Below are 57,671 nucleotides of genomic sequence, written 5' to 3' on the forward strand. Positions count from 1 at the left end.
AGCCGCTGGATTATCAGACGTGAAGATACAGAACAGATCGCTGAACTCAGCTCCTCCTATACCCAGCAGCGCCTGGCAGATGAAGGGCTGGATCATCTGCGCTTTGATAATCTGCCACAACCGCGCCGGGCACTGGCTGGTCGCTGCGTCACCCAGATGCACTATGCACGGCTTGGGGTTATCACTCCGGAGATGGAATTTATCGCTCTGCGCGAAAACATGGGCCGCGAACGGATTCGTGGTGATGTACTGCGACAACAGCATCCGGGTAACAGCTTTGGCGCGAATCTGCCGGAGAATATTACCGCAGAGTTTGTTCGCCAGGAGGTGGCTGCAGGCCGCGCGATTATCCCTGCCAATATTAATCACCCGGAGTCCGAGCCAATGATTATCGGACGTAACTTCCTGGTGAAGATTAACGCCAATATCGGCAATTCAGCGGTCAGTTCTTCGATTGAGGAAGAGGTAGAAAAACTGGTGTGGTCCACGCGCTGGGGCGCAGATACGGTGATGGATCTCTCTACCGGGCGCTATATTCACGAAACCCGCGAGTGGATCCTGCGTAACAGTCCGGTACCTATTGGTACCGTACCTGTCTACCAGGCGCTGGAAAAAGTAAACGGGGTGGCTGAAGATCTCACCTGGGAGATTTTCCGCGATACGCTGCTGGAGCAGGCTGAACAGGGTGTTGATTACTTCACTATTCATGCCGGGGTGCTGCTGCGCTACGTGCCGATGACCGCCAAACGCCTGACCGGTATTGTGTCACGCGGCGGGTCAATTATGGCGAAATGGTGTCTGTCACATCATAAAGAGAGCTTCCTCTATCAGCACTTCCGCGATATCTGTGAAATCTGCGCTGCCTACGATGTTTCGCTGTCACTAGGCGATGGCCTGCGTCCGGGATCCATTCAGGATGCCAACGATGAGGCGCAGTTTGCAGAGCTACGTACGCTTGGTGAACTAACTAAAATCGCCTGGGAGTATGATGTCCAGGTCATGATTGAAGGCCCCGGTCATGTGCCGATGCAGATGATCCGCGTCAATATGACTGAACAGCTTGAGCACTGCCACGAAGCGCCTTTTTATACTCTCGGCCCGCTGACGACCGATATTGCACCAGGTTACGATCACTTCACCTCCGGCATTGGTGCCGCGATGATAGGCTGGTTTGGCTGCGCGATGTTGTGCTACGTCACCCCCAAAGAACATCTTGGCCTGCCGAACAAAGAAGACGTAAAGCAGGGGCTGATTACTTATAAGATCGCCGCCCATGCCGCTGACCTGGCTAAAGGTCATCCTGGAGCACAGATCCGCGACAATGCGATGTCGAAAGCACGTTTCGAATTCCGCTGGGAGGATCAGTTTAATCTCGCACTCGATCCGCATACCGCACGCGCTTATCACGATGAAACGCTGCCGCAGGAATCCGGTAAAGTGGCACACTTCTGCTCAATGTGTGGGCCAAAATTCTGCTCAATGAAGATTACCCAGGAAGTTCGTGAATACGCCGCCCGTCAGGAGGCTGAAGCACGGCCAGTCGAAGTGGGTATGGCACAGATGTCTGACGAGTTTCGTCTACGTGGCGGTGAACTGTATCATCGCGCTGACACCCTGAAATCAGAGGAAAATATATGAGTCGTGGAGCTTTCCCCACTACCGAGGCCAGACTGGGCCTGTACCCGGTGGTGGACACCGTAGAATGGATTGCGCGCCTGCTGAATGCTGGCGTACGTACACTTCAGTTACGCATTAAAGAGTCTGCGGAACATGAAGTTGAGCAGCAAATCGTTGAGGCAATTACTCTGGGCAAGCAGTATCAGGCACGGTTGTTTATTAACGATTACTGGCGCCTGGCGATAAAACATCAGGCTTACGGCGTTCACCTGGGCCAGGAAGATCTTGACGTTGCTGATTTGGATGCCATTCATGCCGCCGGGTTACGCCTCGGTCTTTCCACCCATGATGATGCCGAACTGGATCGTGCACTGGCCGAACAGCCTTCATATATTGCCCTGGGCCATGTATTTCCCACCCAGACGAAAGCGATGCCCTCCGATCCGCAGGGGCTGGAGGAGCTGGCTCGCCATATTCAGCGGCTGCAGGGAGTCTCAACCGTAGCCATTGGAGGGATTAGTCTGGAGCGTGTTCCGGCTGTGCTGGCAACCGGCGTAGGCAGCGTTGCCGTGGTGAGTGCCATCACGAAAGCCAGTGACTGGCGTGCAGCCACTCGACAGCTGCTGGATTTGGTGGAACCGCAGAGCGCACCGCACAATTAAATGCAAGATGATGCAACGCAGACAGACTGGGCTGAAGAAGCTACGCAGCCCTGTTTTTATTAACTTTTTTCTATTATCTGAGCCGCTATAGTGGCAATGCGGTGACAGCCTGACTGCCCGCCAGGGTCAGTTTTCTTCCCTCTCTCTGACCCTGCCCTCACCCTCTTCCTGATGCACAGCCGATACAGGAGCGCAGCAAATCATCGCCCGTTCGACTGCGGCACCCAGCACCTCCAGTGCACGCTCAGTTTTTTCAGTAAATGACTGCGCGTAGCTAAGGCGCAGGCAGTTACGGTATTTTCCTGATGCAGAGAACAGCGAACCGACGGCAATCTGGATATGAGAAGCGCGCAGCTCCTGATTCAGGCGTAATGCATCAAAGGGTTCCGGCAGTTCAACCCATATCACAAATCCTCCCTGAGGACGTGTCACGCAGATCCCGCACGGAAAATGATGCCGTACCTGCCGGGTAAACGTCTCAAGGTTACGCTGATAGTAACTGCGCATCCGTCGCAGGTGCGGCTGATAGTGACCCTGACGAATAAACGCAGCCACGGCCATCTGCGTTTGCGTCACGGTGGAACCAGTGCTGATGTACTTCATATGTAATACGCGATCAAAATAGCGCCCGGGCACTACCCAGCCCACTCGCAGACCGGGTGCCAGCGTTTTAGAAAATGAGCTGCATAGCAGCACGCGACCGTCGAGATCCATCGACTTAATGGTCACCGGGCGCGGATAGTCAAAAGCCAGTTCGCCATAGACATCATCTTCGATAATGGCCGCATCAAAACGCTGGGCCAGCGCCAGCAGGGCCTGTTTACGCTGCAACGGCATAACAAACCCCATCGGGTTATTACAGTTAGGCACCACCACCACGGCATTAATCGGCCACTGCTCAAATGCCAGTTCAAGAGCTTCCAGGCTGATGCCGGTAACGGAATCCGTAGGAATTTCGATGGCACGAATCCCAAAGCCGCGCAGGGTTTGCATGGTGCCGTGAAAGGCTGGTGACTCAACGGCGATAATATCGCCCGGCTGGCATATTGCTCTGATCGATACCGACAGTGCTTCATGGCAGCCCGTGGTGATCACTACCTCGTCGGCTGTCACCTGGCAGCCACTATCAATCATCAGACGAGCAATCTGCTCACGCAGTTCCGGTACACCATACAAATTGTCATAGCTGAATAGCCGCGGATCCTGTTGCTGACCAAGCCGGCTGATAATCTTCCACAGAGGCTTAAGCGTGACCGCATCGATGTTGGGCATTCCGCTGCCCAGTTGCAACATATCATCATCCAGGCGGGCGTTGAGCAGATCCATCACCGCATCCCACTGGGTGATTTCAACCGGACGCTGGACGGGACGTGTAAGCGGTGGTACCGGTGGCGCTGCCTTACGGGGAGTGACAAAGTAACCGGATCGCGGCTGCGGCGTTATCAGCTGCTTCTCCTCCAGCAGGTGATAAGCCTGCTGTACGGTGCTGATGCTGACACCGTGCTCACCGCTGAGTAAACGCACTGAGGGAAGCCGCTCACCGGGCTGGTATAACCCCTGTTCTATCCGTTGCGCCAGCAGTTCTGCCAGCCGTTGATAACGCGTCATCGTATCCTTCCCCTCGGAGTTGCGGGTGAAAAACCAGTACAGATCCCGGCGAAAACCGCCATTCAGTCACACTATCGCGCAATCTGTATGTCAATTAAAGTTGTTTTTTGCATCTGTATCATAACGGGCTTTACCGACAGAATAGTCGACATACACAAAGTGATGCGGAGGCAGTGATGGAATTTGAAGAGAACAGAGCAGCGAAACCTTTTAGCTGGACGCTGATTAAAACGATCTTTGTCATACCTTATCATCGCTGGCAGGCAAGACGTCTGCGCTCCTGCACTCGCAAGATCCTGTCGCGTCTGAGTGATGCACAGCTGAAAGATATCGGACTGACCTGTGAGGATGTCCGGCGCCTGTAGTGATGTGGCCTGGGTCGAAGGATGTACCCAAGGGCAACGTAGCCGTCCTGCTGCGTTGCCCGTTTTTTACTTAGTTACCACGGTAGGTTGAGTAGCCATACTGACTGAGCAGCAGCGGAATATGATAATGACCGCCGTTACTTTCCGTATGGAAAATTACCGGTATTTCCGGGAAAAAGGTCGGCTGATGCTGCTGCTGATAGTAATCCCCGGTTTTGAAGATCACTTTATAATTTCCCGTCTCCATGGTTTTCCCCGCAGGATACAGCGCAGGTATGCGTCCGTTTTTATCCGTGACGCCAGAAGCCAGCTTGATCCATCCCTGCGGCTTTTGCTGCTCAAGTTCGACCGTCACACCGGCAGTTGGTACCCCGGTCTGTAGGTTAAGAACATGCACGCTCAACGGATTTTTCATTCCCTCATCACTGGCAGCCAGTACTGGCAGAGAAGCACTCATCAGGCTGGTCACTACCAGAGCTTTAACGATTTTCATGCTGAATTCCTTACAGGTTATTTTCAGCATGAAGATAGCAGGCGCACTGACTGGCGGCGATTCTTGCAGGAAATATATGAAATTTCCCAGAAGCATTACTGGCCCGGATCGGTTATGGCGTTCCTGCTGTGGCCCAGACGGACGGCCAGTCTCCGGGTTCCCCTCCATCACAGCTCGGCTGGCTGTTGTAGGCCGCCAGATGGAATGTTTTGCCATCGTATTTCCAACTGCCATTATCACCACAATCAGCAATGCCGCGACCTCGCCCGGAATAGTAGAGTTCTGCGGTTTGCGGATCGTAGGTTGCTTCAGTAAACCAGCTCATAACCCGGGGCTTCCCCTGGTCATCATTATCAGGTAGTGCCAGGGTCAGCTGCTGTGTCTCCTCCGGCTGATCCCGTGAGCTGATAAATAAGATGCTGGAAGACTGATATGCTCCCAGGCCACAGTTGACGATGACCAGCGCCTGCCTGTCATTCAGCGGCAGCGCTTCGCTACGTTCACGTGCTGCCTGGTCAGGCTCACAGCTCTCATCCGACAGCAGCTTTTTGTTAACCGCTATCGCGGTATCAATTAGCACAGCTTCGTTCGTCACAGGTACAACCGCTGGCACCGGGAAGTTTAATACCGCCGGGACAGGCCGCGCTGGAACCATCGAAGGTTCGTTATTACCCACTTTCAGCAGTGCGGTCTGATTATTTAATCGGCCCTGACGCTCATCCACCAGCAGCAACGCCGCGTTCAGGCCACCTAATGAAGCGGCTTCAGACCCTGGAGTCAGGGCTACCGTCAATGCATTTTTACTGGCCTGTACCCACTGCTGAATATCAGCCAGTTTGTCGCTCCCGCCTGCGCTGTAGTCATCACTGGTTTTCGAGGGTGAAATCTCAATAGCGGAGTGCCAGGGTTTACCATCCAGCCAGATCCCTTCAGGTTTCCGATCGCCCCATTGCTGGAAGCTCAACGATGGCTGCGAGTCTGCCCCCGCCTTACGCTTCAGTATGATGCGTAATGTCTCATCGGTATTGCGAACCTCACAGTCATTGAGATTGTTACAGGTTACCTGCCAGTTTTTAAACACCTTTTGTACTGGTGCATTTACCCACTCCTCTGCCTGAGCGCCGCTGTTTAATCCCAGCAACACCAGCGCCAGCAATACCTTTTTATTCTGCATTTATTATCCCAGTGACTTTTCCGGCCAAAAAAAAACCTCGCCGAAGCGAGGTTTTCAATATGCCATAAGCGCTTAACGATTACTCGTTGTTGCCGCCAAGGTTGCCAGCATTCAGCAACTCAGCCAGGCTTGCAGAAGCTTCGTCCGCAGTAACCTGCGGTGCAACTGGCGTTTCGCCTGCTGCTTTACGACGCATACGATCCTGATGGTAGGCATAACCAGTACCGGCTGGGATCAGACGGCCAACGATTACGTTCTCTTTCAGGCCGCGCAGTTCGTCGCGTTTGCCCGCAACAGCTGCTTCGGTCAGTACGCGCGTTGTTTCCTGGAACGATGCCGCAGAGATAAACGACTCGGTTGCCAGGGAAGCTTTGGTGATACCCAGCAGGTCGCGTGCAAATGTTGCAGCGATTTTGCCGTTAGCTTCCAGTTCGCGGTTAGCGATCTTAACGCGTGAGAACTCAACCTGCTCACCGTCGAGGAAGTCAGTGCTTCCCGCGCTGGCGATGGTAGCTTTACGCAGCATCTGACGAACGATGACTTCGATGTGCTTATCGTTAATCTTAACGCCTTGCAGACGGTAAACTTCCTGCACTTCGTTAGTGATATAACGGGTCACCGCATGCACGCCACGCAGACGCAGAATGTCATGTGGAGACTCTGGGCCATCGGAAACCACGTCACCGCGCTCCACGCGTTCACCTTCGAACACGTTCAGCTGACGCCATTTCGGAATCATCTCTTCGTAATGATCGCTACCGTCGATTGGCGTGATCACCAGACGACGTTTCCCTTTGGTTTCTTTACCGAAGGAAATGATGCCGCTGATCTCAGCCAGGATTGCCGGCTCTTTCGGACGACGGGCTTCGAACAGGTCAGCAACGCGTGGCAGACCACCGGTAATATCCTTGGTACCGCCTGATTCCTGAGGAACACGCGCCAGGGTATCACCAGAACTGATCTTGATGCCATCTTCCAGCTGGACGATTGCTTTACCCGGTAAGAAGTACTGGGCAGGCATATCAGAGCCAGGGATCATCACATCATTGCCGTTAGCATCAACGATTTTCAGCGCTGGGCGCAGATCTTTACCACCGGCAGTACGTTCTGCACTGTCCAGAATGACCAGAGAAGAAAGACCGGTAAGGTCATCTGTCTGGCGGGTAATGGTCTGACCGTCAATCATGTCAGTGAAGCGAATGAAACCGCTCACTTCGGTGATTACCGGCATGGTGTGTGGATCCCAGTTTGCTACGGTCTCGCCCGCTGCAACCTGCTCACCGTCACCTTTCGCCATGGTTGAACCGTAAGGAACTTTATAGCTCTCTTTGGTACGACCAAATTCGTCGATCATTTTCAGTTCAACGTTACGAGAAGTGATCACCAGTTTGCCAGCGGAGTTTGTTACCGACTTGGCGTTGATCAGTTTCAACGTACCTTTGTTCTTGACCTGAATGCTCGATTCAGCAGCCGCACGAGATGCCGCACCACCGATGTGGAACGTACGCATCGTCAGCTGTGTACCTGGCTCACCGATGGACTGTGCTGCGATAACGCCGATAGCCTCACCTTTGTTGATGATGTGACCACGTGCCAGGTCGCGACCGTAGCAGTGTGCACACACACCGAAGTCAGTTTCGCAGCTTACTACGGAACGAACTTTCAGGCTGTCAACAGAGTGTTCTTCCAACAGGTCACACTGCTGTTCGTGCAGCAGGGTGTTACGTGGCAGAAGGATATCAGCAGTACCCGGCTTGATAACGTCTTCTGCGGTCACACGACCCAGTACACGCTCACGCAGCGGCTCTTTCACGTCGCCACCTTCGATGACCGGAGTCATCATGATGCCTTCGTGCGTACCACAGTCATCTTCAGTCACCACCAGATCCTGCGCGACGTCAACCAGACGACGAGTCAGATAACCGGAGTTAGCTGTTTTCAGTGCGGTATCCGCAAGACCTTTACGCGCACCGTGCGTGGAGATGAAGTACTGGAGTACGTTCAGACCTTCACGGAAGTTTGCGGTAATTGGCGTCTCGATGATGGAGCCATCTGGCTTAGCCATCAGACCACGCATACCTGCCAGCTGACGAATCTGCGCCGCAGAACCACGAGCACCGGAGTCGGCCATCATAAAGATGCTGTTGAAGGAAACCTGACGCTCTTCCACACCATCGCGGTTGATCACGAGTTCGGTAGAGAGGTTTTCCATCATCGCTTTAGCAACGCGTTCGTTGGCCGCAGCCCAGATATCGATCACTTTGTTATAGCGTTCGCCAGCGGTAACCAGACCTGACTGGAACTGCTGCTGAATTTCAGCAACTTCGGCTTCCGCTTCAGAGATGATTTCAACTTTCTTCTCTGGAATAACCATGTCGTCGATACCAACAGACGCACCAGAGCGTGCCGCATAGGCAAAGCCGGTGTACATAGTCTGGTCAGCAAAGATAACGGTCGGCTTCAGGCCCAGGATGCGGTAACAGGTGTTCAGCATCTTGGAGATAGCTTTTTTGCCCAGCGCCTGGTTAACGATAGAGAAAGGCAGACCTTTTGGTACGATCATCCACAGGATGGCACGACCAACAGTGGTATCAATGATGCTGGTTTTAGAAACCCACTCATCCTGCTCGTTTTTCTCGTGTTCAGTGATACGCACTTTTACGCGAGCGTGCAGAGATGCGAGGCCGGCGCGATAAACGCGTTCAGCTTCTTTCGGGCCAGTCAGCACCATGCCTTCGCCTTTGGCGTTAACACAGTCACGGGTCATGTAATACAGACCCAGTACAACGTCCTGAGAAGGAACAATGATAGGCTCACCGTTCGCAGGAGACAGGATGTTGTTGGTAGACATCATCAGCGCACGCGCTTCCAGCTGGGCTTCCAGCGTCAGCGGTACGTGAACTGCCATCTGGTCACCATCGAAGTCGGCGTTGTATGCCGCACAGACCAGCGGGTGAAGCTGAATCGCTTTACCTTCGATCAGTACTGGCTCAAACGCCTGAATGCCCAGACGGTGCAGTGTTGGAGCACGGTTCAGCAGAACCGGGTGTTCGCGGATCACTTCATCCAAGATATCCCAGACGACAGCTTCTTCACGCTCAACCATTTTCTTAGCGGCTTTAATGGTGGTTGCAAGACCACGCAGTTCCAGCTTGCCGTAGATAAACGGTTTGAACAGCTCCAGTGCCATTTTCTTCGGCAGACCACACTGATGCAGGCGCAGGTATGGGCCTACGGTGATAACCGAACGACCAGAGTAGTCGACACGTTTACCCAGCAAGTTCTGACGGAAACGACCCTGTTTACCTTTGATCATATCGGCCAAAGATTTCAGAGGACGCTTGTTAGAACCGGTGATCGCACGACCGCGACGGCCGTTATCTAACAGCGCATCGACCGCTTCCTGCAACATACGTTTTTCGTTACGTACGATGATATCTGGCGCAGCCAGATCCAGCAGGCGTTTCAGACGGTTGTTACGGTTGATTACGCGACGATACAGATCGTTCAGATCCGAGGTAGCGAAACGACCGCCGTCCAGCGGTACCAGAGGACGCAAATCCGGTGGCAGTACAGGCAGCACGGTCAGGATCATCCACTCTGGTTTATTACCAGACTGTACGAACGCTTCCAGCAGCTTGATACGCTTGGTCAGTTTTTTACGCTTGGTTTCGGAGTTAGTTTCGTTCAGCTCTTCACGCAGCTGCTCGCACTCTTGCTCCAGATCCATGTTTTTCAACAGAGCCTGGATCGCTTCCGCACCCATTTTAGCGTCGAATTCGTCACCAAACTCTTCCAGCGCGTCAAGATACTGCTCTTCAGTCAGGATCTGGCGCTTTTCGAGGTTGGTCATACCGCCTTCAACCACAACATAAGATTCGAAGTAAAGAACACGTTCGATATCACGCAGTGGCATATCCAGCAGCAAACCGATGCGCGAAGGCAACGATTTCAGGAACCAGATGTGCGCAGTTGGAGAAGCCAGCTCAATGTGGCCCATGCGCTCACGGCGAACTTTGGTCTGTGTAACTTCAACGCCACACTTCTCGCAGATCACGCCACGATGTTTCAAGCGCTTGTACTTACCGCACAGGCACTCGTAGTCTTTTACTGGCCCGAAAATACGCGCACAGAAAAGCCCGTCACGTTCAGGTTTGAACGTACGGTAGTTAATGGTTTCCGGCTTTTTAACTTCACCAAAAGACCATGAACGGATCATATCTGGCGATGCCAGAGCGATCTTGATCGCATCAAACTCTTCTGTCTTAGTTTGCGCTTTCAGAAACTTAAGTAAGTCTTTCACGGATTAGCTCCCGTCGGAGTGAGACTTCTCAGGGACGCCCGGAGTGACCCGGGCGCCCTGTAACCAGTACAAATACGAGTGCTTACTCGTCTTCCAGCTCGATGTTGATACCCAGCGAGCGGATCTCTTTCAACAGTACGTTGAAGGATTCCGGCATGCCCGGTTCCATCTGATGGTTGCCGTCAACGATGTTTTTATACATCTTGGTACGGCCGTTAACGTCATCAGACTTCACGGTCAGCATTTCCTGCAGGGTATACGCGGCACCGTATGCTTCCAGTGCCCACACTTCCATCTCACCGAAGCGCTGACCACCGAACTGTGCCTTACCACCCAGCGGCTGCTGAGTAACGAGGCTATAAGAACCGGTGGAACGCGCATGCATTTTGTCATCAACCAGGTGGTTCAGCTTCAGCATGTACATGTAGCCAACGGTAACCTGACGTTCGAACTGTTCACCGGTACGACCATCAAACAGCGTAATCTGACCAGAAGAAGGCAACCCGCCAAGCTGTAACAGCTCTTTGATTTCGCTCTCTTTCGCGCCGTCAAACACTGGTGTTGCGATTGGCATACCTTTTTTCAGGTTCTCTGCCAGACGCAGCACTTCGTCGTCGGTGAAGGTGTTCAGGTCAACTTTCTGGCGTACATCATTGCCCAGATCGTAAGCACGCTGAATAAATTCACGCAGTTTGGACACATCTTCCTGCTTTTTAAGCATAGCGTTGATTTTCTCGCCAATGCCCTTCGCAGCCATACCCAGGTGGGTTTCAAGAATCTGTCCAATGTTCATACGTGATGGAACGCCCAGCGGGTTCAATACGATGTCAACCGGCGTACCGAATTCATCGTATGGCATATCTTCGATCGGGTTGATCTTGGAGATAACACCTTTGTTCCCGTGACGACCTGCCATTTTATCACCAGGCTGAATCTGACGTTTAACGGCCAGATACACTTTAACGATTTTCAGCACGCCTGGTGCCAGGTCATCGCCCTGAGTGATTTTACGGCGCTTGGCTTCAAGTTTTTTCTCAAACTCGTGCTTCAGCTCGTCGTACTGCTCGGCCAACTGTTCCAGCTGGTTTTGTTTTTCTTCGTCGGTCAGGCCCAGTTCCAGCCAGCGCTCGCGTGGCAGCTTGTCCAGTTTGTCCGCTTCAACACCGCCAGCAACCAGCAGGTATTTAATACGGCTGAACAGGCCAGCTTCGAGAATTTGCAGTTCTTCAGACAGGTCTTTCTTCGCCTGCTTCAGCTGCATCTCTTCGATTTCCAGCGCACGTTTGTCTTTTTCCACGCCATCGCGGGTGAAGACCTGAACGTCAATAACAGTACCAGACACGCCGTTCGGTACGCGCAGAGAAGAGTCTTTAACATCAGACGCTTTCTCACCGAAGATCGCACGCAGCAGTTTCTCTTCTGGCGTCAGCTGGGTTTCACCTTTCGGCGTTACCTTACCAACCAGAATGTCGCCACCGGTCACTTCCGCACCGATATACACGATACCGGATTCATCCAGTTTGGAGAGCGCAGCTTCACCCACGTTAGGGATGTCGGCGGTGATCTCTTCTGGCCCCAGCTTGGTGTCACGTGACACACATGCCAGTTCCTGGATGTGGATAGTAGTGAAGCGGTCTTCCTGTACTACGCGCTCGGAGACTAAGATGGAGTCTTCGAAGTTGTAGCCGTTCCACGGCATGAACGCGACGCGCATGTTCTGACCCAGTGCCAGTTCGCCGAGGTCGGTTGAAGGACCATCAGCCAGCACATCACCACGCTCAATTGGTTCACCCAGATTCACACATGGCATCTGGTTGATGCAGGTGTTCTGGTTAGAACGGGTGTATTTGGTCAGGTTGTAAATATCGATACCGGCTTCGCCAGAATGCATTTCGTCTTCGTTAACTTTAATAACGATACGTGATGCATCCACGTACTGAACCGTACCACCACGTTTCGCTACGGCAGTAACACCGGAGTCAACCGCTACCGCGCGTTCCATACCAGTACCAACCAGCGGCTTATCAGCGCGCAGAGTTGGAACCGCCTGACGTTGCATGTTTGCACCCATCAATGCGCGGTTGGCGTCATCGTGCTCCAGGAACGGGATCAGTGACGCACCGACAGAAACCACCTGCTGGGTGGAAACGTCCATGTAGTCAACCTGTTCACGGTTGAAGAGGCTCGATTCGCCTTTGCTACGGCAGGTCACCAGATCGTCTACGAAGTGACCTTCATCGTCGAGGTTGGTGTTCGCCTGAGCGATAACGTAGTTACCCTCTTCAATAGCAGAGAGGTAATGAATTTCGTCGGTCACCACGCCTTCGCGAACGCGACGGTATGGGGTTTCCAGGAAACCATACTCATTGGTCTGTGCATAAACAGACAAGGAGTTGATCAGACCGATGTTTGGACCTTCCGGCGTTTCGATTGGACATACGCGACCGTAGTGAGTCGGGTGTACGTCTCGAACTTCAAAGCCTGCACGCTCACGCGTCAGACCGCCCGGGCCCAGTGCAGAGATACGACGCTTATGCGTGATCTCAGACAACGGGTTGTTCTGATCCATAAACTGTGACAGCTGGCTTGAGCCGAAGAACTCTTTCACTGCCGCAGAAATTGGCTTGGCGTTGATCATGTCCTGTGGCATCAGGGTATCCAGATCGCCCAGGGACAGACGCTCTTTCACCGCACGCTCTACGCGCACAAGGCCAACACGGAACTGGTTTTCAGCCATTTCGCCAACGGAACGAATACGACGGTTGCCGAGGTGGTCGATATCATCCACTTCGCCAATACCGTTACGGATACCGATGAGCTTCTTCATCACCTGAATGATGTCGTCTTTGCTCAGGATACCGGAACCTTCGATCTCGTCACGCAGCAGAGAACGGTTGAACTTCATACGACCAACAGCAGACAGGTCGTAACGATCTTCAGAGAAGAACAGGTTCTCAAACAGATTTTCAGCCGCTTCACGCGTTGGTGGTTCACCAGGACGCATCATGCGATAGATCTCAACCAGTGCGCTCAGGCGATCGCTGGTTGGGTCGACACGTACAGTCTCAGACATGTACGGACCGTGATCCAAATCGTTGGTGAACAGTGTTTCAATGCGCTTGTGACCGGATTGGCTCAATTTAGCCAACAGATCCAGTGACAGCTCCATGTTCGCAGCGATCAGCAGTTCACCAGTGCTCTCATCGACGTAGTCTTTAGCGACAACTTTACCGGCAATGTACTCGACCGGAACTTCGATGTGGGCAATGGCATCTTTCTCAAGCTGACGAATATGGCGCGCAGTAATACGGCGACCTTTTTCGACGTAAACAGTGCCGTTCGATTCGATATCGAATGACGCGGTTTCACCACGCAGGCGCTCTGGAACCAGCTCCATTTGCAGCTTGTTATCGCGAATTTCGTAAACCACTTTTTCGAAGAACAGGTCAAGAATCTGCTCAGTGGTGTAATTCAGCGCGCGCAGAATGATGGTCGCAGGCAGTTTACGGCGACGGTCAATACGGACGAACAGGTTGTCTTTCGGGTCGAACTCAAAGTCCAACCATGAACCACGGTAAGGGATGATACGTGCGTTATACAGCACTTTACCGGACGAGTGGGTTTTACCCTTATCGCTGTCGAAGAAGACACCAGGACTACGGTGGAGCTGAGAAACGATAACGCGTTCAGTACCATTGATGACAAAGGTACCGTTATCGGTCATGAGCGGAATTTCGCCCATGTAAACTTCTTGTTCTTTGATGTCTTTAACAGTGCCTTCCGGCGCTTCGCGCTCGTAGATCACCAGGCGCAGTTTTACGCGCAGAGGGGCAGAGTACGTGACGCCACGAATCTGACACTCTTTCACATCAAATACAGGTTCGCCTAAACGGTAGCTGACGTATTGCAGCTCAGAGTTACCGCTATAGCTTTGGATTGGGAATACGGAACGGAATGCTGCTTCCAGACCATATTGACCTTCCGGATCTTGCTCGATGAACTTCTGAAACGAGTCAAGCTGGATAGAAAGGAGATATGGAATGTCCAGAACTTGTGGACGCTTTCCAAAATCCTTACGAATACGTTTTTTCTCGGTATAGGAGTAAACCATAGGGTTCCTCAGCTCGCTGAAATGTAGAACCTCGCTGTCCATCCAGGAGGACAGTTCATGCAACGCTGTTTTGTGTTGTTCGAAAAACAGAGTGCTTTTCGTAATACCTCTTTCTATCACGCTTAAATCATTTCGTTGCCGGTGTCTGAGCAGGGAACCCAGTCAGGAAGGCAGTATATTAAGTCGTCGATAGAGAAAGATATTAAGCTAATCAATGACTAAACAGTGTGAAATATCATTGACGCTGTAGAGCGCAAAAAGGCTGGTGACCAAATAGTCACCAGCCATCAGCCTAAAAGACTAGGCTGCAACCTGAAAGGTTGGCTTATTTAACTTCAACTTCTGCGCCAGCTTCTTCCAGTGCTTTCTTCAGTGCTTCTGCGTCGTCTTTGCTGATGCCTTCTTTCAGGGCAGCAGGTGCAGATTCAACCAGATCTTTAGCTTCTTTCAGGCCCAGACCAGTTGCGCCACGTACTGCTTTGATCACGGCAACTTTGTTAGCGCCGATAGCTTTCAGTACAACGTCGAACTCGGTTTTTTCTTCTGCAGCTTCAGCGGCAGCAGCAGGACCTGCAACAGCAGCAGCAGCTGACACGCCGAATTTCTCTTCCATAGCGGAGATCAGTTCAACGATTTCCATTACAGACAGAGCTGCAACGCCTTCAATGATTTGGTCTTTAGTGATTGACATTTCGTGTTCCTAAATTCAGAAAGTAATTTTATACGTAAGCAAGTGACGGAAAAGAAAGGCTGGCTGATTAAGCAGCAGCAGCTTCTTTCTGATCGCGTACAGCAGCCAGAGTGCGAACCAATTTGCCAGCAGAGGCTTCTTTCATGGTTGCCATCAGGCGTGCGATTGCTTCATCGTAGGTAGGCAGAGTTGCCAGGCGGTCGATCTGAGCCGCACTGATCAGCTCGCCTTCAAAGGCTGCAGCTTTAACCTCGAATTTTGCATTCGCTTTCGCGAACTCTTTGAACAGACGAGCAGCAGCGCCCGGGTGTTCCATAGAGTATGCAATCAAGGTAGGACCGGTAAACGTGTCTTTCAGGCACTCAAACTGAGTACCTTCAACGACGCGGCGCAGCAAGGTGTTACGAACAACACGCATGTATACGCCAGCTGCACGTCCTGCTTTACGCAGTTCGGTCATTTTATCTACGGTAACGCCACGAGAATCCGCAACTACCGCAGACAGCGCGCCTTTGGCTACTTCGCTGACTTCAGCAACAATCGCTTGTTTGTCTTGAAGATTTAAGGCCATTAGCTTGTGCTCCTGGATTTTTGGCCGGGGATGGATTTCCCCGGAACTCACTTCACCTGAACAGTGTTACCACTGACAGGCGCTAAACCACGGTGAGCAGAATCCAGCAAAGACTATAAAAATATTCTTTTGGTTCTGTCACCGTCTACGCAGGAGATTAAGTTTCTTACGAAACACCTGCGGTCTTGGACGGAGGCCAGGATAGGCCTGGCTCCAACCTAAAAATTCTTTCTAATACTTCGTCCTTCAAGCTACGGCTGCGTTAGCTTCTTTCGCTCACCCCAGTCACGTAGTGGACTACACTCTTGGGGATTCACTCAATTGCCGCCTTGCTGCAACCCGAATGACTCGATTAGTGGTTCTGTATATTTACAGAACAACGGGCGTAAGATTCTAGATGAAAATTTCGCCCGCGTAAAGCACAGATTAAGCAGCAGAAGCGTTCAGGCCAGCCTGATCAACTGCAACGCCTGCGCCCATAGTGGTGGACAGGCTAACTTTCTTGATGAAAACACCTTTTGCCTGAGATGGTTTAGCTTTTTTCAGCGCAACCAGCAGGGATTCCAGGTTTTCTTTCAGCTTATCTGCATCGAAATCAACCTTACCGATAGTGGTATGGATGATACCGTTTTTGTCGTTACGGTAACGAACCTGACCAGCTTTAGCGTTTTTCACTGCTTCAGCAACGTTAGGAGTTACAGTACCAACTTTAGGGTTTGGCATCAGACCGCGTGGGCCCAGAACCTGACCCAGCTGGCCAACAACGCGCATTGCATCTGGAGATGCGATAACTACGTCGAAGTTCATTTCGCCTTTTTTGATCTGGTCAGCCAGATCTTCCATACCTACCAGTTCAGCGCCGGCTGCTTTAGCAGCTTCAGCGTTTGCGCCCTGGGCAAATACGGCAACGCGAACGGAACGGCCAGTACCGTGTGGCAGTACAGTTGCACCGCGAACGTTCTGGTCAGATTTACGAGCATCAATGCCCAGGTTTACAGCTACGTCTACGCTTTCTACGAACTTAGCAGTAGCCAGTTCCTTCAGCAGAGCAACAGCTTCGTTGATGTCATACTGTTTAGTTGCATCAACTTTGTCACGGATCACGCGCATGCGCTTGGTCAGCTTAGCCATTTCTTAGTCCTCCACTACCAGGCCCATGGAACGAGCAGTACCTTCGATGGAGCGAATCATCGCTTCCACGTCAGAACCAGTCATGTCCGCAGCTTTGGTTTCTGCGATTTCACGTACCTGAGCACGCGATACTTTACCTACTTTGTCTTTGTTCGGCTTGCCGGAACCAGACTTAACACCAGCCGCTTTCTTCAGCAGTACTGCTGCAGGAGGGGTTTTGGTGATGAAGGTGAAAGAACGGTCAGAGTAAACGGTGATCACAACTGGCGTTGGAAGACCTTTCTCCAGGGATTCTGTTTTGGCGTTAAACGCTTTACAGAATTCCATGATGTTAACGCCCTGCTGGCCCAGTGCCGGACCAACCGGTGGACTTGGGTTTGCCATACCAGCTGCAACCTGCAACTTAACGTAGGCTTGTACTTTCTTAGCCATGATAATTCCTCTATTGGGTGATAGCGCTCCTGGAGGAGCTCCCCGTGATTAATATTTACACGCTGCTTACAGCGCATAAAAACAAAAGGCGCGAAATTGTAGTTCAATTTCGCGCCTCTCGCAACCACTAGATCATAGTGATTGTGTATTTCTTACTCATCCCGGCGACAATGTCGGGAAGGCCTGGAGACGGGTAATTAACCCTTCTCTACCTGACCGAAGTCCAGCTCAACCGGTGTTGCACGGCCAAAGATGGATACAGATACTTTCAGGCGGCTTTTCTCGTAGTCAACTTCTTCCACCACACCGTTAAAGTCGGCAAATGGACCATCGCTTACGCGCACCATCTCACCTGGCTCAAACATAGTTTTCGGACGTGGCTTATCACCAGCCTGCTGAAGGCGGTTCATAATGGCGTCAACTTCTTTGTCGCTGATAGGTGCAGGGCGGTCAGAAGTACCGCCGATGAAGCCCATAACACGCGGCACGCTACGCACCAGGTGCCAGCTGGCATCATTCATGACCATCTGTACCAGCACGTAGCCTGGGAAGAACTTGCGCTCGCTTTTACGGCGCTGACCACCACGGATCTCAACCACTTCTTCGGTTGGAACCATGACATCGCCAAACAGCTCTTCCATGTTATGTAACTTGATATGCTCGCGCAGCGATTGTGCTACGCGGCCTTCAAAACCGGAAAACGCCTGAACGACGTACCAGCGCTTTTTTGGAGCTTCAGACATCTCAGAACCTCAGGCCAGTGATAAACGATACCAGACGAACCAGAATACCATCCAGTCCCCACAAAATCAGTGACATCACGGCAGTTACCGCGGCAACGATTAACGTGGTGTGCAACGTTTCCTGACGAGTAGGCCAGATGACCTTACGAACTTCAGTGCGCGCTTCACGAGCAAATGCCAACGTTGCTTTACCTTTGGTGGTCAACAGGGCAATGCCGGCTGCCGCTGCCATCAGTACCACAACGGCAAGAGCACGCAGAGGTAATGTTACATCGCGATAATAGGAATTACCGGCAACAGCGGCGACCAAAAGCACCACTACACCTAACCACTTCAATATTTCCAGGCCGCGCCCGTTTCCTTGAGCTTCGGTATTAGCACTCATAAACCAACCTGCCACAATAAATCAGAAACACTTTTGCCCCGTCAACGAGGCAACCGAACCGAATGATGCTGTTAGGCGTAACTCGGCATATCCTTTAATTCCAAGCCGTAGCTTGAAAACTATTGGCTTAAACGCCGTGCTACAGAGCCTGCCTCAGCAATGATTATGGTCTAAAAAATCACTGATGAGTCAGGTTCTATGTTACAGCGTGCAAAAAGGGCATCAAATGATGCCCTTTTCCTGTGCGTTGCGTCAAATGTTATCAGTAATTAAGAGATAACTTTAGCAACAACACCAGCACCAACGGTACGACCACCTTCACGGATTGCGAAACGCAGACCGTCGTCCATCGCGATTGGGTGGATCAGGGTAACAAGCATCTGGATGTTGTCGCCTGGCATTACCATCTCAACGCCTTCTGGCAGTTCGATGGTACCGGTCACGTCAGTTGTACGGAAGTAGAACTGTGGACGGTAGCCTTTGAAGAACGGAGTATGACGGCCGCCTTCATCCTTGGACAGGATGTACACTTCAGATTCGAACTTGGTGTGTGGCTTGATTGAGCCTGGCTTAGCCAGAACCTGTCCACGCTGGATATCTTCACGCTTGATACCGCGCAGCAGAATACCACAGTTCTCACCCGCACGGCCTTCGTCCAGCAGCTTACGGAACATTTCAACGCCGGTACAAGTTGATTTCACGGTATCTTTGATACCAACGATTTCAACTTCTTCACCAACTTTGATGATACCGCGCTCTACACGACCGGTAACAACGGTACCACGACCGGAGATGGAGAATACGTCTTCGATTGGCAGCAGGAATGGCATATCAATCGCACGCTGTGGTTCTGGGATGTAGTTATCCAGGTGACCAGCCAGCTCGATGATTTTAGCTTCCCACGCAGCGTCGCCCTGCAGCGCTTTCAGTGCAGAACCACGAACAACCGGGATGTCGTCGCCAGGGAAATCATAAGCTGACAGCAGCTCACGCACTTCCATTTCAACCAGTTCCAGCAGCTCTTCGTCATCAACCATGTCGCATTTGTTCATGAATACGATCATGTAAGGAACGCCAACCTGGCGACCCAGCAGGATGTGCTCACGGGTCTGAGGCATTGGGCCGTCAGTTGCAGCAACAACCAGGATCGCGCCGTCCATCTGGGCAGCACCGGTGATCATGTTTTTCACATAGTCGGCGTGGCCTGGGCAGTCAACGTGCGCATAGTGGCGAGTTGGGGTGTCATATTCAACGTGGGAAGTGTTGATGGTGATACCACGTGCTTTTTCTTCAGGTGCGTTGTCGATCTGATCGAACGCACGTGCAGAACCACCGAAGGTTTTAGCCAGAACGGTGGTGATAGCAGCAGTCAGGGTAGTTTTACCGTGGTCAACGTGGCCGATAGTACCAACGTTGACGTGCGGTTTGGAACGTTCAAATTTTTCTTTAGACATCGCTTGTCCCTCTAAGACACGGATTAATCGGTGATATCACCACATCAACCAGGCATTGCCTGAATCGTTGAATTTTAATGCACAGAGAAGAAGCAGGGAGGGAGATTTGAAAGTGGTGCTGATACCCAGAGTCGAACTGGGGACCTCACCCTTACCAAGGGTGCGCTCTACCAACTGAGCCATATCAGCACGGCTTGGAGCGGGCAGCGGGAATCGAACCCGCATCATCAGCTTGGAAGGCTGAGGTAATAGCCATTATACGATGCCCGCATCCTGGAACTCGGCTACCTGTTCTGTCTGTAGCTTGTGAACAACGCAGAAAAAGCTTTCCTTGTTGATCAAGCCATCACGCGTTTGCCTGATGACTCTGACTGTGCTTGAGCTCAGTCTGAAATCGTGATGAACAATCCTATGCAGATTGCCATCTTTCCGGTTGAGCTTTAAGTCTCTCTTCCGGTTTCAACTCCTGAACGCTGAGTCGAAATGGTGGTGGGGGAAGGATTCGAACCTTCGAAGTCGATGACGGCAGATTTACAGTCTGCTCCCTTTGGCCGCTCGGGAACCCCACCTGGGGTATTTCGTTACTTGATGGTGCCGGCTACCGGAATCGAACTGGTGACCTACTGATTACAAGTCAGTTGCTCTACCAACTGAGCTAAGCCGGCATCAAGTGGAGCGCATTCTAGGAAGACCGGAGGGAGGATGCAACAAAAAAATTGCGATAATTGTTCTTATGCTCACTATTTGTGCAACTCTTCGCAAATTAGCGCATTTACATACAAACTTCGTTCAAAGAAACAGCAACACTCTCCACTGAATGATAATAAGAAAGCTCCGCGCATCTTGTCAAAATATAAGGTCAATATAGTTAATCGCGCAAAATTCCATCTCTTACTCTCTATTGGTGCTAACCCTTATGCATTAACCGTCGACCTCTCAATGGTGAAAAAAAATATCATTAATGCGGGTACGGTTACGTTTGCACCTGTGCGCATTCATTTTTCCTTCTTATTCATACCTGTCTGGTGGTAACCTCCGACCATTGTTTTATGAAATTCCCCTTAGTACATAAGCCTGAAAACAACCGGATTGCGTTGACATAAACAGGCTACCTATTGAAGGGTAAACCCGCTGGCAGAAGCATGCATATGAGAAAAAAAGACTCCCTGTTGACGACACCGTATCTCCATTTCAATCGGACCCAGTGGGCTGCGCTGCGTGATTCGGTGCCCATGACGCTCTCTGAAGACGAAATTGCACGTCTTAAAGGCATCAACGAAGATCTGTCCATGGAAGAAGTAGCGGAGATTTATCTGCCGTTATCTCGTCTGCTGAATTTCTATATCAGCTCAAATTTACGGCGTCAGGCTGTCCTTGAGCAGTTTCTGGGCACAAACGGCCAAAGAATACCTTACATCATCAGTATTGCGGGTAGCGTCGCTGTCGGTAAAAGTACCACAGCACGCGTATTGCAGGCTTTACTGAGCCGCTGGCCCGAACACCGCAGGGTGGAACTGATAACTACCGATGGCTTTCTGCACCCCAATGCGGTGTTGAAAGAGCGCGGTCTGATGAAGAAAAAGGGCTTCCCGCTCTCTTATGATATGCATCGCCTGGTAAACTTTGTGTCAGATCTCAAGTCTGGAGCATCTCAGGTTACCGCGCCGGTCTATTCGCATCTGATTTATGATGTCATTCCGGAAGGCGATAAGATTGTGCAGCAACCGGATATTTTGATTCTGGAAGGCCTGAACGTATTGCAGAGCGGAATGGACTATCCGCATGATCCTCACCATGTGTTTGTTTCTGATTTCGTCGATTTTTCAATTTACGTCGATGCCCCGGAAGAATTACTTGAGCAATGGTATATCAACCGTTTTCTGAAATTCCGTCAGGGAGCCTTTACCGATCCTGACTCCTATTTCCACCACTATGCACAACTGCCAGAACAAGAGGCTGTAGGGATTGCCAGCCAGCTGTGGAAGGAAATTAATTATATGAATCTAAAAGAAAACATTATGCCAACGCGGGAACGTGCAAGTTTGATTATGACGAAAAGCAGTGACCATGCGGTCGACCTCGTCAGATTAAGAAAATAGCAAAAGAGGGGCTTTGCCCCTCCTGTTTAACTCTGCGGTCGTAACGAAATTTCCCCACCAACCCAGGACTTCCTGACGCCATCCTGTTCAAGGATCAATCCTCCCTGCTGATCAATTCCTCTGGCAGTACCAAAGATTTCGCGGTCACCAATCAACAGCTTTACCGGACGGTCAATAAAGTTATCTAACCGTGCCCAGCGCGCCACGAAGGGTGCCAAACCATCCTGCTCAAACTCAGCGAGCGCAGTACGCATTTTATTCACAATAAGTGCAGAGAGCGCGTTACGGTTCACTGTGACATTAGCTTCCTGAAGGTTAATCCAGCCCTGATTAATCACCTCGGATCCCGGAGAACGCATTGCGAGGTTTATACCTGCGCCAATCACGATCTGCGCAGTATCGCCGGTTTTTCCTGTCAGTTCTACGAGAATACCTGCGAGTTTACGATCGTTCATGTAGATATCGTTGGGCCATTTCACTCGTATATCCGGCGCACCCTGTTCTTGCAGTGCTTCGGCCAGGACGATACCCATAACAAGGCTCAACCCCATCGCTGCCGCTGGCCCTTGCTCCAGCCGCCAGTACATCGAGAGATACAGGTTCGCACCAAAGGGGGAAAACCACTGACGTCCGCGTCTTCCTCTTCCTGCCTGCTGGTACTCCGCCACACAGGCATCACCCGATTGCAGGCTGTCCATGCGATCAAGTAAATACTGATTGGTCGAATCTATGACCGGAATAACGGCCAGCCGCCCTTGCTCAAGCTGTGCATTGATTGCCTGTTCATCAAGTAATTGCATCGGCGAAGAGAGGCTATAGCCTTTACCCGTGACGGTGAAGACATCAATACCCCACTCTTTTAGCGTTTGAATATGCTTATTGATTGCTGCACGGCTCATGCCCAGCTGCTCGCCAAGCTGTTCACCTGAATGAAACTCCCCATCAGCCAGAATGCTTACCAGCTTTAAAGGCACGGTGTTGTCTTTCATGTAATAACCTCAACGGCGTCTGTCTCGCCCTGAGCGGCGATGAAACGGACTTCAGGCTCCAGCCACACATTAAATTTTTCCGCAACGCGCTGACGTACCGTATGGGCCAGATCAACAATGTCCTGTCCGCTGGCATCTTGTGCATTAATCAAAACCAGCGCCTGTTGTTGATGTACAGCAGCGCCACCAAGACGGAATCCTTTCAGGGTACATTGATCTATTAGCCAGCCAGCTGCCAGCTTCACACTCCCACCATCCTGTGGATATTGTGGGATCCCCGGATACTCGGTTCGCAGCTGTTCAGCAAGTTCCGCGCTCACAAGTGGATTTTTAAAGAAGCTTCCTGCATTTCCTGTCACTTTAGGATCGGGAAGCTTGCTAAGGCGCATATGGCAAACGGCATCATAAACTTGCTTTGGAGTAACTGTTCGCGGATCAAGGTTGCGCAGGTCACCATAGCTCAGTACAGGCTTCCATGCTTTCACCAGACGCAAGCCCACAGCGACAATGGCGTAGCCCTCGCGATATCGATGCTTGAATATACTGTCGCGATAGCCAAACTGGCACTCAGCTGCGTTAAGGCGCTGCACCGTGCCGTTGGAGAGACAGACGATGTCTACATACTCACATACCTGCTCCAGCTCGACGCCATAGGCACCAATATTTTGTATCGGTGCCGAACCGGTGCACCCAGGAATTAATGCCAGATTCTCTAAGCCGGCCAGATTCTGCTGTAGCGTAGTTTCCACCAATTGATGCCAGTTTTCTCCAGCACCTACATGTAAACACCATGCATTTTCAGTTTCTTCAACACTGATGCCTTTAATACGGTTTATGATCACCCGCCCGGCGAAGTCTCCAAGAAACAATACGTTACTGCCTTCACCTAGCAGCAATACCGGTTCTTTCTGTTGGGTGCTCTCCTGCCAGCACTGACAAAGTTCTTCAATGCTTTCGGCCACACTTATATGGTTGGCATAGGCCTCAAGACCAAAGGTATTCCAGGATTTTAATGAGTGTTGCTGGCGGGACATAATACGGCCTTCACATAGTTAACTATCAGATAGTGTACCCGATCCCTACTGTGGGGGTTGAGGATTTTCTGGGCGTGATAGCTGGTATGAATTGATAAGTGATGCACAGGTTTTAACTGGCCTGAAGAGGGATTAGTGCGAGCTGGAAGAGAAAATAGCGGGTAAAGGACAAAAATATTGTGCAGAAAAAAGACAGAAAAAGTTTAAAGCGCTCAAATTATAGGCTTATAAAGCCTTGTGACGATGAAACGAAAAAAACCCCAACCTTTCGGTCGGGGTTCTTTCTTCGTTTGATGCCTGGCAGTTCCCTACTCTCGCATGGGGAGACCCCACACTACCATCGGCGCTACGGCGTTTCACTTCTGAGTTCGGCATGGGGTCAGGTGGGACCACCGCGCTAAAGCCGCCAGGCAAATTCTTTGCGCATGAAACGAATATTTTGCACGCCTGCTGCGTTGGCTGCGCTGGCAATGTCAGTCACATACTCATGTATGCTCCTTCCTTTCCTGCGTTTGCCGCCTTGCATCAGCACAAAATCTTTCGTTTCCGCTAATTCTTATCCAGTACAGGCTGAAAATCGTCTTCGCGTCTCTCATAACGCTCACCAGAACGCTTCTGGCGTTGTAAGGTTAAGCCTCACGGGTCATTAGTACCGGTTAGCTCAACGCATCGCTGCGCTTACACACCCGGCCTATCAACGTCGTAGTCTTCAACGTCCCTTCAGGACTCTCAAGGAGTCAGGGAGAATTCATCTCGAGGCAAGTTTCGCGCTTAGATGCTTTCAGCGCTTATCTTTTCCGCACTTAGCTACCGGGCAATGCCATTGGCATGACAACCCGAACACCAGTGGTGCGTTCACTCCGGTCCTCTCGTACTAGGAGCAACCCCTCTCAATTCTCCAGCGCCCACGGCAGATAGGGACCGAACTGTCTCACGACGTTCTAAACCCAGCTCGCGTACCACTTTAAACGGCGAACAGCCGTACCCTTGGGACCTACTTCAGCCCCAGGATGTGATGAGCCGACATCGAGGTGCCAAACACCGCCGTCGATATGAACTCTTGGGCGGTATCAGCCTGTTATCCCCGGAGTACCTTTTATCCGTTGAGCGATGGCCCTTCCATTCAGAACCACCGGATCACTATGACCTGCTTTCGCACCTGCTCGAGCCGTCACTCTCGCAGTCAAGCCAGCTTATGCCATTGCACTAACCTCACGATGTCCGACCGTGATTAGCTGACCTTCGTGCTCCTCCGTTACTCTTTAGGAGGAGACCGCCCCAGTCAAACTACCCACCAGACACTGTCCCCACGCCGGATCACGGCGCCAGGTTAGAACATCAAACGTTAAAGGGTGGTATTTCAAGGTTGGCTCCACGCAGACTGGCGTCCACGCTTCAAAGCCTCCCACCTATCCTACACATCAAGGCTCAATGTTCAGTGTCAAGCTGTAGTAAAGGTTCACGGGGTCTTTCCGTCTTGCCGCGGGTACACTGCATCTTCACAGCGAGTTCAATTTCACTGAGTCTCGGGTGGAGACAGCCTGGCCATCATTACGCCATTCGTGCAGGTCGGAACTTACCCGACAAGGAATTTCGCTACCTTAGGACCGTTATAGTTACGGCCGCCGTTTACCGGGGCTTCGATCAAGAGCTTCTCCTTGCGGATAACCCCATCAATTAACCTTCCGGCACCGGGCAGGCGTCACACCGTATACGTCCACTTTCGTGTTTGCACAGTGCTGTGTTTTTAATAAACAGTTGCAGCCAGCTGGTATCTTCGACTGGCTTCAGCTCCGGGAGCAAGTCCCTTCACCTACGCGCCAGCGTGCCTTCTCCCGAAGTTACGGCACCATTTTGCCTAGTTCCTTCACCCGAGTTCTCTCAAGCGCCTTGGTATTCTCTACCTGACCACCTGTGTCGGTTTGGGGTACGATTGATGTTACCTGATGCTTAGAGGCTTTTCCTGGAAGCAGGGCATTTGTTACTTCAGCACCGTAGTGCCTCGTCATCACACCTCAGCCTTAAAGAGTTCCGGATTTGCCTGGAACTCAAGCCTACATGCTTAAACCGGGACAACCGTCGCCCGGCTAACATAGCCTTCTCCGTCCCCCCTTCGCAGTAACACCCAGTACGGGAATATTAACCCGTTTCCCATCGACTACGCCTTTCGGCCTCGCCTTAGGGGTCGACTCACCCTGCCCCGATTAACGTTGGACAGGAACCCTTGGTCTTCCGGCGAGCGGGCTTTTCACCCGCTTTATCGTTACTTATGTCAGCATTCGCACTTCTGATACCTCCAGCAGCCCTCACAGGCCACCTTCGACGGCTTACAGAACGCTCCCCTACCCAACAATACTTGCGTATCGCTGCCGCAGCTTCGGTGCATGGTTTAGCCCCGTTACATCTTCCGCGCAGGCCGACTCGACCAGTGAGCTATTACGCTTTCTTTAAATGATGGCTGCTTCTAAGCCAACATCCTGGCTGTCTGTGCCTTCCCACATCGTTTCCCACTTAACCATGACTTTGGGACCTTAGCTGGCGGTCTGGGTTGTTTCCCTCTTCACGACGGACGTTAGCACCCGCCGTGTGTCTCCCGTGATAACATTCTCCGGTATTCGCAGTTTGCATCGGGTTGGTAAGCCGGGATGGCCCCCTAGCCGAAACAGTGCTCTACCCCCGGAGATGAGTTCACGAGGCGCTACCTAAATAGCTTTCGGGGAGAACCAGCTATCTCCCGGTTTGATTGGCCTTTCACCCCCAGCCACAAGTCATCCGCTAATTTTTCAACATTAGTCGGTTCGGTCCTCCAGTTAGTGTTACCCAACCTTCAACCTGCCCATGGCTAGATCACCGGGTTTCGGGTCTATACCCTGCAACTTAACGCCCAGTTAAGACTCGGTTTCCCTGCGGCTCCCCTATACGGTTAACCTTGCTACAGAATATAAGTCGCTGACCCATTATACAAAAGGTACGCAGTCACACCACGAAGGTGCTCCCACTGCTTGTACGTACACGGTTTCAGGTTCTTTTTCACTCCCCTCGCCGGGGTTCTTTTCGCCTTTCCCTCACGGTACTGGTTCACTATCGGTCAGTCAGGAGTATTTAGCCTTGGAGGATGGTCCCCCCATATTCAGACAGGATGTCACGTGTCCCGCCCTACTCATCGAACTCACAGCAAGTGCATTTTTGTGTACGGGAGTATCACCCTGTACCCTGCGACTTTCCAGACGCTTCCACTAATGCACAAACTGATTCAGGTTCTGGGCTGTTCCCCGTTCGCTCGCCGCTACTGGGGGAATCTCGGTTGATTTCTTTTCCTCGGGGTACTTAGATGTTTCAGTTCCCCCGGTTCGCCTCATGCCACTATGTATTCATGACATGATAGTGTGCCGGAGCACACTGGGTTTCCCCATTCGGGTATCGTCGGCTGTTGCGGTTCATATCACCTTACCGACGCTTATCGCAGATTAGCACGCCCTTCATCGCCTCTGACTGCCTAGGCATCCACCGTGTACGCTTAGTCGCTTAACCTCACAACCCACAAGATTCTGGCCGCGTGAACCCTCTGAACTGCGGCGTTGCCCGGTGCTCACAGCTGCTCATGGACGTTAAGTCCACTCCGCGCTGCTGTGCGCCGTGCGCCTTGCATTTCAGCCGTTCACCCGACCCTCAGCTTAGTGAGGAGTGAGCATTTGAGAGACTCGAACATATCGTTAATTTCATTCTTATTTACGGAGAATGAAAACGACATGTCGTTTCAATTTTCAGCTTGTTCCGGATTGTTAAAGAGCATAATACTTCGCAGCATACTGTTATCCAGTACACTCTGAAGTATTTAATTAGAAAAACTATATGGTGGAGCTAAGCGGGATCGAACCGCTGACCTCCTGCGTGCAAGGCAGGCGCTCTCCCAGCTGAGCTATAGCCCCATACAGTCTTACAGAAACCATCTACTACCACTCTCAAGGAGATAATTTTGACTCAGGCAAGGCATGTTTTCGCGACGCATAGTTCACTATGCGAGCCGGAAACATAACGCAGCATGAGACAAAATTTGGTAGGCCTGAGTGGACTTGAACCACCGACCTCACCCTTATCAGGGGTGCGCTCTAACCACCTGAGCTACAAGCCTGTAGAGGTTTTTCTGCTCGTTACTTCTATCAGACAATCTGTGTGGACACTGCGCGGGAAAGTATCTTCAGGTAAGGAGGTGATCCAACCGCAGGTTCCCCTACGGTTACCTTGTTACGACTTCACCCCAGTCATGAATCACAAAGTGGTAAGCGCCCTCCCGAAGGTTAAGCTACCTACTTCTTTTGCAACCCACTCCCATGGTGTGACGGGCGGTGTGTACAAGGCCCGGGAACGTATTCACCGTAGCATTCTGATCTACGATTACTAGCGATTCCGACTTCACGGAGTCGAGTTGCAGACTCCGATCCGGACTACGACGCACTTTATGAGGTCCGCTTGCTCTCGCGAGGTCGCTTCTCTTTGTATGCGCCATTGTAGCACGTGTGTAGCCCTGGCCGTAAGGGCCATGATGACTTGACGTCATCCCCACCTTCCTCCGGTTTATCACCGGCAGTCTCCTTTGAGTTCCCGGCATTACCCGCTGGCAACAAAGGATAAGGGTTGCGCTCGTTGCGGGACTTAACCCAACATTTCACAACACGAGCTGACGACAGCCATGCAGCACCTGTCTCACGGTTCCCGAAGGCACTTTCGCATCTCTGCAAAATTCCGTGGATGTCAAGGCCAGGTAAGGTTCTTCGCGTTGCATCGAATTAAACCACATGCTCCACCGCTTGTGCGGGCCCCCGTCAATTCATTTGAGTTTTAACCTTGCGGCCGTACTCCCCAGGCGGTCGACTTAACGCGTTAGCTCCGGAAGCCACGCCTCAAGGGCACAACCTCCAAGTCGACATCGTTTACGGCGTGGACTACCAGGGTATCTAATCCTGTTTGCTCCCCACGCTTTCGCACCTGAGCGTCAGTCTTTGTCCAGGGGGCCGCCTTCGCCACCGGTATTCCTCCAGATCTCTACGCATTTCACCGCTACACCTGGAATTCTACCCCCCTCTACAAGACTCTAGCCTGCCAGTTTCGGATGCAGTTCCCAGGTTGAGCCCGGGGATTTCACATCCGACTTGACAGACCGCCTGCGTGCGCTTTACGCCCAGTAATTCCGATTAACGCTTGCACCCTCCGTATTACCGCGGCTGCTGGCACGGAGTTAGCCGGTGCTTCTTCTGCGGGTAACGTCAATCAGCGGCTATTAACTCTGCCTTCCTCCCCACTGAAAGTACTTTACAACCCGAAGGCCTTCTTCATACACGCGGCATGGCTGCATCAGGCTTGCGCCCATTGTGCAATATTCCCCACTGCTGCCTCCCGTAGGAGTCTGGGCCGTGTCTCAGTCCCAGTGTGGCTGGTCATCCTCTCAGACCAGCTAGGGATCGTCGCCTAGGTGAGCCGTTACCTCACCTACTAGCTAATCCCACCTGGGCACATCCGATGGTGTGAGGCCCGAAGGTCCCCCACTTTGGTCCGAAGACGTTATGCGGTATTAGCCACCGTTTCCAGTGGTTATCCCCCTCCATCGGGCAGTTTCCCAGGCATTACTCACCCGTCCGCCACTCGTCACCCGAGGAGCAAGCTCCTCTGTGCTACCGTCCGACTTGCATGTGTTAGGCCTGCCGCCAGCGTTCAATCTGAGCCATGATCAAACTCTTCAATTAAAAGTTCGATTTGCTGCAACAAGTGCAGCGATGCTCAAGTGTAAAACGTCATAATGAATTTCATTATGTGTTCACTCTTAAGACTTGATATTTTTTGTCACCCGGAGGTGACTGATATCAATCCTGCGAGTGCCCACACAGATTGTCTGATAAATTGTTAAAGAGCGGTGCAATCAGTGCCGAAGCTTCCTGTTGCGAGGTGGCGTATATTACGCTTTCCTCCTTCGGAGTCAACTTCTTTTTGAGAAGTTTTTCCGGCGCTATCAGTTACCTGACGCTTCTGACCCGGTAGCCCGTAAGCCGTTGTTCCGTGTCAGTGGAGGCGCAGTATAGGGATTTTCTGGCGGGTGACAAGTGTTTATTGCAAAAAAATGACTGAGCGCGTTATTTTTCATCGAACCGCGTTTTTTTACTGCAACTTGCTCGGTAATTCAGCAAATTCATGCGCAAAACGGGTGACCTGCTGCCAGTCGGTATACTCCACTTCTTTACGTGTATCGGTTTCTCCTTTAGTCATGCGCATAATCAACTGAATCATAATGCGGTCGAAGAAACCGTAACGAGGATAACGCAGGGCACCAGCAAACACGGCGCAGCTGTCGGGCTCCCAGGGTGACTGCATTAAGAACTTACGGGTATAGGCATTGGTCTGCGGTGTACGCTTCTCTGGTTTACGTGCCGTCAGGTTCACTGAGAAGAAGGCGCTTGAACGCTCCTGCAATGCATTAAGATGTGTTTTCACAAATTTTGCTACGGCAGGCTGGAAGTGACCATAGCGCACAGAAGCACCTATCATCACGCGATCGTACTGCGACCAGTCAACCTCGTTAACCAGCTGGATGTTGAGCACATCACACTCCCGCGCCTCCTTTAACTGGTTAGCTATATAGAAAGCAATTTCGCGAGTCTGACCATCGCGGCTGGAATACAGTATTAACGCTTTCATTATTCAACTCTCACTTATTCACGCCAGAAGGTTGGCGTAAACAGAACTAACAAAGTGAAGACTTCAAGACGCCCGAACAGCATCGTCAAAATCAGGATCCATTTAGCCGTATCATTCATTGAGGTAAAATTGTCAGCCACTACGCCAAGGCCAGGGCCAAGGTTGTTCAGCGTTGCCGCCACGGCAGCAAATGCCGAGAAGTCATCAACGCCGGTGGCAATAATTGCCAGCATGCTGAGGATAAAGACCAGAGCATAGGCAGAGAAAAATCCCCAGACTGCCTCAAGAATGCGTTCAGGCAACGCACGGTTACCCAGTTTAATGGTGTACACCGCATTGGGGTGCACCAGCCTTTTCAGCTCACGCGAACCCTGTTTAAACAGCAGCAGGATACGAATCACTTTGAGGCCGCCGCCGGTAGAACCCGCACAGCCACCGATAAAGGCTGAACAGAGAAGCAGTACCGGCAGGAACAGTGGCCATCGAGCGATACTGTCGGTAGTGAAACCCGCAGTACTTGCCATCGACACCACCTGGAAGAATGCCTGGTTGAGCGTTTCCATCCCTGTTCGGTAGACATTGTGGAACCACAGCACCAGAGTACAGATAATTACCAGCGTAATCTGCACACCGATAAACATACGAAATTCAGGATCACGCCAGTAAACTCGCAGGCTGCGTCCGCTCAATAAAGAGAAGTGCAGGCCATAGTTACAGCCGGAGATCAGCAGGAAGACGGCGATAATTGTGTTAATAGTGGGGCTGTTAAAATAGCCGATACTGGCATCGTGCGTGGAAAATCCTCCGATAGCAATGGTCGAAAAGCTGTGACCTATTGCATCAAATAACGGCATTCCCGCCATCCACAGTGCCACTGCACAGGCCACCGTCAGCAGCACGTAAATCAGCCACAGGGTTTTTGCCGTTTCTGCAATACGTGGCCGCATCTTGTTATCTTTTAACGGCCCCGGCATTTCAGCACGATATAGCTGCATACCCCCAACGCCCAGAATCGGCAGGATGGCTACGGCAAGAACAATGATCCCCATCCCGCCAAGCCATTGCAGCATTTGACGATAAAACAGGATTGCTTTAGGCAGTGAATCCAGCCCCACCAGCGTAGTTGCACCCGTGGTTGTGAGGCCAGAGAAGGATTCAAAGAATGCATCAGTCACCGAAAGATTGGGCTGTTCAGCAAAGATAAACGGCATGGCCCCCACGCTGCCCAGCACCGTCCAGAACAGCACAACGATAAGGAACCCTTCTCGCGGCTTTAGCTCACTCTTCTGTTTACGATTGGGCCACCACAGCAGCGTCCCAATCATCAGCGCCATAAAAAACGTCTGAGTGAATGCACGCCCTGCCCCATCTCGGTAAATTAACGCCACCAGCCCGGGCACGATCATGGTGCCTGAGAACAAAATGACCAGTAAACCCACTATGCGGGTAATGGCGCGAAAATGCATTCTGCCGTTCCTTTCCTGACTTGAATTGTTATTTGAGCGAGGCTAATTGCAATGCGCCCCGACTTAAGTCTGACAGATTTTGCCTGAACCCCGCTACCTGCGCATGAGGCAGTGCAAGGTGTAGAGTGATGTTCTGCTGGTACTCAGTATTAAGCAGTTGACCATCAAAACGCGCCACCATACGTTCAATATCGCCCAGCTGTGCATAATCACAGATAAGGCTGAAATGCAGCATCGGAACTTTGACCTGACGAGGCAGTAACCGCAGCGCCTGCTGTACACCCCCGCCATAGGCTTTAACCAGCCCCCCCGTTCCCAGCTGAATTCCCCCATAATAGCGCACAACCACCGCTGTAATTTCGCCAATGTTGTTACCCATCAACTGGGCCAGCATTGGTTTTCCAGCGGTGCCGGACGGTTCCCCATCATCAGAGAACCCCAGCTGTTGCGAATCATCGGGAGGCCCGGCAACGAATGCCCAGCAGTGATGCCGGGCGGTCGGGTGCTGCTGCTTGATCTCTTGTACAAAGCCACGCGCCGCCTCCACGCCCTCGGTATGCGCCAGTTGCGTGATAAAGCGGCTTTTCTTAATCTCTTCGCTAAAGCTGAATAATTTATCAGCCGGAATATCGTAAGCGTCCATCAGGCAAGATGCAGGTCGCGCGTCATGTTTTCTACGCCGTTAGCGTGAATCACAACGTTATCTTCAATACGGATACCGCCATAAGGCTTCAGCGCATCGATTTTCGCCCAGTCAAAATAGTGACTGAACTTACCTGCACGCCACGGCGCTAACAGTGAGTCGATAAAGTAGATACCTGGTTCAATAGTTAACACCATGCCCGGCTCCAGCATACGGGTACAGCGCAGGTACGGGTACTGCGCAGGCGCAGCCAGATGCGTACCCTGGTCATCCTGCATAAAGCCTGCAACATCATGTACCTGCAAGCCCAGCGGATGACCGATACCATGAGGCATAAAGGGCCCGGTAATATCTTCTTTAATCATCGCTTCCGCGCTAATGCCCTGCACTAACTGGTGTTTCAGCAAGAGGCTGGCGATACGAAAATGCATCTGCTGATGATATTCGGTATAACGCACGCATGCTTTCATCGTCGCAATCAGCGCCAGTTCTTCCGCGTTCATATCCTTGATCAACTGAGCATATTCACTTTTATCACTGGCCGCATAGCTGCGGGTCAGGTCGGCGGCATAGCCGTTATACTCTGCCCCCGCATCGATCAGGAAGCTGCGGCGTTGCTCTGGAGTTTGGTGATCAAGTTTAGTGTAGTGCAGTACCGCAGCATGTTCGTTAAGCGCAATAATATTGCCATAAGGAACATCGGTATCGCGATGGCCGGTAGCACTGAGATAAGCGACATTAATATCGAACTCGCTCATACCGGACAGGAATGCTTCTTTCGCCGCTCGATGACCGGTGACGGCGATCTTTTGCGCCTGACGCATACAGTGCAGCTCATAATTCGTTTTGTAAGCGCGGTGATAATGCAGGAAATCGATCACACCCTGTGGGTTAATCGCTCCGGCACTAAATCCAAGCTGAGTTGCCCGAGCTGGCACCGGCCCGATATAGGCAATATTTTCACGCTGTGCAGGCAGCTGCTGCGCAATATCATCGGCACTCTTCAGGCCGATGATATCGATCTCACCCGTCCAAAAGCTATGCGGTAAAGGCTCAACGTTATGCCAGTAATCAACCGGAGAATAGAACCACAGTTTCGGCTTGTTAACGCCATCTATCCACAGCCAGCAGTTAGGCACCTGAGTGACTGGCACCCATGCTTTGAACTGAGGGTTTACCTTGAAGGGATAGGTGTGATCGTCGAGAAATACCGTCAGTAATTCCCCGGAATGAATCAGCATCCCATCAAGATTATGCCGCGCCAGCACTTGCTGTGCACGCTGCTGTAACGTTTTCACATGCTGCTGATAAAGCGTAACGAGTGACTCCATTATCCTGTCTCCGTGATTACGAAATTATCGGCATCTTACCACAGCCGGCAGGGGTATGGCGTTTTGCCGCAGTTGTGATCTTGTTTGCAAATCGACAACGTATCATTTGCAAATAATTAACATCGCTCCCACACTCACGATCATCTGGTATGACCAGATCCCTTCTTATCGCAGCTCAGGAGACAGATATGCTCTACCAAGGCGAAACCCTTTCCCTCGACTGGCTGGAAGACGGCATAGCCGAGCTGGTTTTTGATGCGCCCGGCTCGGTGAACAAGCTGGATACCCGGACGGTTGCCAGCCTCGGTGAAGCTCTCACAGTGCTGGAACGACAACCCTCACTGCGCGGTGTATTGCTGACTTCTCGCAAGGCTGCGTTTATCGTCGGTGCAGATATCACAGAATTCCTCTCGTTGTTTAACGCGCCGGAAGAAAAGCTGACGCAGTGGCTGGCCTTTGCCAACAGTATTTTCAATCGCCTGGAGGATCTGCCGGTTCCGACCGTCTCTGCCATTAGTGGTTATGCACTGGGTGGCGGCTGTGAGTGTGTGCTGGCTACAGATTTCCGTATTGCTACTGCTGATACGCGTATTGGCCTGCCGGAAACGAAGCTGGGCATTATGCCAGGCTTCGGCGGCTCTGTTCGCCTGCCGAGGCTGCTGGGTGCCGATAGTGCGCTGGAGATTATCGCAGCAGGTAAAGATATTGATGGTACTCAGGCGCTTAAAGTGGGCCTGGTGGATGCCGTCGTGGCGGTAGAGAAATTACATGGCGCGGCGTTATCCGTGCTGAAAGATGCCATCTCTGGCCGTCAGCCCTGGCGTGAACGTCGCCAGTGTAAGCTGGAGCCGTTAAAACTGAGCCGCATTGAAGGTGCAATGAGCTTCACCACGGCCAAAGCGATGGTGATGCAGACCGCCGGGAAGCACTATCCGGCGCCGCTGACCGCTGTGAAAACTATTGAAGCCGCCGCCCGTCTGGGCCGTGATGAAGCGCTGAAACTGGAAACAGCGGCATTTGTCCCGCTGGCGCGATCCGATGAAGCCCGAGCCCTCGTAGGTATTTTCCTCAACGATCAGGCAGTAAAAGCCAAAGCGAAGAAACTGACCCGCGACGTTGAAGCCCCGAAACAGGCCGCCGTGCTGGGCGCCGGTATTATGGGCGGCGGTATCGCTTATCAGTCGGCCTGGAAAGGCGTACCGGTGATCATGAAAGATATCAGTGAAACATCGCTGACGCTGGGGATGGGTGAGGCGGCGAAGTTGCTGAATAAGTTGCTGGCCCGCGGCAAGATCGATGGTCTGAAACTCGCTGGCGTGATCGGCACTATACAGCCAACGCTGCACTACGCCGGTTTTGACCGGGTCGATGTGGTGGTAGAAGCCGTAGTTGAGAATCCGCAGGTCAAGGCAGCCGTGCTGGCTGAGACAGAAAGCCATATCCGCCCGGACGCTGTCCTTGCCTCCAACACATCCACCATTCCTATCAGCCTGCTGGCTAAAGCTTTGACTCGCCCGGAAAACTTCTGCGGTATGCATTTCTTTAACCCGGTACCACGAATGCCGTTAGTTGAGGTCATTCGCGGTGAGAAAACCGCTGACAGCACCATCGCTAAAGTTGTGGCATGGGCCAGCAAAATGGGTAAGACACCGATTGTAGTCAACGACTGCCCCGGATTCTTTGTTAATCGCGTACTGTTTCCCTACTTCGCCGGATTCAGTCTGCTGCTGCGCGACGGTGCTGACTTCCGCCAGATTGATAAAGTGATGGAAAAGCAGTTCGGCTGGCCAATGGGGCCATCATGGCTGCTGGATGTGGTAGGAATCGATACTGCGCATCACGCACAGCAGGTGATGGCTGATGGTTTTCCGCAGCGTATGAAGAAAGATTATCGTGATGCCATTGACGTCCTGTTTGAAGCCAAACGTTACGGCCAGAAAAATCAGCAGGGCTTCTGGCGCTGGGAGACCGACAGCAAAGGCAAAGCCAAAAAAGTAACGGATAGCGAAACCGATCGTCTGCTGCAAAGCGTGTGTCAGCCTGGACGGGTATTCAGTGACGAAGAGATTGTCGCCCGCATGATGATCCCGATGATTAATGAAGTGGTTCGCTGCCTGGAAGAGGGCGTGATCGCCAGCCCGGCAGAAGCCGATATGGCGCTGGTATACGGCCTGGGTTTCCCGCCATTCCACGGTGGCGCCTTCCGCTATCTGGATACGGTTGGCAGCGACCGTTTTGTTGCTCAGGCCGAACCTTTCTCCCCTCTTGGCGCACTCTATCAGGTGCCCGCAGGGTTACGTGACAAAGCGACGCAGGGCGGAAGCTGGTATCCGCAGGCGGCACCGCTGAACGATTTATCGCTGAAAACGGCGTGAGGGAATCAAAATGGAAAAAGTTGTAATCGTTGATGCCATTCGCACGCCGATGGGACGTTCGAAAGGCGGCGCATTTCGCCATGTACGGGCAGAGGATCTCTCCGCCCATCTGATGCGCAGCCTGTTAAGCCGCAACCCTGCTATGGATGCCACAGCGCTGGACGATATCTATTGGGGCTGCGTGCAGCAGACACTGGAGCAGGGTTTTAATATCGCGCGTAATGCCGCATTACTGGCAGAGATCCCCCACACGGTGCCCGCCACTACCGTCAACCGCCTGTGTGGCTCTTCGATGCAGGCACTGCATGATGCCGCACGCGCCATTATGGTGGGCGATGCCCGCTCCTGCCTGATTGGCGGCGTCGAACATATGGGGCACGTACCAATGAATCATGGCGTCGACTTCCATCCCGGTCTGAGCCGCAGTGTGGCGAAGGCCGCTGGTATGATGGGGCTGACGGCGGAAATGCTGGCTAAAATTCATGGTATCAGCCGCGAGATGCAGGATCAGTTCGCCGCCCGCTCCCATCAGCGCGCGTGGGCCGCCACGGAAGCAGGTCATTTCGCCGGTGAAATTGTCGCTGTCTCTGGGCACGATGCTGACGGCGTATTAAAACGCTATGACACGGATGAAGTCATCCGCCCCGAGACCACAGTAGAGAGTCTGGCAGCGCTGCGCCCGGCATTTGATCCGGTAAATGGCACCGTTACGGCGGGGAGTAGTTCCGCTCTCTCCGATGGTGCCGCCGCCATGCTGATCATGAGCGAGTCACTGGCGCTGGAGTATGGCCTTAAACCCCGCGCCCGCATTCGTGCCATGGCGGTAGTGGGCTGCGATCCATCCATTATGGGGTACGGCCCGGTTCCCGCATCGCAGCTTGCCCTGAAACGGGCGGGCCTGAGTATCAGCGATATCGGCGTGTTTGAACTGAACGAGGCTTTTGCTGCACAAACCCTGCCATGTATTAAAGATCTGGGGCTGATGGATAAACTCGACGAAAAGGTCAATCTGAACGGCGGTGCGATTGCACTCGGCCACCCGCTGGGATGTTCAGGGGCACGTATCAGCACAACCCTGCTTAATCTGATGGAACGACGCGATACACAGTTCGGTCTGGCAACGATGTGCATAGGGCTGGGACAGGGGATAGCAACAGTATTCGAACGTCTTTAATACGTTGACCTGGAAGGACTATTGCTAAAATTTACCGCCTGTCAGGGGCGGTTTTTTTATGCAGGCCGGGAAGACAAGGGGCAGCCTGGCTGCCCCCAGAGGTCAGATAAAGGCAAAAGCATCGCCAAACATACGAGCTTCCTGTGCGCCACGTTCGGCACAGAAGCGTTCACGAGCGATTTTGGCCATCTCGAAACGACCGGCAATGTAGATATCATGGTTAGCCAGAGAACCATAATCTTGCATCACGGCGGTGAGAACCGTTCCGTTACGTCCGGTAAAACCCTCTTCAGGCTGCTCAACAACCGGAATGACTTTCAGGTTGTGATGCTTAATGGCCAGAGCATTTAATTCGTCCAGATCGTACAGATGCTTCAGCTCACGCCCGCCCCAATAGATGGCAATGTGGCGGTCTGGCTGCTGTGACAAGGCTGTCAGCAGAATGGAGCGTGCATAGGAGAAACCTGTGCCGCCAGCAATCAGCACCAGAGGACGCTCGCCCTCTTCACGCAGCCATGCTTCCCCGTGAGGAATATCCACGGTGATCTGGCGCTGCTGCTGGATACGCTCCATCACTGCCATCGCATAAAGGTTGAGTTCAGAAGCCCCGATATGCAGTTCAATAATGTCTTTTTCCATTGGCGTTGATGCCAGCGAGAAAGGGCGCTTATCTCGCTCGTCCATCACCACCATCAGATACTGACCCGCACGGAAACTGAAGTCTGCTTCCGGAATCATACGTACGCGGTACACGGTATCGGTAATAGCCTCTACTGAGGTCACTTTACAGCTTAAGGTTGTCATGCGTTCCCTCTGTCGGGTCGTCATTATCGTTTGACCGCCAGCGCATCAGCGCGCCGGTGTATCACTCAAGATGCCTAACTCATCCCAAATCGCATCAATGCGAGCGGTAACGGCTGGATCCTTACGGATCGGCGTACCCCATTCGCGCTGCGTTTCACCTGGCCATTTATTGGTTGCATCCAGCCCCATTTTTGACCCCAGTCCGGAAACCGGCGAGGCAAAATCGAGGTAGTCGATCGGCGTATTTTCAATCAGAACCGTATCACGTGCCGGATCCATACGCGTGGTAATTGCCCAGATAACATCATTCCAGTCACGCGCATTAATGTCATCATCGCAAACGATAACAAATTTGGTATACATGAACTGACGCAGGAACGACCAGACGCCCATCATGACGCGTTTAGCGTGCCCGGCATACTGTTTCTTAATCGTCACTACGGCCAGGCGGTATGAGCACCCTTCCGGTGGCAAATAGAAATCAACAATTTCCGGAAACTGCTTTTGCAGGATCGGCACAAAGACCTCATTTAACGCCACGCCCAGCACCGCAGGTTCATCCGGTGGACGCCCGGTAAAAGTAGAGTGATAAATCGCATCACGACGCTGCGTAATATGCGTGATGGTAAACACCGGGAAGTCATCTACTTCATTATAGTAGCCGGTGTGGTCACCGTAGGGACCTTCCGGCGCCATCTCACCCGGATCAATATAACCTTCCAGCACAATTTCAGCACTGGCAGGCACTTCCAGGTCGTTAGAGACGCACTTGACCACTTCCGTTTTTGTACCGCGCAACAGCCCGGCAAATGCATATTCCGAAAGCGTATCAGGCACTGGCGTAACCGCAGCAAGAATGGTTGCCGGATCGGCGCCCAGCGCTACAGAGACAGGGAAACGTTCACCCGGATGCTGCTGGCACCAGTCCTGGAAATCCAGCGCGCCGCCACGATGAGAAAGCCAGCGCATAATCAGCTTGTTCTTGCCGATAACCTGTTGGCGGTAAATACCCAGGTTCTGCCGCTCTTTCAGCGGTCCACGGGTCACCGTCAGGCCCCATGTTACCAGCGGTGCAGCATCGTCCGGCCAGCATTTCATTACTGGAATACGGCTCAAATCGACCTCATCCCCCTGCCAGATTTGCTCCTGGCAAGGAGCGCTGCGTAGCCGCTTGGTTGGCATATTCAACACCTGCTTCCACTGCGGCATTTTATCAAAGAAGTCGCGGAAACCACGCGGCGGCTCCGGCTCTTTAAGGAATGCCAGCAGGCGGCCTACGTCACGCAGTGCTTTAACATCCTCCTGGCCCATGCCCAGCGCCACGCGATCCGGGGTGCCAAAAAGATTGCAAAGAACCGGCATACTGTAACCCTTCGGATTTTCAAACAGCAGCGCAGGGCCTCCGGCACGCAGCGTGCGGTCGGCAATTTCGGTCATTTCCAGATCGGGATCGATCTCGTGTTTGATGCGTTTTAATTCCCCACGCTTTTCAAGCAGAGAAAGGAAGTCGCGTAAGTCGTGGTATTTCATGACTTTCCATCAGTACGGTCAGTGAGAGGGCCATTATAGTGCCGATCCACCGCTCAGGCTAAGTTTTGTTACTCAGTTTAACCGCTGGCGGAGTGCAAAACCCGTTAGCCCGGCTTATTACTGTCCCGCTGACCAGTGTGGAGTAATAAGGATAAGGCCTGATTGATTGTGCCGAGGGCAGATGAGAGAAAAGAAGCTCGTCGATCCGATAATTACTGCTATTTTAGAGTTATCGTATTACTGACTGTCTTAACCAGGCGGTGGGTGAAAACGGACTGATGCCGCCAATCTCGCTATATCTCTAAGAGCGATTTTGCTATCCTTATCGACCAGATAATTGGAAAGCGATGTTATGGAATCCTGGTATTTACTTTACTGCAAACGAGGTCAGTTACTGCGCGCAAAAGAGCATCTTGAGCGCCAGGCTGTGCATTGCCTCAGCCCGATGATTGCTTTAGAGAAAATGGTTCGTGGCAAACGTACCCGGGTGAATGAGCCGTTATTCCCTAATTATCTGTTTATTGAATTTGACCCGGAATCTATCCATACCACGACTATCAGCGCGACGCGTGGCGTCAGCCATTTTGTTCGTTTTGGTAATCAGCCTGCCACTGTTCCACTGGATGTCATTGTTGCTTTGCAAAGCGATCCGACTGAAGCCGTCACTGACAGTGAACTTCCTCAGCCGGGTGATGCAGTGATTATTATCGAAGGGGCATTCGAAGGATTACAGGCAATATTTTCCGAACCGGACGGTGAAGCCCGGTCGATGCTGCTTCTGAACTTATTAAATAAGCAGGTAGTACGTAGCGTGGGCAACCGCCAGTTTCAGAAGCTATAACGCATCCTTATTCAGGAGCAATAGCGCCTGTCGCAGAATCAGATACGAAATAATTTCCGCGCATTCAGCGCCGTTTTCTCTGCCAGTTCGTCAGCATCCTCCCCGCGCAATAGCGCTACCTGTTGCACAATATGCGGTAAAAAGCAGGGTTCATTGCGTCGCGATGCCGGACGAGGATGCATATCTCGCGGCAGCAGCCAGGGCGCATCCGTCTCCAGCAGCAGGCGCTCTGCCGGGATTAATGGCATCATTTCACGTAGCGCCTGCCCTCTGCGCTCATCGCAGACCCAGCCGGTAATACCGATAGATAATCCCAGGGCCAGGCAGGCTTCCAGCTCGTCACGCGTCCCGGTAAAGCAGTGCAGCACCGCCGCAGGTAGCTTCGGCAGCCACGGCGTGAGGATCTCAATAAACCGCTCATGGGCCTCGCGGCAATGCAGAAATACCGGCAGCGACAATTCAGCGGCAAGAGCCAGCTGGGCATTAAAAGCATAAGCCTGTTGTTCCGGCTCAGAGAAATTGCGGTTGAAATCAAGACCACACTCCCCGATAGCCACCACCCGTTCATTTTCTGCCAGACGGCGCAGCGTGGCGGCAGTCTCACCTGACCACTCGCTGGCATGGTGAGGATGAACGCCAGCGGTTGACCAGCAATAACCCGGATGCTGCTGTGCCAGACTACAAGCCTGCTGGCTTTCCAGCGCGTTTGTGCCAGTAATCAACATGCCGGTGACACCCGCTTCACGCGCACGTTTAACCACCTTCTCGCGATCTTTCGCGAACTGCGTGCTGGTCAGGTTTACCCCTATATCAAACATAGTTTCTTCCATACAGTAACCGCCCTGACGGGCGGTTAATTTATTCAGATTGTTCTGCCAACGGCAGCTGCTCGCGTATCGCTACTCTGATTCCTGCTCTTCATCGTCATCTTCATCGCGTCGGTTTTTGCCAACATAGAAGCGAGAAACAAAGACGCCTAATTCAAACAGGCAGTACATCGGGATAGCCAGCAGCGTCTGCGAGAAGATATCCGGCGGTGTCAGCAGCATACCAACTACAAACGCACCAACCAGTACATAAGGGCGCTTCTCACGCAGATCTTCCGGCGTTGTCACCCCTGTCCAGCACAGCAGAACAATGGCAATCGGTACTTCGAAAGACACACCAAACGCCATAAACAACGTCATCACGAAATCGAGATAGTTATTAATGTCGGTGGCAATCTGTACCCCCTGTGGCGCGGTCTTGGCAAAGAAACCAAACGCCAGCGGGAACACAATAAAGTAGGCGAAAGCCATCCCCAGGTAGAATAGGAATGAACTGGAAAACAGCAGCGGCATAACCAGCTTGCGCTCATGGCGATAGAGCGCAGGAGCCACAAATGCCCAGACCTGGTAGAGGATTACCGGCACGGAAAGAAACAGCGAGACGATGATCGTCAGCTTAATCGGCGTAAAGAACGGCGATGCCACGTCCGTGGCTATCATGCTGGCCCCGGCCGGTAATTGCTTGATCAGCGGCGCTGAGACGATGTGGTAAATGTCGTTAGAGAAATAGACCAGACAGAGAAAAATAACCAGAACAGCGATGATGCTGTTCAGCAGGCGTTTACGAAGCTCAATCAGATGACTGATTAGCGGTTGGGTATCATCAACAGCCATGTTTAACGTTCATCGCTTGTTTGTCCAGGGGGTACGGATGCACGCGGAGCAGCAGGTGCTGGCGGCTCGTTACGATCGGGCTGAGGCGAAGAGGCGGACTGCGTTACCGTTACAGGAGTCTGTGCCGGAGCGCTGGCATGATGATCCGCAGCCGCTGGCGTTACACCATCATGCGATTCCTGCGGATCTTTCACTAACGGATTGTGAATAGTATGCGCTTCGTCATCAGCTTTTTCATTTTCGCCCAGGTAAGAGCGCTTCATGGAATCAGCTGTTTGCTTCAGCTCCTCTACCGACGCTTTCAGCTCAGGAGAGAGACTGTCTTTGCTGGCCTGCTCGATTTTCTTCAGGCCATCTTGCAGCTCCTGAAGCTTCAGCTCCTGGGCCAGCTCGTTCTGTACGCTGGTTGCCAGAGAACGCAGCGCCCGAATCCAGCCCATCACAGTTCTGACTGCTACGGGTAAACGTTGCGGGCCCAGTACCACCAGGCCTATAACGAATACCAGTACCAGCTCACTAAAGCCTATGTCGAACACGGATTATACCTTGTCGTTCTTGACGTCTTCTTTCTTCGCTTCTGTATGCTGTTGGTCAGCCAGTTTGGCATTGAAATCAGCATCGTTAGCATTCGCTTTGTCTTTCTCTTTGTCATCTTCATCACTCATCGCTTTTTTAAAGCCTTTGATTGACGAACCGAGATCGGAACCCAACGAACGCAGTTTCTTGGTACCGAACAACAGAACCACCAGTACGGCGATGATCAACAAGTGTGGAAGTGTAATGCCACCCATTATTACCTCTGATATCAATAATTGATGCGGGTTTCGAGTATATAACAGCTTACGGCTTAGTTACGATGCGGAAACCACACCCCCTGCGCAATAAACTGTCTATTTACCTTTCATGACAATCAGTTTGTTCTGCGCCAGCCAACCAGCCAGGCTACGGCCCCTGCTGCCATCAGGCCCGCAGAGAGCATATCCCATTCAGGGCGCGACAGCAGAATCGCTGTGCCACTAAGCAGTAATGTTGCCCCGACGCCAAACAGATAACGCGATTGATGCTGCTTTGCGCGCTCTCCTTTCAGATCGTTAGCCAGCCGATCCACGCTGTGCCGCAACTGCTTATGCTGACGCAGGCTGTCATAAAACAGCTCCGGCAGCTCCGGCAATTTTTCTGCCCAGAACGGCGCTTTCTCTTTCAGCGCACGTACGATGGCAGGAATACCTACCTGATCTTTAATCCACTCTTCAAGGAATGGTTTAGCCGTTTTCCACAAATCCAGCTGCGGATAGAGCTGGCGGCCTACGCCTTCTACATAGAGCAGAGTTTTCTGCAATAGTACCAGCTGAGGCTGAACTTCCATATTAAAGCGACGTGCCGTGTTAAACAGGTTAAGCAGCACATGCCCAAATGAAATTTCTGCCAGCGGTTTTTCGAAAATCGGCTCACACACGGTGCGAATGGCGAATTCAAAATCTTCCACATTGGTATCCGGCGGTACCCAGCCAGAATCAACGTGTAGCTCGGCTACCTTGCGATAATCACGATTGAAGAAGGCGATAAAGTTTTCGGCCAGATAGCGCTTATCTTCTTTATTCAACGAACCAACAATGCCGCAGTCAATGCCGATATATTGTGGATCTTCCGGGTGTTCATAGCTGACGAAAATGTTACCCGGATGCATATCAGCATGGAAAAAGCTGTCACGGAACACCTGGGTAAAGAACACCTGAACACCGCGTTCAGCCAGCAGCTTCATATTTACGCCGTGCTGTTCCAGCGTGACCACGTCGGAGATCGGAATACCGTAAATACGCTCCATCACCAGCATATTTTCGCTGCAATAGTCCGAATAGATTTCCGGTACATACAGCATCCGGCTCTGGTCGAAGTTGCGTCTTAGCTGGATGGCATTCGCGGCTTCGCGCAGCAGATTCAACTCGTCGAGCAGTGTTTTTTCATAGTCGGCCACCACTTCACGTGGACGCAGGCGGCGACCATCAGGGAGCAGGCGCGGCACCCAGCGGGCAAGACGGTAGATCAGCCGCATATCTGCTTTGATTACCGGCAGAATGTCCGGACGGATCACTTTGATCACCACTTCACGGCCATTCTCTTTTAGCGTTGCTGTGTGAACCTGAGCAATAGAGGCCGAGGCCAGTGGGACAATATTAAAGTCATCGAACTGAGTGTCGATAGGCGCACCCAGCGACTGCTCAATCAGCTTGAGTGCTTTAGCACCATCAAATGGCGCAACACGATCCTGCAACATGGCTAACTGATCGGCGATCAACGGCGGAAACAGATCCCGGCGCGTCGACATCATCTGACCAAATTTAATCCATACTGGCCCTAACTGTTCCAGCGCCAGTCGTAAGCGCTCGCCAAGCGGTTTATCTTTATGGCGATTTGGCATCCAGAACAGGCATTTCCGCCCCAACCGCAGTGGCAGAGTCAGGCGCATTTTGGGAATCAGTTCATCCAGCCCGTAGCTGAGGAAAACGCGAATAATCAGGTAAAGACGACGTAGTTCACCGAAGGTCATTTGGTCTCCAACTGGCTGAGGCGAGCATCCAGCGCATCCAGTGAGCGGGTGAGCGCATCGACTTCTTCTGCAAACCAGGCAAGCTCAAGCGAACCAGGAGCCAGACGCCACTCTTCCGTCAGCGTTTGCGACAGATAGCTCTGCTTACGCTGCACATCGCGGCGAACTGCGTTAAAACCACGGCGGGCAAATTGAGTGATACCCTGAGCGGCGATATCACCCGTCCAGGGAGCCAGATACTCAGCCGGATCCAGTTCAGCCAGATCCAGCAGGGCGGAAAACTGCTGCACCACTTGCAGATCGCCTTCTACCTCCAGTTCACCGCTGCGAATAAGCGAAGTGAGCTGCTGGCGGTCACGCAGTTTTGACAGCGTGGCAAAGCGCGTTTTTACCGTACAATCCGGTGTATCACTCCATTCACCAATGACGTCAACCTGCTGTTCACTGAAGATAAAGATGAGCGGCTGCTTAAGTTCAGCCAGAACGATTGCCAGGCTGCGTCCGTTGAGACGCTGACGCGCCGCCTTCAGGCCACGATCGCGGTACAGCAGATGGTTAAGCGCGGTCTCCAGACTGGCGGTTAATAGCGGCGTTAATGTCATTCGTTTCCCTGCTTAAAACTTAAATCCGCGGTGCAAGGCAACAATGCCGCCCGTCAGATTGTGATACGTGGTGTTTTCAAAACCAACATCGTTCATCATCTGCTTCAGGGTTTCCTGATCGGGATGCATACGAATAGATTCTGCCAGGTAGCGATAGCTGCCTGCATCCTTCGCGACCATTTCGCCAATGCGCGGCAGGATATGGAATGAATAAGCATCGTAGGCTTTGCTTAATGGCGCGAATTGCGGCTTGGAGAACTCCAGCACCAGCAGACGTCCGCCCGGCTTCAGTACGCGGAACATAGAGGCCAGTGCTTTCTCTTTTTCAGTCACATTACGCAGGCCGAAAGCGATGGTGATGCAGTCGAAGTAGTTATCGGGAAACGGCAGTGCTTCGGCATTCGCCTGCACATAGCTAACGTTACCGATGATGCCTTTATTACGCAGCTTTTCGCGGCCGACTTTCAGCATTGAGCTGTTGATATCTGCCAGTACCACTTCACCGGTTTCACCCACCAGGCGTGAAAATTTCGCCGTAAGATCGCCAGTACCGCCAGCCAGATCGAGAACGCGTTGCCCACGGCGCACGCCGCTGGAATCAATGGTAAAACGCTTCCAGATGCGGTGAATGCCGAATGACATCAGGTCATTCATCAGGTCATATTTTGCCGCAACGGAATGGAAAACATCAGCAACCATATCGGCCTTTTCGTCTTTCGCAACGGTGCGATAGCCGAAGTGGGTTGTGTCCTTTGATTCATCTGCCATTTGTTTTGCCTGCTCTACAATCAAATATTTGCCAAGTGTACCAGAGTCACGCAGGCCAGGCACTGACCGTACGCTTATTCATTGATGCGACGAGGTGTTGCATCCGGCGAAAATTCCGTCTTTTCCGCAGGCGGTATATCATCGTCTTCATCGGCCTCGTCGTCAGCCTCTGGCAATGCCTGTTCCACCAGCCTGGGGTTAATCGGGCGTTTTACTTCCACCCCCATCTGGCGAAAACCTTCGGTCTGGGCGATCAAATTCCCCCGACCTTCAGACAATTTTTTCATCGCCTGACGGTAGCTATCCTGAGCTTTATCAAGGTTCTGACCGATGGCACTCATATCATCCACAAACAGACGCATCTTGTCATAAAGCCTTGCTGCGCGGTCAGCTATTCGCTGGGCGTGGCGGCTTTGGTGCTCATAGCGCCACAGGTTATTAATGGTGCGCAGTGCCACCAGCAGCGTCGTCGGGCTGACCAGCATGATGTTCTGGTTAAGCGCCTCATTGATCAGCTCCGGCTGCCTGTCGATAGCCAGCAGGAAGGCCGGTTCAACCGGGATAAACATCAACACATAATCCAGCGAGCGTAAACCGGGTAATTGTTGGTAATCTTTACGACTCAGCAGACGTAAATGCCCGCGAATGGCCGCAATATGGTCGGTAATAGCCAGCTCACGCGCGGCTTCGTCCTCACCGTTGAAATAGCGCTCGTAGGCCACCAGCGTCATTTTCGCGTCAATGACCACATCCTTACCCTGCGGCAGACGCACAATCACATCGGGCTGCATTCTTCCGTTCTGCTCAAGCTGAATGTTGACCTGGGTTTCGTATTCATGACCTTCCCGCAAGCCTGAAGCTTCCAGCACACGGCTGAGGATCACTTCCCCCCAGTTACCCTGAGTTTTGTTATCGCCTTTCAACGCTTTGGTAAGATTAATCGCTTCCTGTGCCATTTGGGCATTCAACTGTTGCAGGTTGCGTATTTCATGGGCAAGCGTGTGTCGCTCACGTGCTTCCTGACCAAAACCTTCCTGAACCTGACGACGGAATCCCTCCAGCTGTTCACGCAGCGGGGTGATCAGGCCGTGCAGGCTTTGACGGTTTTGCTCATCCACCCTGCGGCCGCTGTTTTCAAAAATACGGTTTGCCAGATTTTCAAACTGCGCGTTAAGACGCTGTTCACTGTTGACCAGCAGCCGCTGCTTCTCTTCCGCCGCCATGCGCGTCTCTTCAAGACGGATGGTGACCTCGCGCAGTTCGGCCTCCTGCGAGGCATTGATCTCCAGCTGATTACGCAGCTCGCGCGTTAACTGCTCGGTTTCACTGCGCCAGTGATCAAGATGATGAAGCTTCTCTCCGGCCGCCGCCAGCGAACCATGCAGCTGGCGCAGCTCCTGCTCATTCTGTTTTTGCGTGAGGAGTAGCGCATCAAGCTGCTGCTGCTGGCGCTGACGCTCAGATCCGGCCTGCTCTACCGACTGCTGAAGCAGACGCCGTTCAGTTTCACCATTTGCCAGCTGCTGCTGGCTGCGGATCCCTGCGATTAACCACCCCGCCAGTAAACCGACCAGACCAGAACCTACGCCGTATATGACTGTTGCATCCACCCTGCTTCTCCTGATCAAACCCTATACCCAAAATAATTCGAGTTGCTTGTAGGCGGCAAGCGAGTGAATCCCCGGGAGCATAGAAAAACTATGTGACCAGGATGAGTGAGCGCAGCCAACACCCAAGCAGCTTGAAGTATGAAGGGCTTAACAGGGCAAAAATAGAGGCGCACTGTATGAATGTCCAGATAAAAAATTACGAAGTGAAAGGCACTGTGAGAATTGTCGCGGAGGATCTGAATTTAATGACAGCGGATGAAGGGGGTTGCAGGCCGCGCGTGAGCACGGCCGACAGAGTAAGAAAGCTTAGATCAGACGACGGGCAGCATCGACAACGATCTTCACCGCATCGCTTTCGGTGCGTTTCATGGTTTCCGCATCAGGGATTTCCTGCTGGGTACGGTTCACAATCACTCCGGCTACCATCCCGGCACGCAGCCCCTGGCTGGCACACATGGTAAGCAGCGTGGCTGATTCCATCTCATAGTTCAGCACGCCCATCTGCTGCCACTCTTTCATCGAGTTCTGGAAGCGGCTGACCACACGTCCGGAGAAGGTGTCGTAACGCTCCTGGCCCGGGTAGAAGGTATCCGACGAAGCGGTAACACCAATATGGGTGGTGGCTCCCGCCGCTTTAGCCGCCTCAACCAGCGCAGTGGTACAGGTAAAGTCAGCCACAGCAGGGAACTCCAGCGGAGCAAAGTGCAGGCTGGCACCATCAAGGCGCACAGAACCCGTAGTGACCAGCACGTCACCGACGTTGATGTTCGGCTGGATGGCTCCGGTGGTGCCGACGCGCAGGAAAGTACGCACGCCCAGCTGCGCCAGCTCTTCGACGGCAATAGACGTGGACGGGCCACCGATGCCGGTTGAGCAGACTATCACTGATTTACCGGATAATTCGGCACGCCAGGTGGTAAATTCACGGTGCGAAGCCAGATGAACCGGATTGTCCATCAGGGCGGCAATTTTCTTCACGCGCTCCGGATCGCCCGGCACGATCGCCAGCGTGGCGCCCTGAAGATCAGCTTTCGTTAAGCCAAGGTGAAAAACATCAGACTGTGCCATTTCAAACTCCTGTAACGGGAAACGGGGGATAGTTAACTCACTATTATAGTAAGCAAGTCAGCGGAATTTTTATGTGATTAACATCGACAATACAAATGAAAGTTGCATTAATTACATTAGTAACAGTGACATTCGTCACATTATCATATGTATTCTGGTCACTTTCACACCCCAGGCTCTGTGGTTCAGGCTTATCTGGTGTTATGAGATCCTGAGGCGACGCCTGCCCCATCGCATTCCTGGCTATAGTTAAAACCTGAATGCCGATCGTCTATGCGCATGCACGGAGAAGAGGGAGAAGAGAATGAAAACCGACGATAACACGACGCAAGAATTGAGCAATAAAGGCTTTGCGCCCGCGACGCTTCCCACCGCAGCGACTACGATAACGACTGAGAGCGCAGATATTCTGTCGGGTGAAACCTCGATTCCCACCCAGGGTGAGAATATGCCTGCCTTCCATGCTAAACCACGCCATGCTGAGGGGCTGTTGCCGGTAGTGCTGGTGATTCAGGAGATTTTTGGGGTTCATGAACATATCCGCGATATCTGCCGTCGCCTTGCCGCTGAAGGCTATCTGGCGGTGGCACCTGAGCTTTACTTCCGTCAGGGCGATCCTGCTGATTATACCGATATCCCCACTCTTTTTAAGGAACTGGTGAGCCAGGTGCCGGACAGTCAGGTACTGGCCGATCTTGACCACGTGGCTAACTGGGCCGCGCGTCACGGCGGTGATATGCGCAATATGGCTGCCACCGGTTTTTGCTGGGGCGGGCGGATTACCTGGCTGTATGCCGCGCACAATCCGCAGCTGAAAGCCGCCGTTGCCTGGTATGGCAAACTGGTGGGTGAAAAAACCATGAAGCAGCAGAAGCAGCCGGTGGATATTGCGGTGGATCTTAATTCACCCGTTCTGGGCCTCTACGGCGGTAAGGATGAGAGCATCCCGCTGGATAGCGTGGAGACCATGCGTCATGCCCTGCGGGCGGCGAATGCCGACGCGGAAATTATTGTTTATCCCGATGCCGGGCATGCCTTTAATGCCGACTATCGCCCAAGCTATCACGCTGAGTCGGCCCGGGATGGCTGGCAGCGAATGCTGGCATGGTTTAAACAGTATGGCGTTGCGCCAAAAGCATAAAAAAAGGGGTGCCAGGCACCCCTAATAAGCACTACACAATTACATCAACAACACAGAGAATTATGCTTTTTGTGCGTTGCGCAGGTTCTGCGCCGCTTTAACCATATTCGCCAGCGCCTGGCGAGTTTCCGGCCAGCCGCGCGTTTTCAGACCGCAGTCTGGATTCACCCACAGACGCTCAGTCGGGATACGTTTTGCCGCTTTCAACAGCAGCGCTTCCATCCACTCCACGCTCGGAACGTTTGGCGAGTGAATGTCATATACGCCGGGACCGATTTCATTCGGGTATTCGAACTCCTCAAACGACTCCAGCAGTTCCATATCAGAACGCGAGGTTTCAATGGTGATCACGTCAGCATCGAGTGCAGCGATCGAATCCATGATGTCATTGAACTCGCAATAACACATATGGGTGTGAATCTGTGTGTCATCCTGCGCTACAGCGGCATTCAGACGGAAAGCATCCACCGCCCACTCCAGATAAGCAGCCCAGTCAGAGCGGTGCAACGGCAGGCCTTCACGCAGTGCAGGTTCGTCGATCTGGATGATACCGATTCCGGCTTTTTCCAGGTCTTCCACCTCATCTCGCAGTGCCAGTGCAATCTGTTTGGCGATAGTTTCACGTGATACATCTTCCCGCGGGAAGGACCAGCACAGAATGGTTACCGGGCCTGTCAGCATGCCTTTGACCGGTTTGTCGGTCAGTGACTGAGCGTACTTCGCCCACTCAACGGTAATCGCTTCCGGACGGCTAACGTCACCGATAATGACCGGTGGTTTCACACAGCGTGAACCGTAGCTCTGTACCCAGCCGTTCTGCGTGAAGATGAAACCATCCAGGTTTTCACCGAAATACTCCACCATGTCGTTACGTTCAGCTTCACCGTGTACCAGTACGTCCAGCCCTAAGCGCTCCTGCTCAACAATCGCCTGCTTGATATGTTCAGCAATGCCGGTACGGTAGTTTTTGCCATCCAGGCGACCCTGTTTAAAATCAAGGCGCAGGCCACGGATTTCAGTGGTTTGCGGGAATGAACCAATGGTGGTGGTAGGCCAGGCAGGCAGATGGAAACGCTGACGCTGGGCTGCTGCACGCACCTGATAGCTATTGTTGCGCTGGCTGTCTTTAGCGGTAATCGCTGCCAGACGCTGGGCCACTGCCGTGTTGTGTACGCGGGTGGAGTTTTTGCGGGCACGGATTGGCGCACTCCACGCTTCGAGTGATGCCGGATCGTTATTGTTCAGCGCATTGCTCAACAGTGACAGCTCTGCACACTTTTGCAGCGCAAAGGCAAACCAGCTTTTCACTTCGTCATCAAGACGGGTTTCAACGCTGAGGTCGATCGGGCTGTGCAGCAGTGAACAGGAAGAACCGATCCACAGCTGCTTACGTGCTCCAACCAGGGGTTGCAGACGCTCAAACCAGCTGCTCAGATCCGCACGCCAGACGTTACGGCCATTAATGACACCAACGGACAGCAGCCAGTTTGCCGGTACTTTGCTGTTCAGCACAGCGATATCATCTTTACCGTGAACCAGGTCGACGTGCAGACCCTGTACCGGCAGCGCAATAATCGTGTCAATGTTCTGACCAATGCTGTCGAAATAGGTGGTCAGCAGCAGTTTGGTCTTACCTTGCAGCGCATCGTAGGCTGGTTTGAACGCCGCCTGCCACTCGGCAGGCAGTTCCAGCGCCAGTGCTGGCTCATCAATCTGCACCCATTCGATATCACGCTTAGCCAGTTCAGCCAGCACCTGCTGGTAGACCGGGAGAATGTCTTTCAGCAGACTCAGGCGATCAAACTGATCCCCTTTGACTTTGCCAAGCCACAGATAAGTTACCGGGCCAAGCAGCACAGGCTTCACTTTATGACCCAGCGCCAGCGCTTCATCGACTTCATCCAGCAGCTGTGTCCAGGTCAGTTTGAACTGCTGACCCTGAACAAACTCCGGCACCATATAGTGATAGTTGGTGTTAAACCATTTAGTCATTTCTGCCGCTGCGGCGGGTTCACCGGTCGGCGCACGTCCACGGCCAAGGCGGAACAGGGTATCGAGGTCAACTGAGCCATCTTTATTCTGGTGACGCGCAGGCACGTTACCCAGCAGCAGGCTGGTGGTGAGTACGTGATCGTACCAGGCGAAGTCGCCTACCGGCAGCAGATTCACGCCAGCATCTTTCTGCTGTTGCCAGTGGCGGGCACGCAGCTCCCGGCCGGTTGCCAGTAGATCTTCCTGGCTGGTGGTGCCAGCCCAGTAGCTTTCCTGCGCTTTTTTCAGTTCGCGACGCAGACCAACGCGGGGAAATCCGAGAGTATGGTTCAGAATAGTCATCAGTTGTGCCTCGTTTAATTATTCTTTGCCGGATCGATCAGAGCCAGCTGATATAAGTGTTGTTGTCAGTTTGCATAGGGCCGTGCAGAAGAAGCGGAGCGTACTTACACTTAAGTAGGCGGATATTCTGAGCACAGCCGGGAGGAAAAATGACCATCAAACTTATCAGCGGAGTCATTTAGCCATCCAGATGTTTACACCGCTATAATGTGCAGGTACTGTATTATCCACAAGCGCAATATGTTCATTGTCGATGTGAAGGATTCTCATGATTGAACTTAAACACCTGCGAACGTTGCAGGCACTGCGAACGACAGGTTCGCTCGCGGCGGCGGCTGCCCAGCTTCATCAAACGCAGTCAGCGTTATCTCATCAGTTCAGCGACCTGGAGCAACGTCTGGGGTTCCGGCTGTTTGTGCGTAAAAGCCAGCCGCTGCGTTTCACGCCGCAGGGAGAAGTCTTACTGCAGCTGGCTGAACAGGTGCTGCCACAGATCCAGCAGGCGCTGCAGGCCTGTCACGAGCCGCACCAGACCACGCTGCGCATCGCCATTGAATGCCACAGCTGTATTCAGTGGCTGACCCCGGCGCTGAACAATTTCCGTAAGAGCTGGCCACAGGTAGTGATGGACTTTAAATCAGGGGTGACATTTGACCCTCAGCCCGCCCTGCAACAGGGAGAGCTGGATGTGGTGCTGACCTCCGATATTTTGCCGCGCAGCGGGCTGTTCTATTCGCCAATGTTTGATTTTGAAGTGCGCCTGGTGTTGGCTCCCGACCATCCGCTGGCGCAGAAAAACCATATTTCCCCAGAGGATCTGGCCAGTGAAGTGTTAATGATTTATCCGGTTCAGCGTCAGCGACTGGATATCTGGCGTCATTTCCTACAGCCAGCAGGCGTCAGCCCGGCGCTGAAAAGTGTTGATAACACGCTGCTTCTTATTCAGATGGTGTCAGCTCAGATGGGGATTGCTGCCCTGCCACACTGGGTAGTGGAGAGTTTTGAACATCAGGGGCTGGTGGTAACCAAATCGCTGGGTGATGGTCTGTGGAGCCGCCTGTACGCGGCAGTACGCGACGGCGAACAGCGTCAGCCGGTGGTTGAGGCCTTTATTCGGTCGGCGCGCCAGCACGCCTGCGATCATCTTCCACGGGTACGCGACGCTTCACTTCCCGGAGTTCCTCACCCCTCGCAGACACCAACCTGACGTTGCCCCCGTCTGTTAACGCTGGCGCTGTGTTAACAGGCAGGCATGAAATAGTGATTCAGTTGCGCGCACGCCGCTAACGCAGATGCAGCCTGAGGGATGAAGGGTTATACTGCGCCCACTGCAATTGTTTCACTATAGAGAGTCCCTATGACCAATAACGATGTCCTGCGCAGCGTGCGTTACATGCTGAATTTAAGCGATGCTAAAGTTGTAAGCATTCTGGCGCTGGCAGAGAGCGAAGTAACAGAAGCCGAAGTGCACAGCTTCCTGAAAAAAGAGGATGAAGCCGGCTATCGCCCCTGCCCTGATGTCATCATGGGTTACTTTCTGAATGGTTTGATTTTTGAACGTCGCGGTAAAAGCGAAGATGCACCAGCGCCATCCATCGAACGCAAGATGACCAACAACATCATCATGAAGAAGCTGCGCGTTGCCTTCGACCTGAAAACTACCGATATCCTGGAACTGCTGAAAAACGCTGATTTCGCGGTTGGGCAGTCAGAGATTGGCGCTATTTTCCGGAAACCAGGCCATAAAAACTACCGCGAATGCGGCGATCAGATCCTGCGTAATTTCCTTAAAGGTCTGACGATGAAAATTCGTCCACCAAAAGCGTAAGCGATCCCTGACTTAAAACACTAATCAACCTCGGGGCCGATCTGAAAACGACCAGCCTGAGGTTTATTTTCACCAGAATTAAACTCCGAACAACTCACGTAGATAGTGAGGCACGGCCTGGTCAGCATTTGACCCAATCACTTCCAGCTCCGGCAGGATATCCTTCAGGCGCTGATGAGAGTTCTGCATAATGCAGCCTTTACCCGCCATACTCAGCATCTCTTTATCATTCATGCCGTCACCAAATGCGATGCACTCCTTTAGCGAGTAGCCGAGGGATTTTGACACCGCATCCAGCGCATGGCCTTTGGAAACGCCGCCCGCCATCACTTCAAGACAGGTTGGCAACGAGAAGCTGACGTTAACCCGGTCACCCCAGCGTGCTATCAGAGCCTGCTCCAGAGGGATCAGCAGTTCTGGTATCGCACAGGTGAAGAACACTTTACTGATACCGTCCGTCGCCAGCTGACCCGGCTGATAGATCTGATAGTTAAAGTCAGATTCACGGAAGAAATCCATCTCTTCTGGACGATGGCGGTTGAGGAACCACTCTTCATCGCGGTATACGTTGGTAAAGATATCAGGGTTAGCGTGCTGCATGCCAAACAGCTCAAGTGCGATATCTTCATCAAGATTATGGCTGAACACCAGCTCACCCGCCGTATTGTGCACACGCGCACCATTCGAGGTAATCATATAAGCGTCGATGCCCAGGCTATCACGCATCTGTGCCACATCGATATAATGGCGGCCAGTAGCAAAAACAAAATGAATGCCTTTACGGGTGAGTAACTGTAGCGTTTCGCGGGCAAAAGCAGAAAGCGTGTGGTCTGGTGACAGCAGCGTGCCATCCAGGTCTGAAGCAACAATAGGGTACATAACACCTCTGGTTAAGATTTTTGGCGGGCAAACAGCACCCGCCGGCAACGTAATTCTGCCCGCTCAGGCGTGGCGGGCATAAAACTCCAGGATAGCTTCCAGCGCTACGGCACGCATACTGTCTTTTTCAAACAGGATCTCATGGCGCGCTCCTTCAATAATCATCGGCCCGCCACCTTCACAAGGCTGGCCCGCCGCTACCATCGTCTGGCAAAACAGATCCTGAGCGCGGTTATCCACCACTTTATCTTCCGCAGCCTGGAGCAGCAGCAGCGGCGTCGATATCTGAGCCGCCTGGCTTAACACGCTGTGTCCGGCCCGAACCCCTTCTCTCACCCAGTGATAAGTGGGGCCACCCACGCGCAGGCCGGGGTCGTCAGCATAGAACCGCAGGTTACGGCGGTAGCGCTCGCGGCTGTGGGTCAGTTCGTTGATAGCGAACGGGCGCGCATACCATTTTCCCGTACCAAGCGCATAGCCTTCACGCACTGCCGGATATTTTTCTGCCCAGTTCAGGATGGAATTTGCCATCCAGAATGGCATTGGCAGGAAGATGCCAAACATTGGTGACGCCAGCGCCACTGCATCAAACGCCGCAGGCTGGCGAGCCAGCATCAGCGCCAGTATCGCTCCCCCCATTGAATGGGCCAGCGCGTAGCGATGACGATAGTGACGGGCGACAATCTCTTTCAGATAGAGCGTTTCGAGATCGTCGACATAATCTTCAAACTCAACGACATGACCACGATGAGAATCTTGCAACAGGCGGCCAGATCGCCCCTGTCCGCGATGATCGATAATGATCACATCATAACCGCTATGAAACAGGTCATAAGCCAGTTCAGGATATTTCACATAGCTTTCGATACGCCCCGGGCACAGCAGTATGACTTTATCGTGTTGCGGTGAGATGAAACGAACATAGCGGATCGGTACGTTTTCAACACCGGCAAACTCGTCTTCTTCCCGTAACTTCCAGAAATCCAGCAACGGGCCTGTAGCAAACGCCGCAAAGGCCTTTTCACGTGTCGACCAGTTGTGCTTATGGTGTTCCATCAGATTCATTTCCAGAAAGTTGTACCCTTCATACTCCAGGTTCCCTTATGGGGCCTATTTTGGTGCCTGTGCATTGGCGGCAACTCGAATTCTACAGGTCATATGCCTTAAAAAAAGAGGGAAGGTTCCCCGTAGCGCAGCATTCAACAATAACGTATTGTGTCACAATTGAGCGTTTTTCGGGAGTCTTACCCATGACCATCGAGTGGTGGCTGACCTATCTTTTAACAACCAGTATCTTGAGTCTCTCCCCGGGTTCAGGGGCCATCAATACCATGAGTACAGGTATCAGCCACGGTTATCGCGGTGCCGTTGCGTCAATTTCCGGTCTTCAGGTTGGTTTGTCGCTGCATATTATGCTGGTTGGGATTGGGCTGGGCGCACTGTTTTCCCAGTCGCTGCTGGCCTTTGAAATACTCAAATGGGCGGGTGCTGCATACCTGGTCTGGCTGGGTATTCAGCAGTGGCGCTCTGCGGGTGCCATCGACCTCAATGCGGTGGCAAAAGCGATGCCGCGCCGCAGGCTGTTTAAACGCGCTGTGCTGGTGAACCTGACCAACCCTAAAAGCATTGTGTTTCTGGCGGCTCTTTTCCCACAGTTCATCCTGCCCCACCAGCCGCAGGCGATGCAGTATCTGGTGCTGGGCGTCACGACAGTGGTAGTAGATATTATCGTGATGATTGGCTATGCCACGCTGGCCACGCGTATTTCCGCATGGATTAAAGGGCCGCATCAGATGAAGTTACTTAACAGAATTTTTGGCGGACTATTTATTGCCGTGGGTGCACTGCTGGCTTCGGCACGCAGAATCGCTTAACAGTAAGGGCGAGGCGCTCCTCGCCAATAATGCGGAATTACTCGTCGTCGTGCGCACCGTCGACATGTTCTTTGATCATCACCATAAATGGTCTGCCAAATCGCTCCAGCTTCTTCTGTCCGACACCATTGACACTCAGCATCTCGGATGCCGTCAGCGGCATCTGTTCTGCCATTTCAATCAGCGTGGCGTCATTAAACACCACATAAGGCGGAACGTTCGCTTCATCGGCAATCGATTTACGCAGCTTACGCAGTTTGGCAAATAGCTTGCGGTCATAGCTGCCAGCATAGGATTTCTGATTGCTGTTACGTGGTTTAACGCTGACCAGACGCGGCACAGCCAGCATCAGAGGCGCTTCACCGCGCAGGATCGGACGCGCAGCTTCAGTCAGCTGTAAGGCCGAATGCATGGCGATATTTTGCGTTACCAGACCAAGATGGATCAGCTGGCGCAGGACGCTGGTCCAGTGCTCGTGGCTTTGCTCGCGGCCAATGCCATACACCGGCAACTTATCATGCTGCATATCACGAATACGCTGGTTATTCGCCCCACGCAGAATCTCCACAATGTAAACCATGCCAAAACGCTGGCCTACGCGGTAGATACAGGAAAGCGCTTTCTGTGCTTCCACCAGACCATCGT

The 57,671-nt window shown here is 52.5% G+C and carries 44 protein-coding genes, 6 tRNA genes and 3 rRNA genes (2 of these 53 only partly in view); 11 read left to right on the forward strand and 42 right to left on the reverse strand.

What is annotated here, in order from left to right; genetic code table 11:
• Positions 1–1,638, forward strand: the 3' portion of a protein-coding gene (gene thiC / locus GN242_RS19730) for a phosphomethylpyrimidine synthase ThiC (protein ID WP_154754586.1). The gene continues 312 nt to the left of window position 1, outside the view; 1,638 of the gene's 1,950 nt are visible here — the last part of the coding sequence; its start codon lies off the left edge, out of view; its stop codon occupies positions 1,636–1,638.
• Positions 1,635–2,279, forward strand: a complete 645-nt coding sequence (thiE, locus tag GN242_RS19735; protein WP_154754587.1) for a thiamine phosphate synthase — start codon at positions 1,635–1,637, stop codon at positions 2,277–2,279. Before thiC ends, thiE begins: the two co-directional genes overlap by 4 nt.
• A gap of 126 nt (positions 2,280–2,405) precedes the next feature.
• On the opposite strand, the gene GN242_RS19740 is transcribed toward thiE, so the two are convergent.
• On the reverse strand, positions 2,406–3,887 hold the full coding sequence (locus GN242_RS19740; RefSeq protein WP_154754588.1) for an aminotransferase-like domain-containing protein: 1,482 nt from the start codon (positions 3,885–3,887) through the stop codon (positions 2,406–2,408).
• A gap of 176 nt (positions 3,888–4,063) precedes the next feature.
• Here GN242_RS19740 and GN242_RS19745 point away from each other — a divergent pair, with 176 nt between their 5' ends.
• Complete coding sequence (locus tag GN242_RS19745) at positions 4,064–4,252, forward strand: DUF1127 domain-containing protein (RefSeq protein WP_154754589.1); 189 nt, start codon at positions 4,064–4,066, stop codon at positions 4,250–4,252.
• A gap of 70 nt (positions 4,253–4,322) precedes the next feature.
• On the opposite strand, the gene uraH is transcribed toward GN242_RS19745, so the two are convergent.
• The 15 genes from uraH to GN242_RS19820 all read right to left on the reverse strand — a co-directional run bounded on the left by uraH (position 4,323) and on the right by GN242_RS19820 (position 20,405).
• Positions 4,323–4,745, reverse strand: coding sequence for a hydroxyisourate hydrolase (gene uraH / locus GN242_RS19750; RefSeq protein ID WP_156288082.1), 423 nt, complete (start codon positions 4,743–4,745; stop codon positions 4,323–4,325).
• A gap of 112 nt (positions 4,746–4,857) precedes the next feature.
• The gene (locus GN242_RS19755; protein ID WP_154754591.1) at positions 4,858–5,919 is read right to left on the reverse strand and encodes a DUF1176 domain-containing protein; all 1,062 of its coding nucleotides are present in this window, start codon (positions 5,917–5,919) and stop codon (positions 4,858–4,860) included.
• A gap of 79 nt (positions 5,920–5,998) precedes the next feature.
• Positions 5,999–10,222, reverse strand: coding sequence for a DNA-directed RNA polymerase subunit beta' (gene rpoC / locus GN242_RS19760; RefSeq protein WP_156288083.1), 4,224 nt, complete (start codon positions 10,220–10,222; stop codon positions 5,999–6,001).
• Between the two features lie 82 nt (positions 10,223–10,304).
• The gene (rpoB, locus tag GN242_RS19765; RefSeq protein ID WP_154754592.1) at positions 10,305–14,333 is read right to left on the reverse strand and encodes a DNA-directed RNA polymerase subunit beta; all 4,029 of its coding nucleotides are present in this window, start codon (positions 14,331–14,333) and stop codon (positions 10,305–10,307) included.
• 325 nt (positions 14,334–14,658) lie between these two features.
• Positions 14,659–15,024, reverse strand: a complete 366-nt coding sequence (rplL, locus tag GN242_RS19770) for a 50S ribosomal protein L7/L12 (protein ID WP_154754593.1) — start codon at positions 15,022–15,024, stop codon at positions 14,659–14,661.
• Positions 15,025–15,091: 67 nt separating this feature from the next.
• Positions 15,092–15,595, reverse strand: a complete 504-nt coding sequence (gene rplJ / locus GN242_RS19775; protein WP_133847001.1) for a 50S ribosomal protein L10 — start codon at positions 15,593–15,595, stop codon at positions 15,092–15,094.
• A gap of 426 nt (positions 15,596–16,021) precedes the next feature.
• On the reverse strand, positions 16,022–16,726 hold the full coding sequence (rplA, locus tag GN242_RS19780; RefSeq protein ID WP_154754594.1) for a 50S ribosomal protein L1: 705 nt from the start codon (positions 16,724–16,726) through the stop codon (positions 16,022–16,024).
• A gap of 3 nt (positions 16,727–16,729) precedes the next feature.
• Positions 16,730–17,158, reverse strand: coding sequence for a 50S ribosomal protein L11 (rplK, locus tag GN242_RS19785; protein ID WP_154754595.1), 429 nt, complete (start codon positions 17,156–17,158; stop codon positions 16,730–16,732).
• Between the two features lie 197 nt (positions 17,159–17,355).
• Entirely contained in the window at positions 17,356–17,901 is a 546-nt protein-coding gene (gene nusG, locus GN242_RS19790) for a transcription termination/antitermination protein NusG (protein ID WP_062749168.1), read from the reverse strand.
• Position 17,902: 1 nt separating this feature from the next.
• Positions 17,903–18,286 (reverse strand): preprotein translocase subunit SecE, encoded by a 384-nt coding sequence (secE, locus tag GN242_RS19795; RefSeq protein WP_154754596.1) that lies wholly within the window; start codon positions 18,284–18,286, stop codon positions 17,903–17,905.
• Between the two features lie 269 nt (positions 18,287–18,555).
• A complete protein-coding gene (gene tuf / locus GN242_RS19800) occupies positions 18,556–19,740 on the reverse strand; it encodes an elongation factor Tu (protein ID WP_154754597.1) in 1,185 nt (394 codons plus the stop codon).
• 113 nt (positions 19,741–19,853) lie between these two features.
• Positions 19,854–19,929, reverse strand: a tRNA-Thr gene (locus tag GN242_RS19805).
• 6 nt (positions 19,930–19,935) lie between these two features.
• Positions 19,936–20,010, reverse strand: a tRNA-Gly gene (locus tag GN242_RS19810).
• 214 nt (positions 20,011–20,224) lie between these two features.
• Positions 20,225–20,309, reverse strand: a tRNA-Tyr gene (locus tag GN242_RS19815).
• Positions 20,310–20,329: 20 nt separating this feature from the next.
• Positions 20,330–20,405, reverse strand: a tRNA-Thr gene (locus GN242_RS19820).
• Positions 20,406–20,888: 483 nt separating this feature from the next.
• Here GN242_RS19820 and coaA point away from each other — a divergent pair.
• Positions 20,889–21,839: a type I pantothenate kinase gene (gene coaA / locus GN242_RS19825; protein ID WP_154754601.1), complete on the forward strand. Its 951-nt coding sequence runs from the start codon at positions 20,889–20,891 to the stop codon at positions 21,837–21,839.
• 26 nt (positions 21,840–21,865) lie between these two features.
• On the opposite strand, the gene birA is transcribed toward coaA, so the two are convergent.
• The 11 genes from birA to pepQ all read right to left on the reverse strand — a co-directional run bounded on the left by birA (position 21,866) and on the right by pepQ (position 33,989).
• On the reverse strand, positions 21,866–22,828 hold the full coding sequence (gene birA / locus GN242_RS19830; RefSeq protein ID WP_156288084.1) for a bifunctional biotin--[acetyl-CoA-carboxylase] ligase/biotin operon repressor BirA: 963 nt from the start codon (positions 22,826–22,828) through the stop codon (positions 21,866–21,868).
• Positions 22,825–23,862: a UDP-N-acetylmuramate dehydrogenase gene (gene murB / locus GN242_RS19835; RefSeq protein WP_156288085.1), complete on the reverse strand. Its 1,038-nt coding sequence runs from the start codon at positions 23,860–23,862 to the stop codon at positions 22,825–22,827. Before murB ends, birA begins: the two co-directional genes overlap by 4 nt.
• A gap of 295 nt (positions 23,863–24,157) precedes the next feature.
• Positions 24,158–24,273: ribosomal RNA gene (gene rrf / locus GN242_RS19840) — 5S ribosomal RNA — on the reverse strand.
• 214 nt (positions 24,274–24,487) lie between these two features.
• A 23S ribosomal RNA gene (locus GN242_RS19845) occupies positions 24,488–27,393 on the reverse strand.
• 322 nt (positions 27,394–27,715) lie between these two features.
• Positions 27,716–27,791, reverse strand: a tRNA-Ala gene (locus tag GN242_RS19850).
• Between the two features lie 126 nt (positions 27,792–27,917).
• A tRNA-Ile gene (locus GN242_RS19855) sits at positions 27,918–27,994 on the reverse strand.
• Positions 27,995–28,065: 71 nt separating this feature from the next.
• A 16S ribosomal RNA gene (locus tag GN242_RS19860) occupies positions 28,066–29,603 on the reverse strand.
• Together the 16S, 23S and 5S rRNA genes with 2 tRNA genes alongside form the textbook arrangement of a ribosomal RNA operon.
• A gap of 409 nt (positions 29,604–30,012) precedes the next feature.
• Positions 30,013–30,549: a menaquinone-dependent protoporphyrinogen IX dehydrogenase gene (hemG, locus tag GN242_RS19865; protein WP_154754523.1), complete on the reverse strand. Its 537-nt coding sequence runs from the start codon at positions 30,547–30,549 to the stop codon at positions 30,013–30,015.
• A gap of 14 nt (positions 30,550–30,563) precedes the next feature.
• Complete coding sequence (gene trkH, locus GN242_RS19870; protein ID WP_154754522.1) at positions 30,564–32,015, reverse strand: Trk system potassium transporter TrkH; 1,452 nt, start codon at positions 32,013–32,015, stop codon at positions 30,564–30,566.
• A gap of 28 nt (positions 32,016–32,043) precedes the next feature.
• Complete coding sequence (locus GN242_RS19875) at positions 32,044–32,658, reverse strand: IMPACT family protein (protein WP_156288086.1); 615 nt, start codon at positions 32,656–32,658, stop codon at positions 32,044–32,046.
• A complete protein-coding gene (gene pepQ, locus GN242_RS19880; RefSeq protein WP_156288087.1) occupies positions 32,658–33,989 on the reverse strand; it encodes a Xaa-Pro dipeptidase in 1,332 nt (443 codons plus the stop codon). The genes GN242_RS19875 and pepQ overlap by 1 nt, the downstream gene beginning before the upstream one ends.
• Positions 33,990–34,177: 188 nt before the next feature.
• On the opposite strand from pepQ, the gene fadB reads away from it, so the two are divergent.
• The gene (fadB, locus tag GN242_RS19885; RefSeq protein ID WP_156288088.1) at positions 34,178–36,364 is read left to right on the forward strand and encodes a fatty acid oxidation complex subunit alpha FadB; all 2,187 of its coding nucleotides are present in this window, start codon (positions 34,178–34,180) and stop codon (positions 36,362–36,364) included.
• Between the two features lie 10 nt (positions 36,365–36,374).
• Positions 36,375–37,538 (forward strand): acetyl-CoA C-acyltransferase FadA, encoded by a 1,164-nt coding sequence (fadA, locus tag GN242_RS19890; protein WP_154754518.1) that lies wholly within the window; start codon positions 36,375–36,377, stop codon positions 37,536–37,538.
• A 102-nt stretch (positions 37,539–37,640) separates the two neighbouring features.
• On the opposite strand, the gene fre is transcribed toward fadA, so the two are convergent.
• Together fre and ubiD are read right to left on the reverse strand one after the other, a co-directional pair.
• Positions 37,641–38,342 (reverse strand): NAD(P)H-flavin reductase, encoded by a 702-nt coding sequence (fre, locus tag GN242_RS19895; RefSeq protein WP_154754517.1) that lies wholly within the window; start codon positions 38,340–38,342, stop codon positions 37,641–37,643.
• A gap of 45 nt (positions 38,343–38,387) precedes the next feature.
• Positions 38,388–39,872: a 4-hydroxy-3-polyprenylbenzoate decarboxylase gene (ubiD, locus tag GN242_RS19900; RefSeq protein ID WP_154754516.1), complete on the reverse strand. Its 1,485-nt coding sequence runs from the start codon at positions 39,870–39,872 to the stop codon at positions 38,388–38,390.
• A 352-nt stretch (positions 39,873–40,224) separates the two neighbouring features.
• Here ubiD and rfaH point away from each other — a divergent pair, with 352 nt between their 5' ends.
• Positions 40,225–40,713 carry a transcription/translation regulatory transformer protein RfaH gene (rfaH, locus tag GN242_RS19905; protein WP_154754515.1) on the forward strand — a complete coding sequence of 163 codons (489 nt, stop codon included), beginning with the start codon at positions 40,225–40,227 and terminating at the stop codon, positions 40,711–40,713.
• Between the two features lie 38 nt (positions 40,714–40,751).
• Here rfaH and tatD read toward each other — a convergent pair whose 3' ends face one another.
• The 9 genes from tatD to udp form a co-directional block, all read right to left on the reverse strand.
• The gene (gene tatD, locus GN242_RS19910) at positions 40,752–41,531 is read right to left on the reverse strand and encodes a 3'-5' ssDNA/RNA exonuclease TatD (protein ID WP_154754514.1); all 780 of its coding nucleotides are present in this window, start codon (positions 41,529–41,531) and stop codon (positions 40,752–40,754) included.
• 81 nt (positions 41,532–41,612) lie between these two features.
• Positions 41,613–42,374: a Sec-independent protein translocase subunit TatC gene (tatC, locus tag GN242_RS19915; protein WP_154754513.1), complete on the reverse strand. Its 762-nt coding sequence runs from the start codon at positions 42,372–42,374 to the stop codon at positions 41,613–41,615.
• A 2-nt stretch (positions 42,375–42,376) separates the two neighbouring features.
• Positions 42,377–42,910, reverse strand: coding sequence for a Sec-independent protein translocase protein TatB (tatB, locus tag GN242_RS19920; protein ID WP_156288089.1), 534 nt, complete (start codon positions 42,908–42,910; stop codon positions 42,377–42,379).
• 3 nt (positions 42,911–42,913) lie between these two features.
• Positions 42,914–43,165: a twin-arginine translocase TatA/TatE family subunit gene (tatA, locus tag GN242_RS19925; RefSeq protein ID WP_062748656.1), complete on the reverse strand. Its 252-nt coding sequence runs from the start codon at positions 43,163–43,165 to the stop codon at positions 42,914–42,916.
• 119 nt (positions 43,166–43,284) lie between these two features.
• Positions 43,285–44,922, reverse strand: a complete 1,638-nt coding sequence (gene ubiB / locus GN242_RS19930; RefSeq protein WP_154754512.1) for a ubiquinone biosynthesis regulatory protein kinase UbiB — start codon at positions 44,920–44,922, stop codon at positions 43,285–43,287.
• Positions 44,919–45,524 (reverse strand): ubiquinone biosynthesis protein UbiJ, encoded by a 606-nt coding sequence (ubiJ, locus tag GN242_RS19935; protein WP_154754511.1) that lies wholly within the window; start codon positions 45,522–45,524, stop codon positions 44,919–44,921. Before ubiJ ends, ubiB begins: the two co-directional genes overlap by 4 nt.
• 12 nt (positions 45,525–45,536) lie before the next feature.
• A complete protein-coding gene (ubiE, locus tag GN242_RS19940) occupies positions 45,537–46,292 on the reverse strand; it encodes a bifunctional demethylmenaquinone methyltransferase/2-methoxy-6-polyprenyl-1,4-benzoquinol methylase UbiE (protein WP_154754510.1) in 756 nt (251 codons plus the stop codon).
• A 74-nt stretch (positions 46,293–46,366) separates the two neighbouring features.
• Complete coding sequence (rmuC, locus tag GN242_RS19945; RefSeq protein ID WP_156288090.1) at positions 46,367–47,902, reverse strand: DNA recombination protein RmuC; 1,536 nt, start codon at positions 47,900–47,902, stop codon at positions 46,367–46,369.
• Between the two features lie 306 nt (positions 47,903–48,208).
• The gene (gene udp, locus GN242_RS19950; RefSeq protein ID WP_154754508.1) at positions 48,209–48,970 is read right to left on the reverse strand and encodes a uridine phosphorylase; all 762 of its coding nucleotides are present in this window, start codon (positions 48,968–48,970) and stop codon (positions 48,209–48,211) included.
• Between the two features lie 304 nt (positions 48,971–49,274).
• On the opposite strand from udp, the gene GN242_RS19955 reads away from it, so the two are divergent.
• Complete coding sequence (locus GN242_RS19955; RefSeq protein ID WP_154754507.1) at positions 49,275–50,111, forward strand: dienelactone hydrolase family protein; 837 nt, start codon at positions 49,275–49,277, stop codon at positions 50,109–50,111.
• A gap of 60 nt (positions 50,112–50,171) precedes the next feature.
• On the opposite strand, the gene metE is transcribed toward GN242_RS19955, so the two are convergent.
• Positions 50,172–52,445, reverse strand: a complete 2,274-nt coding sequence (gene metE / locus GN242_RS19960; protein ID WP_156288091.1) for a 5-methyltetrahydropteroyltriglutamate--homocysteine S-methyltransferase — start codon at positions 52,443–52,445, stop codon at positions 50,172–50,174.
• A 268-nt stretch (positions 52,446–52,713) separates the two neighbouring features.
• Between metE and metR the strand changes: the two genes are divergently transcribed.
• Positions 52,714–53,652 carry an HTH-type transcriptional regulator MetR gene (metR, locus tag GN242_RS19965; RefSeq protein WP_154754505.1) on the forward strand — a complete coding sequence of 313 codons (939 nt, stop codon included), beginning with the start codon at positions 52,714–52,716 and terminating at the stop codon, positions 53,650–53,652.
• A gap of 150 nt (positions 53,653–53,802) precedes the next feature.
• Positions 53,803–54,273, forward strand: a complete 471-nt coding sequence (locus GN242_RS19970; protein ID WP_154754504.1) for a YehS family protein — start codon at positions 53,803–53,805, stop codon at positions 54,271–54,273.
• A 78-nt stretch (positions 54,274–54,351) separates the two neighbouring features.
• Here GN242_RS19970 and yigL read toward each other — a convergent pair whose 3' ends face one another.
• Entirely contained in the window at positions 54,352–55,152 is an 801-nt protein-coding gene (gene yigL, locus GN242_RS19975) for a sugar/pyridoxal phosphate phosphatase YigL (RefSeq protein WP_154754503.1), read from the reverse strand.
• Between the two features lie 63 nt (positions 55,153–55,215).
• Positions 55,216–56,208: a lysophospholipase L2 gene (gene pldB, locus GN242_RS19980; RefSeq protein ID WP_154754502.1), complete on the reverse strand. Its 993-nt coding sequence runs from the start codon at positions 56,206–56,208 to the stop codon at positions 55,216–55,218.
• Between the two features lie 194 nt (positions 56,209–56,402).
• On the opposite strand from pldB, the gene rhtB reads away from it, so the two are divergent.
• Complete coding sequence (gene rhtB / locus GN242_RS19985; RefSeq protein WP_154754501.1) at positions 56,403–57,026, forward strand: homoserine/homoserine lactone efflux protein; 624 nt, start codon at positions 56,403–56,405, stop codon at positions 57,024–57,026.
• Between the two features lie 37 nt (positions 57,027–57,063).
• Here the strand turns inward: rhtB and recQ are convergent, their stop codons facing one another.
• A protein-coding gene (recQ, locus tag GN242_RS19990; protein WP_156288092.1) for an ATP-dependent DNA helicase RecQ crosses the window boundary here: on the reverse strand, positions 57,064–57,671 show its end. Its footprint extends 1,228 nt past the window's final position; 608 of the gene's 1,836 nt are visible here — the last part of the coding sequence; its start codon lies beyond the right edge, outside the window — the gene reads right to left on this strand; its stop codon occupies positions 57,064–57,066.

The sequence above is a fragment of the Erwinia sorbitola genome (genome assembly GCF_009738185.1).
Classification (GTDB): Bacteria; Pseudomonadota; Gammaproteobacteria; order Enterobacterales; family Enterobacteriaceae; genus Erwinia; species Erwinia sorbitola.

Coding starts and splice junctions, on each gene's coding strand:
- thiE (WP_154754587.1), top strand. CDS start 1,635: ATGAGTCGTGGAGCTTTCCCCACTACCGAGGCCAGACTGGGCCTGTAC.
- GN242_RS19740 (WP_154754588.1), bottom strand. CDS start 3,887: ATGACGCGTTATCAACGGCTGGCAGAACTGCTGGCGCAACGGATAGAA.
- GN242_RS19745 (WP_154754589.1), top strand. CDS start 4,064: ATGGAATTTGAAGAGAACAGAGCAGCGAAACCTTTTAGCTGGACGCTG.
- uraH (WP_156288082.1), bottom strand. CDS start 4,745: ATGAAAATCGTTAAAGCTCTGGTAGTGACCAGCCTGATGAGTGCTTCT.
- GN242_RS19755 (WP_154754591.1), bottom strand. CDS start 5,919: ATGCAGAATAAAAAGGTATTGCTGGCGCTGGTGTTGCTGGGATTAAAC.
- rpoB (WP_154754592.1), bottom strand. CDS start 14,333: ATGGTTTACTCCTATACCGAGAAAAAACGTATTCGTAAGGATTTTGGA.
- rplL (WP_154754593.1), bottom strand. CDS start 15,024: ATGTCAATCACTAAAGACCAAATCATTGAAGGCGTTGCAGCTCTGTCT.
- rplJ (WP_133847001.1), bottom strand. CDS start 15,595: ATGGCCTTAAATCTTCAAGACAAACAAGCGATTGTTGCTGAAGTCAGC.
- rplA (WP_154754594.1), bottom strand. CDS start 16,726: ATGGCTAAGCTGACCAAGCGCATGCGCGTGATCCGTGACAAAGTTGAT.
- rplK (WP_154754595.1), bottom strand. CDS start 17,158: ATGGCTAAGAAAGTACAAGCCTACGTTAAGTTGCAGGTTGCAGCTGGT.
- nusG (WP_062749168.1), bottom strand. CDS start 17,901: ATGTCTGAAGCTCCAAAAAAGCGCTGGTACGTCGTTCAGGCGTTTTCC.
- secE (WP_154754596.1), bottom strand. CDS start 18,286: ATGAGTGCTAATACCGAAGCTCAAGGAAACGGGCGCGGCCTGGAAATA.
- tuf (WP_154754597.1), bottom strand. CDS start 19,740: ATGTCTAAAGAAAAATTTGAACGTTCCAAACCGCACGTCAACGTTGGT.
- coaA (WP_154754601.1), top strand. CDS start 20,889: ATGAGAAAAAAAGACTCCCTGTTGACGACACCGTATCTCCATTTCAAT.
- birA (WP_156288084.1), bottom strand. CDS start 22,828: ATGAAAGACAACACCGTGCCTTTAAAGCTGGTAAGCATTCTGGCTGAT.
- murB (WP_156288085.1), bottom strand. CDS start 23,862: ATGTCCCGCCAGCAACACTCATTAAAATCCTGGAATACCTTTGGTCTT.
- hemG (WP_154754523.1), bottom strand. CDS start 30,549: ATGAAAGCGTTAATACTGTATTCCAGCCGCGATGGTCAGACTCGCGAA.
- trkH (WP_154754522.1), bottom strand. CDS start 32,015: ATGCATTTTCGCGCCATTACCCGCATAGTGGGTTTACTGGTCATTTTG.
- GN242_RS19875 (WP_156288086.1), bottom strand. CDS start 32,658: ATGGACGCTTACGATATTCCGGCTGATAAATTATTCAGCTTTAGCGAA.
- pepQ (WP_156288087.1), bottom strand. CDS start 33,989: ATGGAGTCACTCGTTACGCTTTATCAGCAGCATGTGAAAACGTTACAG.
- fadB (WP_156288088.1), top strand. CDS start 34,178: ATGCTCTACCAAGGCGAAACCCTTTCCCTCGACTGGCTGGAAGACGGC.
- fadA (WP_154754518.1), top strand. CDS start 36,375: ATGGAAAAAGTTGTAATCGTTGATGCCATTCGCACGCCGATGGGACGT.
- fre (WP_154754517.1), bottom strand. CDS start 38,342: ATGACAACCTTAAGCTGTAAAGTGACCTCAGTAGAGGCTATTACCGAT.
- ubiD (WP_154754516.1), bottom strand. CDS start 39,872: ATGAAATACCACGACTTACGCGACTTCCTTTCTCTGCTTGAAAAGCGT.
- rfaH (WP_154754515.1), top strand. CDS start 40,225: ATGGAATCCTGGTATTTACTTTACTGCAAACGAGGTCAGTTACTGCGC.
- tatD (WP_154754514.1), bottom strand. CDS start 41,531: ATGTTTGATATAGGGGTAAACCTGACCAGCACGCAGTTCGCGAAAGAT.
- tatC (WP_154754513.1), bottom strand. CDS start 42,374: ATGGCTGTTGATGATACCCAACCGCTAATCAGTCATCTGATTGAGCTT.
- tatA (WP_062748656.1), bottom strand. CDS start 43,165: ATGGGTGGCATTACACTTCCACACTTGTTGATCATCGCCGTACTGGTG.
- ubiB (WP_154754512.1), bottom strand. CDS start 44,922: ATGACCTTCGGTGAACTACGTCGTCTTTACCTGATTATTCGCGTTTTC.
- ubiJ (WP_154754511.1), bottom strand. CDS start 45,524: ATGACATTAACGCCGCTATTAACCGCCAGTCTGGAGACCGCGCTTAAC.
- ubiE (WP_154754510.1), bottom strand. CDS start 46,292: ATGGCAGATGAATCAAAGGACACAACCCACTTCGGCTATCGCACCGTT.
- udp (WP_154754508.1), bottom strand. CDS start 48,970: ATGGCACAGTCTGATGTTTTTCACCTTGGCTTAACGAAAGCTGATCTT.
- GN242_RS19955 (WP_154754507.1), top strand. CDS start 49,275: ATGAAAACCGACGATAACACGACGCAAGAATTGAGCAATAAAGGCTTT.
- metE (WP_156288091.1), bottom strand. CDS start 52,445: ATGACTATTCTGAACCATACTCTCGGATTTCCCCGCGTTGGTCTGCGT.
- metR (WP_154754505.1), top strand. CDS start 52,714: ATGATTGAACTTAAACACCTGCGAACGTTGCAGGCACTGCGAACGACA.
- GN242_RS19970 (WP_154754504.1), top strand. CDS start 53,803: ATGACCAATAACGATGTCCTGCGCAGCGTGCGTTACATGCTGAATTTA.
- yigL (WP_154754503.1), bottom strand. CDS start 55,152: ATGTACCCTATTGTTGCTTCAGACCTGGATGGCACGCTGCTGTCACCA.
- pldB (WP_154754502.1), bottom strand. CDS start 56,208: ATGGAACACCATAAGCACAACTGGTCGACACGTGAAAAGGCCTTTGCG.
- rhtB (WP_154754501.1), top strand. CDS start 56,403: ATGACCATCGAGTGGTGGCTGACCTATCTTTTAACAACCAGTATCTTG.